The following is a 49,793-nucleotide window of genomic DNA, read 5'->3' on the forward strand; positions in this document are numbered from 1 at the left end:
ATTACAAAAACTTTATTGATAAACTAACGACACAAACAAGACGTCATCAATTTGGTTATTAGCTACTTCATTGAGTTGTTTAATGAGTTCCTCCCTTAATTTTTCACGAGCTGCCGCGGTTTGGACATCGGCCAGAGATTTATTAGCCAATACGGTATTGACACGATCCTTCAAAAAAGCGTCTTCATTCTTTAATTGAGTTTCCGCTTTAGCATCCGTCACTTCAACGGTAAGCGAAGTTTTGAGAAAGGCTCCTCCTTGCAAATTTACCGTAAACTCTCCCAGCGGCAGGAGCGGTCCGTCCTTTTGGGCAGCTGATGCGGCGGAAACCTTTGAACCTGTTGATTTGAAGAAAAATTTCTGCACACCGACTGTTCCTCCCACGCCTATAGCTGTGCCTACAAGCAAAACCAGAATAGTAAAAATGAGTGATTTTTTATTCATGAATCTGATCGCTCCTCCACTTTGCAAACCGGGCGACAACGTCGGCGAAACTCTGTAATCCGGTCTATGAGAATATCAATACCCTCGGACACGACATATTTGTTTCCATTAGTGAGGGTAATCACCGTATCCGGTGTCTCTTCCATTACTTCAATTAAATCCGGGTTGATGGCAAAACACTTGGCATTTAAACGAGTAACGTAAATCATAGTTCGCCCCCTAAAGTAGTCTTTGTTTACGCCAATAAAGCACTTGCCCGGTTTCATCCAAGATTTTTTGTTCTTTTCGAACTTCGGCAAGAAGAAAAGCCTTGAGTTGTTTCTCTTTAAGGCGGCGAAACTTCTCCGCCTCCTGGTGCGCTTTCAACAAGTTACTGCGGGCATCTTCCAAAACAAGTTCCTGTTGGATCTGCTTAGCCTCACATTCCCTCAGTTTCTTCTGCTGCTCCTGAGCAAACACCTGGCAGATTCCGAGATTTTCAGGACAACACCGGCCTGCATTACGTTGTTCCTCCTGAGCTGACAGCAATACCCTTCGCTGTTCCTCACTGGCCGACTTGCAGGCAAGCCAGCGTCTGATCTCGGCGGACAGTTCCTGCCGGGCCGTTTTCAAAGCCTGTTCAGCCAGGCGAAGACTTGTTTCTAAACGAAACTGAAATCGTGCCACTCTACCACTCCCTAAAGGGCTTAAATAAGTTTAAAGCTTTGGCGGTGTATTTCTTTTAGGAGACATCTTGGATAATTTTCTGCATTTGCCAATACATGCCTTGGAAATCAGCTTTTTCGTCTACCCCTTGCCGGGTAAACTCCTGAATCCGGTCCCTATGCGCAATAGCAGCATCAATCTTGGGATTGCTTCCCGCGACATAAGCACCTATATCAATCAAGTCTTTAGCCTCGCGATAGATCGCTAAATGTTCTCGTATCTTACCGGCTAAGATCTTATGTTCAGAGGTAATGACGTCTGTCATGACCCGACTCACCGACTGTAAAATATCGATGGCCGGATATTCATTTTGCATCGCCAATTCACGGGTCAAGACAATATGTCCATCAAGAATTCCCCGCACTGAGTCGGCAATCGGTTCATTGTGATCGTCTCCATCTACTAAAACTGTGTAAATCCCTGTTATACTTCCGTTCTCAGACATCCCGGACCGTTCCAAGAGTTTCGGCAACAGCGCAAAGACTGAAGGAGGATAGCCGCGGGTCGCCGGAGGCTCCCCAACCGTCAAGCCAACTTCCCGCTGCGCCATCGCAAAACGGGTCACTGAATCCATCATCAAGAGAACATGCCGGCCCTGATCTCTAAAATACTCGGCGACAGCCGTCGCCGTAAAAGCCGCTTTCAGCCGTACTAAAGCCGGCTGATCCGATGTAGCCACCACAATCACCGAACGGGCTAAGCCCTCAGGGCCAAGATCTTTCTCGATAAAATCACGCAGCTCCCGCCCCCGTTCTCCGACCAGACAAATGACATTAACGTCGGCAACGGTGTTTCTGGCCATCATGCCAAGCAAGGTACTTTTACCTACTCCGGACCCGGCAAAGATCCCCATTCTCTGGCCGCGGCCAATCGTAATTAAGCCATCGATAGACCTCACTCCGACCCCCAACACCTCGCGAATCCGGGGACGCGTTAAAGCATTCGGAGGAGATTTTTGCAAAGGATAGGCAGCTTCTGTGCTAAGAGGCCGCTGATCCAAGGGATGGCCCAAGCCATCGAGAATTCTTCCCAACAATTCCGGCCCCACCGCAACCGTCAGTTTCTGAGCTTGGGGAAGTACCCGGTCTCCGGGCGCTATCCCTTCCAACTCCCCTAAGGGCATCAGCAAGGTGGCGGAATCTCGGAATCCGACCACTTCAGCCGGTATCTCCCCGGCAGTGCGCGTTACAATATGACAATACTCTCCAACACTGGCTCTCGGTCCGGCGGCTTCAATCATCAAACCTATAATTTTCGAGACACGCCCCTGAGAAGCAATCGGTTCAGTTTGTTCCACTGTCTGAGCCAACGAATTCCATACTCCCATGTTCGAGCTCCTCTCGTAAGGCGTTTTCCAGTTTATTCAACTGAGCTTCTACCCGGGCATCGAAAATACCTTCCTGACACTCTAAATAACAATCTCCGGAACTCAGAGATTCATCAATCACTCCCGGACAGGGAAAATGATCGTCTTCTAATAAATAGGCGTCCCCCGGAGACACATGAAGCCTCCAGCCCTGACGTTCCTGGGGCAGCAAGGTCAGAGAGCGAATAATATTCATTAAACGCTGAGGTTCCAGGGTCAAGGTCGAACGTATTATACGCTCGGCAATCTTAAGCGCTAAGTGCAGCAGCTCCGCATCTACCTTAGCGTATTCTTCCTGAACCGCCCTCTGCGCCAACTGAAAAAGCTGGTTTGCGCGCTGTGTTTGTCTTTTTCCTTCCGCTTCTCCAGCCTCCAGACCAATCTTATATCCTTCGGCTTGCGCAGCCGGGTAGATCTCAGTTTGAGCAGTTCGGGCCGCCTCCTCCCGGAGACGATCCGCTTCCTCCCGGGCTTGGGCAAGAGCCTGGCGTGCCTCCTCTTGAGCCTTTGCCAGGATTTCCTGGGCAGCTGCCTGAGCCTCAGCCAAGATTTTTTCGGCCTTTTCTTGAGTCTCGCTGATCGAGGGCAGCGGCTCGACCCATTCCGGAGGATCTGCAGGGATGGGTACACTTTCCGCCACGGTTAAAACGGAGAGATACTCTTCTAAACGTTGAAAGCCTTCGTTGCACTCTACCAGGCGCGGAGCAGATACCTCGACATCTTGACGTTTAACGACTCTGCCGTTAATAGATAATTTCATCACTACCCCCCCTGGAGACAACGATCGCTCCGCTCTCTTCGAGCTTGCGAATTACTTTAACAATTCGTTGCTGAGCTTCTTCGACATCGCGCAAACGCACAGGTCCCATAAATTCCATATCGTCTTTGAGCATCTGAGAAGCTCGGGACGACATATTGGCCATAATTTTCTGCGCAACTTCGGGATTGCTTCCTTTCAAGGCCAAACCCAGATCCTTCGTCTCTACTTCGCGCAAGACCAACTGAATCCCTCGGTCATCCAGCATAATAATATCCTCGAAGACAAACATCTGACGTTTGATCTGTTCCGCCAAATCCGGATCATCCATTTCCAAGGAATCCATGACAACTTTGACCGTTCCGGGATCTGTACGGTTCAAGACATCCACAATACTTTGAATTCCGCCGGAAGATGTATAATCCGTCGGAGCAAGACTGGAGATCTTGCGTTCCAAAACTTTTTCGATTTCCTTAAGCACTTCCGGACTCGTTCGTCCCATTGTGGCTATGCGCTTGGCGACGTCCGCCTGTCGCTCCGGAGGGAGGCTGGCCAGCAGCGTCGCCCCTTTGTCCGGCGGAAGGTGGGTCATAATCAGAGCGATGGTCTGAGGATGTTCTCCCTGGATAAAGGAAAAAAGCTGTTTGGGGTCCGTTCTGCGCACAAGGTCAAAGGGACGCATTTTTAAAGAAGAGGATAAACGGCTGATGATCTCAAAGGCCCGGGTTTCTCCTAAAGCCCGCTCCAGAACTTCCCGTGCATAATCAATTCCACCTTGAGAGATATAGTCATTGGCAATGCACATTTGATGAAACTCTTCAATCACATAATCTCGCTGCTCCGGCGATATTTTGCGGACATTAGCCATCTCCAGGGTTAATTGTTCAATTTCCGTCTCCCCAAGATGTTTGACCACCTGTGCCGAATTTTCCGGGCCTAAAACAATCATGAGAATGGCCGCCTTTTGGATGCCCGTTAAAGCCTGTGTCATTTAACTCTCCTCCGATAGCCATGTCTTCATGAGGCGAGCGACCTCATCTGGATTATTGCGTGTATAAAGTTCAACCGATTCCTTCGTCTTTTGCCTCTCGATGTCCTCGGCTGTTTTGGCGTTTTTAGTGGCCAGGCTCACTCTGGCCTCCTCTTCAGCCGCTTCTTGCTCGGCTAATAACAACTCGGCGGTTGTCAAAGGAACGGGTTGGGAATTCTCCAGCCCCAAAAGCTTTTCAGCCCGAGCCTTCTTGGCTCGATTGCGCAGGTAAATCAGGAAAAATACCAATCCCAGAAAGACAGCGGCCCCTATCTCAGCATAAGTCACTAACTGCTGACGTTTTTGGGCATTGTCCATCGCCAGTCTTTCTTGCTCTAAGTCCGTCTTATTAAAAGGTATGGCGGCAACTTGAATTTGGTCTCCGCGCGTGGAGTCTACTCCGGCGGCGGAGGCTACAATCGTTTTAATCTGATCAAGCTGAGCTTGGGTGATACTATCTGAATCAGCCATGACCGACACGGAAAGGCGTTTGACCGCTCCCGGACTGACCACTTGCTCCTCTTGAGTCGTGTCTACTTGATAATTTTTGGTTTCGGTACTTTTAGTCGAGGTTGAATTTCCTCCCGTGCTCCCGGTAACATAAGTAGGCACGGAATTTGTGCTGGTACCGGGTACCCCTCCCGGCGCCGTTCCGGTGCTATTGGTCGTACTTTCATTAGTGCTCTGTTCACTGACAACAGCACCCGGGCCATTAACCTGCTTGGTACGTTTTATCTGATCGAAATCCAAAGCGGCGCTGATTCGAACCACAGTTGTGCCCGAACCAAACACTCGATCCAGCATGCTTTGCACTGATTTACGAGTATCCTCTTCCACCGTTTGCTGCAGTTGATACTGAGTCCCTGTCAAACGTTGAGAATCCCCATTTTTCCCCAATACATCCGAGAGGACGTTTCCATTCGTATCCACAATAGTTACATTCTCCGGTTGCAGTCCTTCGACAGAACCCGCTAAAAGATTAGCGACTGCCCGAACTTGGTCATCTTGTAATTTCGTACCTGGAACAAGCTTCAAGGTAACCGCTGCCGTTGCCGCTTTCTGACTATCCACAAAGAGAGAAGGGTCCGGCATAACGATGTGAACCCGCGCATCTTGCACTCCATTTAGGGTCTTCAAAGTATTTTCTAGTTCATTCTGCAATCCGAGAACATAACGCAATTTTCGATCCGCATCCGTTTCACCGAGATGCACAGTATCTAAACTATCAAAACTAAACTTGCTTTCCTGAGGGAGTCCGGCGCTGGCCAGCTCCAAACGCAGATCGGCCGCCGACTGCTGGGGAACCATAATCGTTGAACCATTGTCAGCCAGCTTATAGTCCGCCTTTAAGTCTTTGAGTTTGGCCACAATTGCCCCGGCATCGGAATCACTCAGCTTCGTAAAAATAGCCACATATTGGGGAGTACTGGCCCAAGCAATCAAAAAAAATAGTACTCCGGCAACGACGAGAGGAGCAACTACGGTAATTATTTTTTGTGGGCTAGAAAGCTTTGACCAAAAATTTCTGATAGAATTTCTTATTCCAGCCCAAGAAAAATCCATTTTTTGCCCCTCCTCTTGATTATCATCTTAAACCAATCCTGTCTTCATTAAATAAGGACTTACCCGAATAAACAGACTCAATGCCCCCTAAAAACAGCCGCAAGCCGCGTATTCTCTATTAGATCCCCACTACAATTGCATGCGCATGATTTGATTGTAGGCGTCAATTACTTTATCGCGTACGGAAACCGTCATAGACAAAGACAAGTTGGCTTTTTGCAAGGCTACCATGACAGAGGACAAATCCTGAACCTGACCTGTTGCCAGCTGAAGACTTGCCGTATCAGCTTTCGTCTGTAAATCATTAACCTGACTTAAGGCATCTTGAAGAAACTTAGAAAAATCAGCCCCTGCTTGCTGCGTCCCTCCTCCGCTGCTTGCGGCGGGTGTGCTTTCAAGATTTGCGGGAGTGAGCGGACTAAGGGCACTCAAAGGAACAATGGGAACTATCGGCTGTATACTCATTTACCTTTACCCCTTTCCAATCTCAAGCGCTTTGGCTGCCATTGATTTGCTGGCATTCAACGCTGTGACATTCGCCTCGTAGGCTCTCGACGCCGAAATCATGTCAACCATTTCCGTAACCATATTGACATTCGGCTGGCGAACATACCCAACGGGCAAACCTTGTTCCGCAACTTTCACCGCATCCGGGGAATCCGGGTTATATTCCAGCCGAAAGGGATCTTGAACATCGTTCTGAATACTGGCCACCTGCACCCCGTTGCCAGGTCCGTTTTGCCCCAGTACCTGACCGAGAACGCCCGCAAAGGAGGTTGTCGCTGAGGCGGGGCGCGGCACAAAAACGGAGATTTGCCGGCTGTAGGGAATCTGGTTGCCCGCCGGAGTCAGCTGCCCGGTGCGGGTTGTGTTAATATTGGCGATGTTATTCGATATCAGATCCATCCGCAGCCGTTGAGCCGTTAACCCTGAAGCGCTGGCATCAATGGAATCAAATAAACTCATAGGTTCCCCCTCCTCATCACACACTCAACAATTGCCTTGCCAATGTCCCCCAGAGGCACAATCCTGTCAGCCAGACCGGCTTCCACAACAGATCTCGGCATTCCATAAACGACACAAGTCTCTTCCGACTCCGCTATGGCAAACCCGTCGGCGGCTTTAAGTTCCTTCATGCCCTTCGTACCGTCACTCCCCATTCCCGTCATTACAACTCCAAGAGTACCTTTCCCAACTTCCTTCGCCAAAGAAAGAAACATCACGTCAACCGACGGGTGATAGAGAGTGGGTATGGGAGCTTCTTCGCCAATGGCTAAGGTCAGCTGACCGGATTTGCGCACGACTTGAAGCTGTTTACCTGCCGGAGCAACATACACAGTCCCCGGCTTCAGCGCCTCACCGTGGATTCCTTCCCGCACATTCAGAGCGCATAGCCCATTTAAGCGCTGGGCAAGGGGAGCTGTAAAGCCGGGAGGCATATGCTGCGCTACTAATACGGGAACCGGAAAATTAACAGGCAGGGCCGGCAGCACCGCTTGAAGTGCGGAAGGTCCGCCTGTAGACGTACCGATAGCTACAACTTGTATCGGATACTTAGGGAAGGAGCTTTTCCCGGAACCCGAAAGACGCTGAGACTGTGGCGCCGCCGTATTTGTTGGCGGACTCGCAGAACTCCCTGCAGGCACGCTTGCAGGGGTGCTGCCGGAAATGTTTCCGGGAGTACCCGGGATCGTCCCTTTGCTTCCTCCGGATGGCGTTCCGGTTCCTAAGGACGACTTAATTCCTTGACGTCCTAAACGCTCCGGATTCACACCGGCCGCAGCTTTTACTTTTTCCACTAAATCGCGGGAGAGCGCCTGTAGATCAGCCCCCGGGCTTCCCGAAGGCTTAGCCACAACATCAAACGCTCCCAGATCAAGAGCCTTCAATGTTGCTTGTGCCCCTTCCGTCGTCACGGCGCTCAAAATAATGACGGGTGTCGGCTGCCAGCGCATAATCTCATCTAAAGCCTGAAGTCCATCCATCACTGGCATCTCGACATCCATCGTCACTACCTGGGGGCGAAGGGCCTGAAGTTTCAGAATCCCTTCCCGCCCATCCCGGGCCGTGTCTAAGACTTTAATATCCGGATTTTGATTAAGTATTTTTTGAAGAGTCAAACGCATAAACGGAGAGTCATCGACTATCAAAACTCCTAGCGGAGTTTTATTTGCTGCGCTCATAGTTTAGCTCTCACCCATGATATGTTCTAATTCTAAAAGAATCAACAACCTGTCCCCAATTTTTCCCACTCCACGTATGAATTGCGAATCCATACCTAAAGCTACCGGCGGCGGCGGCTCAATGGCTTCGCTGTCCAAACGCAGCACTTCCGTGACACCGTCCACTCGAATGCCAAAAACCTTTGCCTCAACCTGCAGTACGATGATCCGGCTGAGATCTGTCTCTTCAACCCGGTCCATGCCAAAGCGGTTGCGTAAACTAACTACAGGAATAACGTTCCCCCGCAAATTAATGACTCCTTCAACATAACTGGGCGCTTTCGGCACTCTGGTTATGGGTGGAATGCGGATAATTTCCTGAACGAGCATAATATTAACCCCAAACTCTTCCGACCCCAGGCTAAAGGTTACCAATTGTTCTTCCGCCATATTAAATCCTCCCTATTTTCGAAGTTTGTTGTTTAAAGTATGAGAACTTTTTAATTTATAAGTTAAAGTATAAATTTAAGGCTTTCGCTGTTCATAAATCAGATAACTAAGATTAGTTATTGCGGTTAGCCAAGACATCCTGCATAAGAGAGCCGATATCGAGAATTAAGGTTACTTTCCCGTCGCCAAGAATCGTCGCTCCGGCTATTCCCGGAAGATTGCTGAGAAAATCCCCCAGGGATTTGATAACAACTTCCTGTTGACCGCGCAGTTCATCTACAATAAGTCCTAAAGCCTTGTCTCCGAAGCCCACGACTACAACAAAAATTTCGTCACTTAAGGTTTCCGGAACAGGCAGGCCAAATTTCTCCTGCAGTGAAATCAAAGGCAGAGTATTGCCGCGCAGCTGAACCATGGGCAAGCCGCCGACAGTTTTCATTTCCGCCCGGTTGACAAGCAAGGTCTCCAGAACAGAAGAGAGCGGAACAGCATAAATCTCCTCACCGACCTCAACCAGAAGAGCCTGAATAATTGCCAGGGTCAGCGGCAGGCGAATCGTGAACGTGGTGCCTTTGCCCCGGCGTGTTGTGATGTCCACCATACCTCCCAGGTTGTTAAGAGCTTTTTTAACAACATCCATGCCGACTCCCCGGCCCGAAATGTCCGTGACTTTGTCGGCGGTGCTAAAGCCCGGCAAGAAAATGAGATTAGCGATTTCCCGTTCCGAGAGCTCCTCTCTTTCCCCTATTAAGCCCCTCTCCACAGCAATCTTGCGAATCTTATCGAGATCAAGACCCGCGCCATCATCCGTAATTAAAATTGCAATATGGTTTCCCTCGTGATAGGCATCCAAGGTCACTGTGCCCACTTCCGGTTTACCCATGGCACGGCGCACTTCCGGCTCTTCAATTCCATGGTCCACAGAATTCCGAATCAGGTGCATTAAAGGATCTCCGATCACTTCAACCACAGTTTTATCTAATTCCGTGTCTTCCCCTTTCAGGACAAGGTCAATTTCTTTACTTGTTTTCTTAGCGAGATCCCGGACTAATCTGGGGAAGCGGCTAAAGACAGTTCCAATAGCCACCATCCGCAGACGCATGACACTCTCCTGCAAATCATTCATGAGGCGGCCCAGATAGACATTGGCCTCATTGAGACTGTTTACCATGCCGTCCATTTGGTACTGAGCTTTTAAATCCAGGCCGATTTGGACCAGACGCGTGCGCGTGATGACCATTTCTCCGACGAGATTTATGAGATTATCCATACGGGCCGTGTCCACCCGAATAGTATGTACCTGCGTGCTGGACTCTGTATTGGTGTTCGAGACCTCGGGAACACGCGGCACTGCTTGCGGCGACGGCAAAGACTCTGCTGTCGTCCCTTGGGGAACATGGTTTACTTGATTAGAAACCACTTCAGACGTCTTACCTTCGGCAGCATTATGCGGCGCTCCTCCGACAGGCGCTGCTTCCGCTTCTTGGGGGAGGGGAACTGACACCGCCGGTGCTGCCGGAAGTTCCTCTTCGGAGGTAACTGTTCCTTCAGGGTAAGGGTGAATAACGACCTCTTTCAACTCGGAAATTTCCAATAGCTCTCTGCGGATTTCGCCCGTTGACTCGTCGCAAAGCACAAGCAGGGAGAAGCTGTCTACTTTCCCGGCTTCCAATTCTTCGACACTCGGCAATAATTTAATGACCGCTCCAATCCCCTCAAAGCGCTGAGTCGCCATGACGGCCCGCACTGCTTTCATGAGCGTGTTAGGCTCTAAAGTAACGTCAACTTGATAAACTCCATGCCCTAAACTATAAGCATCTTTGACTTGGGCGCTTTCCTCCGGATTGAGGGCAAAATCAAGGGGAACAAAGTCATCCTTGGTTTCTTCTTTTTCTATAGAAGGCTGAAGATTCTCGTTAGCGGCGAGAGGCTCACCTGACAACAAAGCTTTCATGGAAACCACCAGATCTTCCGAGCCAACCGTGATTCCCTGACGTTTTTCCACTTGTTCAAGCATCGCCTTAACGCGATCCGTAACTGCCAGGAGTACATCAATAACTTCCAGGGATACGTCCATTTTTCCCTGACGCAAACGGTCCAGTAGGTCCTCCGCCGCATGAGTCAAAGCAACAATCGGGGTAAACCCCATTGTCCCCGAAGCTCCCTTCAGGCTGTGAGCTGAGCGAAAAAGATCATTGATCAGGCCGATATTCCCTCCCTCTTTTTCCAGCTGCAAAAGTCCCGCTCCGAGCTTTTCGATCTGTTCCTGGGAATCCAGCAAATAAAACTCTAAAAACTCTCCTAAATCAACGCCTTGATTTTTGCCATTATCTTGGCTCATGTATTGCCACCCCTATCCTTAATGATAAACCCACCATCAAAAAAATTCCAGATTTATTCCTGCTTCCAAAAAAATGTGTTATGTATCAGCAAATTATCTTGGGACGATATTTAGAATACCTTTCCCAAAAGATTTTTTAATCTTACTTTTATTCGCCATCTTTTTTAGAATTCCTCCAAAAAAACAAAGAAACATCAGCAACCTCTTTTTTCCTTCTTATACTAACATCTCCTCTCAAAAGCGTATATAGTTTGTCGAATAAAAATGTGTAGGACTTTTGGGCAAAAAAGAAACAGGACCCCCCATGGCATCCTGTTAAAAATTTATGAAAATTATTAAAATTTATGAATAAGAAAACTGCCTTTTAAAAACTTTTTTAACTATCGCTCCCAATTAGTCCGGTTACTGTGAACGGAACCTGTAACATTGTAAACATCCATTACTTGACGATGTTTCTTAATGCGGTTTCTCCTCGACTGCAGACATTCAATTATGAATTTGTTATCCTGCTGAACTTCATTAAGCATGTCTTGCCCAGCAGACGAATCCTTGAAGCCGTCATCAGGCGCCCGCTCGATTTGGGGTTGCAACTTCCCGCGCTGCTCCAGCAGCTTGTAAAACAACTCCATATCCTGTTTCGTTATAAACTTGACCATTTCTTTAGTTAAGAAGCGATAATCCTGCCATAGTGCCTGTGCTGTTTTCTCTCCCATTACTTAGCAACCGCCCGCTCCACATGGGTTTGCTTCATCGCTCCCTCCCAGGCATCCCGCAGTTCCTGTAAAACCTGTTTCGCTTGCTGCAATGATTCAATATCCTTTTTAATATTTCCTTGGATCAAGCAATATTCAACATACTCGTAAAGTTGTGCCCAAGGTTTGGACAGATCGTAACTCATATCCAAAGTGCGAACAAATTCGCGGACGATATCCTGCACCCGCATATTAGCGTTATGAGCTTTTTGAATGTCTCCCTGTTCCAAGGCCATAATACTTTCATTTAAAAACCGCAATGCTCCATTATATAGCAGCAAGGTCAGCTGGGCCGGCGAGGCTGTCATTATTTGTTGATTTTTATAGGCATTCATCTGCGAATTCATGCTAAGTCCTCCTTATTTTTATCAACTGCTGCTCGTACCCAGCATTGATGCCAACCAGCCGCTTTGAGCACTAAGCTGCTGAATCGCCACCTCCATGGCATTGTATTGGGTGTAATATTGACTTTGCATCGTGTTGTAGGTGTTTTGTGCGTCGGTTATCCGTTTGGCATATGCTTGAATCTCCACAGCCAGGTTGCTATCCGAATCATAGGACGCCGTAGCGGTCGTACCGGCTATCTGCTGAATTTGAGTCATCGAGTTCTGGATAGTGTCATACAAGCGTCCGGCAACTCCCTGGGTGGAGAAATCAGTTTTCGTAACACCGCTGGAGTCTGTCGTTTTAGTTCCCGTCGAACCGAACAACTGGTTTAAGACATTCGGATTGGCCTGCAGCGCCGCCCGCAAAGTATCTGTGTTTAAAGATAGTTTGCCGCCTTCCGTATAATCACCGGTGGTAATACCGATTGAGGATAAGCTGTTATAGGGGCCTGTAATACCCGATACAGGAGAAGAAACTGAACTTCTTATACTATTTACAAGGCTCGTTAAGGTTGAATCGTTGTAGAGCATCCCGCTCTGAGCTTTCTGATTCCAAAGTGTGATATCCGAGTCACTCATGGAAGATTTCTGTGAGCTGGTGAGCGGCGGGTAACTGGAATATCGCGGCTGAGTTATGTCTCCATTCAACTCGGCAAGAATTTTGTTATAGGCATCAACGAAAGCCTGAACGTTAGACACTGCCGTATCAATGTCGCTCGTAACACCAATACTGGTTGCTTGTCCTTGCCCACTGAATTGCTTAGTTGTGTTATCATAAGACAAACCTGAGGAAACCCCTGTCAGGCTATAGGTAACACCGGAGATAGTGAACGTATTACTGTTTTCAGTCAGGCCTACCCCATCCAGCTGAAATGCGGCATCCTGACCGGTTACCGGGCTGCTTGTATAAGTACCGGAACCGGGAGAAGTTTCTGTAATTCCCCCGTTAAGTTTTAAGGTTCCGCCTAAAAAATCCAATCCGGCCTGATCACTGCCTGCAAAGCTAATACCCGAAGAAGCCCCCACATTAGTAGTACTCAGGAAGAACCGGTCTAAGGTGCTGTCATAGTTAGCCTGGACATTAATACCGGCACTGTTGATTTTACTGACGACGTCATTAATAGTGTCCGTCGTGGGATCAATCGTTATGGTCTGGCTTGCGGATGAACCATTAGAAAGCGTTATCTGAAAAGAGTCAGTCGAGGTCATCCCAAATTGTTGAGCCAGGGTTCCCATAGTACCCGTGGAAATAGAAGCTGTACTCGTCAGGTTAACCCCACTGGCGAGCTGGGCGACAACCAAAGAGTGATTCACATTGGCAGCGGAGGCATTAGCCGTTGCCGTCGCCACAGAGGTATTACTGGAAGAAACCTTATTAGGACTCAAGGTGGCTTGGAGCTTGTAATTAAAAAGGGTACTTGTCTTAAAGGTGTTGAGGTCATCGTATACGGTATTATAAGCAGATTTTTGCCATTGCAGGACCGTTTGCTTCTGCGTTAGAGAATCTTCTACGGCCTGCTGCCCGGCCATTAACTTTTTAACAATGGAATCAACATCAACGCCCGAACCGGAAAGTCCATAGGTTCCCCCTATAGTACTTGTAGTAGTAGTTGTACTCGTTGATCCAATGATAGTCATGGACATAACCTCCTAACATTAATTATTAGCTATATCTTTTTATCCAGCAACACTCCCACATAGTCTCGAATCGCTGCTATAGTATCGAGAAATTCATGGGGCGGAAACTCCTTCAGGACTTTATTGTTCGTCGGATCAACAACTTGAACCATTAATTCGTTGGTTTTTTCATGAATCTTGAAGCGAATCGTGGAATTCATGGATTCCACAAACTGATTCATAGCCTCGGTCATTTTCTTTACTTGCTGCGTGTCAACCGGTTTCTTAGCACTTTGCTCATAAGCCGGATCTGCCGAGGTATTATTGGTATTTGCCGCCAAACCGCCTGTTGAGACCTGAGTATCTGGAGTTTTCTGCGTAGTACAGACCGGATTATAACTACCTTGCGTGTTTATTGCACTAATGTCCAAAGTCAACACCTCTGATTTATTTATATCATCGTAAATTATTCTTTGAACCTTTAGGGTTAAATTGAAAAAGATGAAAAAGGACCCGAGAATTTATGATTCCCTGGTCCTTTTCCAAGCTCTGGATTAGGCTTTGCTGTCAATATTTTGGCCAAGATTCGGTTGCACAGATTGTTCCATTGACTTTGTAATTAAGTCGACAACGGCGTCCCCTTTTTCTTTAGTTACATTCATTGCCATTTTCGTCACCGCCAGGCCGGCTTGCTGCTGCATTTTAGACTGACTCATCATTACCGACATTCCCGCTATATCCATGTTTCCCCTCCTTGTCTTATTACTGCCTAACCAATTGTCATGCCTAGGCAGCTTCACTGGAATATCATCTATTTTAATAATTTTAGCCGATCACCGGCCGGAGAATATTGACGGCACAGCTTGTAATACTGCTTTGCCTTTTCAACATCACCTAAGCATTCAAAAATTATACCTATGTTGTAATTCGACAAATATGAGTTTACACCTTCTGCTTTACTTTCTTTTTTGCCAATACATTTTGTAAAACTTTCGACCGCCTCTGTAAACATTCCGTTGTTCATGTAGACATGGCCCATTAGAAACAGATAGTCCGGCGAATTGCCATAAAAGTTAATATACTTTTTAATATTCAAGGCTTCATTATAACAGCCACTATTAATTAAAGCATATCCATAGGATTCGATTAAGTTTTCTACGTAATCAAAGCTAAAATTAAGTATTAGATCTAATGCTTTCTTGAAAAATTCAATAGCACTTTTAAAGTCTCTAAGCAAGTAATAGGACTTGCCCAATTGGTAAAGAAGATAAGGGTTATCTGGGGTTTGAATCAAAGCCAGTTCCAGAAGATTCATATTCCTCGCTATTTTATTAGTTCTCTTCAATACCTCTGAGGTATAACCAATATGTTCTACTTTTATTGCCACAGGAGCTCTTTGAAAAAATGATCCTTTTAAACAAACAATTTGCTCATGGATCATACCTTCATAGTGAAAATATTTACGATTAAACAAGCGGCTTACTCTTTCAACATATCGTTTTTCTTCATCTAAATCACCTGTGATATTTATAATCTTGATGCGTCCAATAATATCTTCTTTTTTCCGCATTAGCTTTTGTAACTCCTCTGCATGAAAAGAAATTATTATTTCATCCGCATCCAAAATAAGTATCCAATCATTAGTAGCTTTTTCAATTGAAAAATTCCTTGCGGCAGAAAAATCGTCACACCAGGAGAAATCATAAACTTTGTCGGTAAATTCTAAGGCAATTTCCTTCGTTTCATCTGTAGAGCCTGTATCAACGATAACAAGTTCTAACCCATGGTTACATATACTTGCCAACGTACGTTGAAGAACAGCGCTTTCATTTTTAACGATCATACATACACTTATAGCCAAATTCGTCACCCAAGCCACTCATAGTTATTTGTTTTATCCTACGCACAAAAGAACTGAACACGAGCTTCCTAATTTGCTGAATAATCGTAACCGCTTCTTCTAAGACCCGAAACCGTGTAATAATAAGATCACTGTAAATAATGTATCTAAGAAAATTTCATGGAATATCAATGATCATTTTCCTCAAGTAGTTTCTGGTATGCTTGTATTTGTTTCGTACTAATCAACCACGGATCAGCTCCGTTATAGTAATTCTTATACCATTCGACAGTCATGCTTAGTGTATCAAACATATTCATTTTTCTTGCCCAACCCAATTTTTGTACGGCCTTTGACGAATCGAGTTTCAAATAATGCGCTTCATGCTCCGTTGCGTCGGATTTAGCTATCCACTTAGCATCCTTGCCCCATAAGCTGCAAAGTGTTTCCACAACGTCTTGAACCCTCCATGCATGACTATCATCCGGACCAAAATTCCAGCTTTCGGCATATTGTTGTCCATTAAACCATAACATTTCAGCCAGACGAAGATATCCTGCCAATGGTTCCAAGACATGCTGCCAAGGCCTGACTGCTTCGGGATTGCGAAGGAAAATTGGCTCTCCCTGTCTTATGGCCAGAAAACAATCCGGAATAATTCTGTCGGTAGCCCAATCGCCGCCACCAATAACATTACCAGCCCGTGCAGTGGCAACTTGCACTGCGTTTTCTGCCATAAAATAAGAACGACGATAACTGGAAGTAACTAGTTCGGCACACCCTTTACTGCAACTATATGGATCATGTCCACCCATCGGATCATTTTCCCGATAACCCCACAACCATTCTCTGTTTTCATAACATTTGTCACTGGTGACATTCACAGCAACCCGAACGCTGTCCACGCGGCGAACCGCTTCTAACAAGTGTGCCGTTCCCATTATATTAACTGCCAGGGTGTCAATCGGGAATTGATAAGAGTGTCGCACTAAAGACTGAGCTGCCATATGAATTATTATTTCAGGCTTGAACTGATTTATATGTTTATGTAAATAAGGTAAGTCCAGTATATTACCTTCAATACTGATCATGCCCTCTTGAGCTCGGGTTAACTCAAATAAAGAAGGATTCGAAGGCGGCTGGAGCGAATAGCCGCAAACTTCTGCTCCCAACGTTTGAAGCCATAGGCTCAACCAACTCCCTTTGAAACCAGTATGTCCAGTAATAAAAACCCGTTTACCAAGCCAAAAATTATTCAAACTCACCATACCTTCCAATGGAGTTTTCCAGAAATCAAAAACTCTTCCAATCCAGATTTAATCCTCTTGAAGCGTTTGTTATATATCAAAATACTGTCATAGAGATTCCTAGACACTCTCTCCAGGTTGAACGTCTATAGTATAGAGAGGATGAACTAATTTTCTAATAGACTACTCCAATATCTTAACAATAAATCTTGGGGATATGTCTTACTAAAATGGTGAAGAGAACTTTTTGATTTATCATCCAAAATACATCGCGACATTTTTACAAATCGTATTAGTTTCTCTTTTGCATCGTCATTATCGCATTCGGGTATACAAGCCTTGAAAATCTGCCGTTCACTTGGGGGTAGGCAAGATAAAAACCATTCAGAAGCTGTTCTCCCAAACACTCTTTGAAAATTAAAGGTACGTTTACCAGTAAGCAAAATTTTGTCGTAGATTGTATGAAGTTGCAAAACTGTTTTTTCAACCATAAAATTATTTAATACAAACTCCCGAGCCTTTTCTCCTAACTTTACACGTTGATCCGGGTGGTTATATAAATAACTTATTGCTTCAGCATATTCCTCTTCATTTCGCACCAATAAACCAGTTTCATTATGTTTGATTAAAAATTGCTCCGCACATTGATTTAAACACACAACGGGCAGCCCTGCTGCCATCGCTTCCAATAAAGCATTTTCAGTTGTCCCAAAATGCTGTGGATTTAAAATATAACCAAAAACATCAAACCAGGATAATTCGCTACTAACATCCTTAACATAATCACGAAACACAAATTGATCAGCAATACCCCCATTATTAGCTTGCTTTAAAATCGTTTCTTGGTTTGTTCTATCTCCAACCAAAATAAACTTAATATTTGGTATACCCTTTATATATTTACAGTAGTCCACAAACTGAGGGTGGATTTTGGAAAAATTTTGGGTACCAATATAACCAATGTTAAAGCCATTATGCTCCTTCTTTTTTATAATTTTCAAATGCTCAAAGCCACCTGAGCTATTAATCATAACACACTGATTTCTCGCAAAACTTTTTTCAACCTCATTCCAAAATGGATTATAAAACGAATAGTTTGATGTAAAAACGAATTTGTCTGGCATTGCCAAAAAATCAACAGGCAAATAAGGATAATTGCAACCTGAAATATGACTCCAAACAACCAAACGGACATTAATATGAGGGAAATTAGTAATTAATTCTGCTAACTTCGGATGGTGCCACCATTCTATCTGCACGATATCCGCTTGTTCCATTTTGGATTTTATCATTTCCACATTAGAGCCAGATACAACAGTAACATTGACACCACTTTCTTCACAAATGTCCACAAAATGCCGCTTTTCTGGATGCTCAAGCATAATAATTTCATGTAAATATTTGTTATTATTGTTTTGTGCATAAGTACATATTCCCGACAGAACTTTACCAACACCACCACCCATGTGGGCGGTAAGGTGTACAATTTTTTTTGCCAAGTAGATCATTCCTTTTAATTACCACTGCCATTTATGCCCACAAGGGGCAAACCACCGAAAAGAAAATAATCAATTGTTACTATATAGCCCATAAAGTTTCGATATCTATAACACCCATAATATTACCTTATTTCAACCTCTTGATTATCTCTTCACTATAGTTATCTAGGTCATCTTCAGGATGATACATGCAGATCATATTTCCACATTCTTTACAAACAGGTATACTATTCTTTTCCCCTTTTAAATGAGTAAGACGCAATTGCTTTATTTTTTCACTATTCCATATTTCTTTCAAAGTCAACTTTTTCATATTCCCTACAGCAAAATGCTTAGGCAGTCCTAACGTAACACATGGATAAATATCACCATCTACATCAGTATACATTGAATAGAACAACATAGGACAAACTTTTGTTTCTTTCGCCGGTTCATTATACATTGTATACCGTTTGTCTACTTTACCATTGCAATCATTTGTAAGCGGCTGGCAATCACTCAAATGCTCAATAAAAATTTCATCACAAATATTACCAAAGGCATTATAGAATATAACATCTTCGCCTTCATAAAGGGCCACATCAATTATTTTTATATAGATCTTACATTTACCGCGATTATCATAAAAATACTTAATTCTTTTTACAAGTTTTTCAAAATCAATGTTAACGTTACTTGTTTTTCTATAGGTTTCGGAACTTAAGCCTTGCAATGAAACCTTAAAACTATCTAGGCCGGCATCTACTAATTTATGTACTATTTCATCTGTTAGCAAAGAAGCATTGGAATACATTTCTACGCGCTCAGCAATATCATTCCGCTTTAAATATCTAATCATCTCTGGTAAATCTTTATTCAAAAGCGGTTCCCCCATTCCAGAAAAGACAACAAGTTTCAACCGCTTTGCAAATTCTTTCATTTGATTTGCTAAAACTAGAAACTCATCATAAGTCATTAATTTGAAAGAAAAACCAGTTTGGGCTACTTCTTCTTTATCAAGTGAGTGTGTGCAATAGAAGCAACGGAAATTACAGATTTGTGATACCGATAACGTCATTCTAAATGGTGAGTCTAAAGGAAGTACCTTCCCTAATTCTATTCGATCTTGCATATAAGCTGGTTTGACCACTGCTTTCATACTATAAACACCCCATATTGATATTATTATAACGCATATATAACAGATTCCTCTAACGTCGCATTATAGTGTCTAAAATAAAGTTTATAGTCAGGATTCATTTTTTTAATTAATAAAGGGATTTCGATATAATCTTCCACTCTATGATAGCAACATATTGATAATTTAGGTCGATATTTTTTAATAGTCATTTCTGCTCCCAATAAGGCATTATATTCCGCGCCCTCAATATCCATTTTAATTAATGTAACTTTTTCGTTTTGAATTTGTGCGTCAAGTGAGATTGCTTTAATAGTTGAAGTCGAGACAGGCTGATTTAATTCGGTAACTCTAGAACCTGAGGCTAACCCAGATGTATCAAAGTATAATTCTTGATTTTTATTCCACAATGCCTTTTCATATAATGTTACTCTAGAATCATTTGAGTATTTAGTTTTTAATAACTCCATGCTAGAATGGTTAGGTTCAAATGCGTATATTTTAACTTTATCATTCATTTTAAGAGCTATATCAATTTCTTCACCTTCGCAAACACCTGCATCTATAATAACCTCATTATTATTTAGGTAAGGAATAACATCATTGTTATAATACTGATTAGGTTCATATAAGCTAAAGTCAATCGGACGACCATATTTCATATTATCAATTAAGGACTTATATATATAAATTGATTTTTCGTCTTCAAACATACCCATTACTTTGTTTAATTTATCTTTATTTTCATTGAAATAATAATAAGCCTCTATATGCTGTGCCGAATAAATATCATAATAATAAAGTCCCATTGTTTGCAATTGGGATAATATCGATAATACATGCGAGACACCAGCTGTTATAATAATAGCAGTTTCTTTTGCTTTAAATTTTTTCAACATTTCCGGTAACATTACAGGAATATTATCTATAGAAGTATTTTGTTTTGCTATGTTATTATCAACCCAATAAATCGGTTTCGGTATAACCTTTTTATCTATACAAAAAGTTCGATAAAACCTCACTCCAATACCACCCATACCAAAGAAAACTAACTTTTTATATCCCAAGCTTTCTAAAGATGACAAATAATAATTATTCATTAGCATTTCCCCTTTGTTTCAATTTTTTAATGATTAGTTTTAACATATTCTATTTGCTGTTGGTTGACAAGTTCAAATCTTATATTTAGATGATACTTCAAAAACTTTTAGTTACTATATTATTAAAAGCTTTAAGATATTTAGGTGGTTTTCATCGCTAAGTAAGATGACACTCTTAATGAGCCCAGGCCCCCAATATGAGTCAAATACCCTGATGGTTTGTTTGATTTTGAGGACTATCTTTGCTTAAGTTTTATTATAAATAATAGGAGATCATAATTTTTAATTTAATCATATCTTATAATTTTACTTATACCATCTACCAACTTAACTTTAGCTTCCCATTCAGGCAATTGCTGTCCGACATTCCATGGCATCATAACTTCCCTATCCCTATAAGGTTTTCCACCCCAGATAATATTTATTTTTTTTCCCAATGCCTTTTCAATTAATAACACTAAATCCTTTAATTTTATGGGATTTCCTGACGTAACTGCATAGTCACGTAAATACTTACTATGATTGGAAAACAAATGTTTTAATGAAATTATGAATGCTTCAATAACATCGTCTATATAAACCAAATCAATATATTGTTCACCTTCAGACATTAATAAGGGAACATTTGTATTGATCGAATCTTTAAGCAGTGAAAATAGCTTTTTTCTCTTATCGTTAGGACCATATGTATCGAATAATTTTAGTGTAATAACTTTTAATGGCGTTGTTTTTTGATAATAAATCAGCATACTTTCAAATGCTTGTTTTGTAGCCGCATATAGACACACAGGGTTATAAGCTTCATTTTGATAATGTTGCCAGGATGTCCCCGTATTGATAAGTCTATAAACTCCGTTTTTTACCATAGCATCAATCAACTGTGTACCAAATAAGATATTGCTCTCAACAAGTTTAGCAATATCCTCATATTGATGCTGAGGTAGAAATAAGGAAGCTAAATGAAATACGACCATTGGTTTCGATTTAGCGACAATATCCATCATATTACTTATGATTTCATTATGGACATGTATAGTAATTCTGTCGTCAGTTAGTTTTCTCACCTCAGATAAATCAGAACCCTCACGTGCAATAATATGAACTTCCCAGCCACTACTTACTAAGCGTTTGGAAAGATGGGAACCAATAAAGCCCCCTGCCCCAGAGATTAAAGCTACTTGCCTTATTTTATTCATTATTTATCCCCTCGCACAAGGCTCTGAATGCTTACCATTAAAAATGTCCCAGTTCCTATCTTTAGAGGAGATAATTTTCTCTTGAAGAGGCCATTGAATATCAAAATTTCCATCATCCCATCGTATACCACGTTCATAATTAGGCTGATAAAATTCAGATACTTGATAAAAAACTTCAGTATCATCTGTCAGTGTCTGATATCCATGAGCAAATCCTTCTGGAACATAAAGCATTTTACAATTACCGGCACTCAACTCTACGCTAAACCACTTCTTAAAAGTAGATGATTTCTCCCTTAAATCAATAACCACATCATAAATACTCCCTCGTATACATCTTACCAGCTTAACTTCGGCATATGGCTCTAATTGATAATGCATTCCTCTCAAAGTTCCCTTTTTATAATTGCTGGCAATATTACACTGAACAAATTCTGATTGTAAGCCATGAACAGTAAATTCATTTTTACAAAACGAACGTGCAAAAAAACCCCGGACATCCTCTATTGGTTCTATATCAATTAAATAAGCTCCCACAAGTGGAGTTTCTGAAAAAATCATTCAATATAACCTCTCTTAAATCCAAGTAAGCTCGCAGTCATCTTTTAAGATTCACTTTTATATTATCGAACAGCCTATTCCTTTTAAAGCCATGCCCCAATCTCTTTATTGACTACCATACTTTCCATGGGGCCTTACCCGACTCCCACAATTTTTCAAGGTTAAGCTTTTCTCGGAGCGTATCCATAGGCTGCCAAAAACCAGTATGCCGATAAGCTGCTAATTGGCCCTCCCTAGACAGCCGCTCTAAAGGCGTTTTTTCGAGAACAGTATCATCTCCTTGAATATAATCAAAAAACTCTGGCTGGCATACAAGGAATCCTCCATTAATCCAGCCACCATCTCCATGAAGCTTTTCATGGAAAGCTTCAACATTATCTTCTTCTGTAATGCTTAACGCACCAAAACGGCCCAACGGTTGTACTGCCGTGATAGTCACTAGATTTACATGAGACTCATGAAAATGTAATAATTCTTTTATGTTTACATCGCTTACCCCGTCTCCGTATGTAAGCATAAAAGGTTCGTTTCCGACATAAGGTTGAATGCGCTTCACCCTACCGCCAGTCATAGTTTCGGCACCAGTATCCACTAATGTTACTGTCCATGGTTCGGCATGATGGTCATGAATTATTTGTTGATTCGAACGAAAATCAAAAGTAACCGTAGATTCCTGCAAAAAATAATTGGCAAAATACTCTTTAATATAGTATCCCTTGTAGCCAAGGCATATAATAAACTCATTAAATCCATAGTGAGAATAAATCTTCATGATATGCCATAAAATAGGGCGTTCGCCAATTTCAATCATCGGTTTTGGTTTTAAATGTGATTCTTCACTAATTCGAGTCCCAAATCCGCCGGCTAAAATGACGACTTTCATAAATTCATCCCCTTTATCCGATTTTACAAATTAGAAGGCCAAACCCAGCTTTTTCTCATTCCGGCTTCTAATACTCTAAGGTCAAATCCACTTTTTTTATTTATCTTAATAAACTGCCGAGGTATCTTAAGAAAATTCGCTAAAAAATTAATAAAGATCATTTCAATTTCTTCGTCTATATTTTCAATCTCTTGCCCGAGAAAGGTAAAGTATCTTTTTAAAACGTCGCAAAAAGCATGATAATTTTCATTAAAAGTGCCATCAATAACAAGATGAGGAAAATTCTTCACTATTTGAGTTCGAGGTATACTTTGATCTCTGATATTTAGGTCGACATTGATTTTTTTTATTTTCCCGGTGATTATTTTTAAGAAGTGGTATAAATATTCGTCGAAAGTTTCATTTTTTGGCAGTAGTTTATTAATGTTACTACGGAAAAATTGTAATTCTTTATATTCCTTAGTCCTGAATACCTGAAAGACTAGGTTTGCAACAAACCCTTGCGTAATCTTTTTTAGTCTGTCAATTGGATTATTATCAATCAATGTTTCAAACCAATCATATTCTATTAAGTTTTCTGAAGAAATTGGATAATATAAATTTTTCCCTTTCACTGAAAATAATGCTTTATCAGAATCCAATATTTTAATTGATTCCAAAATCCCCTCTTCGGTTAAATAATCATCATCAAAACAAAAAATAACATATTCTGTATTAACCAATTCTAACAATGCTATATCAAATTTATCAATAAGCCTTATATTACTTGAGTATCTCTTGTATACAATTTGGTAACTCGTATACTTCTCAATACTTTTTTCATTTGCGATCGCATTACCTTCTTCGCTGGAATCTAACACAAGCACTTTAGGCTTTAAATACTTATAATTATTTATAAAATTTAAAGTCCTGTTCAAATAATAAGATCGATTATAAGTAGGAATGACTATAGTAATTTTATCATCGTATCTTTCGTAATGCCGGTTATTATTAGCATATTGTTTATTCCGGTTCTTTCTGTAATTCTCTATAATTTCGCTGTCCGTTTTACAATTTATATTCGCCCTAGTAAATTGAACATGTTTTAATTTAAAATAGCTTTCTATTTCTTTAGTTGCGCTAAACAAATGTACAACATCATAATCATAATATCTTACGTATTCTATAAGATCATTAATATTGGTTATCCCTAATATTTTTCGATAAGGAATTGAATTTTTCAGATTCATTAAAGGGCTGACTCCCATATACGCTATATCGACAACTAGCCCATAATTTAATAGCCTCACCGCAAGTTCATTTACTTGTTCATTATTAGAAAAATCAATAAAGAGAATAGTATCTATCTCAAGAATATCCGACAAGAATAAATCATTTCTCACACCATCTCTAACTATCGCTTTTAATTGCTTTATTTTTCCCTCTACTTCTGTTCTGTCAATATCATAATAATTTGATCTTAGGGCTTTTCGGTAAAATGTCAAAGATTGCAAATAATCTTCTTTTACCTCATATACAAAGGCTAAATTATACAATAGATCATAATTCTTCGGTTCAAATTCTAACCCTTTGTTTAAAATATTTTTTGCCTCTTCAAATTCTCCCTGCATAATATGAACGATAGCTTTCATAGAATAAATTTCAATATCACTTGAAATCAGTCTTAAATAATCATTTATTAATAAAGTGGCTTCGGCAATTTTTTCCTTTTCTATTAAAAATTTTATATTTTCTTTTATTTGTTTTGCAAAAAGCTCTAAACTTTGTTCCATCTTTTACTCCTACCTACCTAATCCTAAATCACTGCTTGCGATATTACCCCTTTATTTTCGATAAATCATTGTTGTCTTATTGCCATTTCTTCAAAAGCAAAGGATTAATCCAAAAACAATAGAAAGAGATAACCGAATTAATTTATCAAATATTCGTCTTTTCCTCAATATCTTAGCGCTTACAATCACTTAATGCTTTGAATATAAAACTATTGATATCTTTTCTTAAGTATATCACTTTGAATTGCTAATAAACGAAGGTCATGACCGATAATATTTTTACACTCTTCAATTAACCCCAAAGCTGCATCAAATTGTTCTGACTCAATTAAATCATCTAAGGAAGCTAATAACTGAAGTGTTAACGTTTCCATTTCCTTACAGCGAGTTTGATTCGATAAAGTATTTGCGAGTCCTTCTATTCCTCTATTCATTTCGGGATATACCTTTAAAGCTTTTCTTAAATAACGCATATACCTATTTTGATCATTATTGCGATGGGCAAGCGTCATATATAATAAAAACATTTCTTCTTTGTTTTTTAAATCAAAGATTAGCTCATTTTCAAATACTGCTTCCCTATAAAGAAGCTCGATAAAAGACTGTCCCCACTTGATATACAACTTAAAAGTTTCTAAATACTCGGCATCATCAAGCTCCCCGGAAAACAATAAATACTTGGCAATATTTTTCCGCAACCGGTCTATTTGAAACCGAGATGCTGAATTATCATCATCTAAAGTAACATAATCACGACAAAATTTTACAAACATTACCTTATCCACTTCATCCATATAGCTCATATAGCCCACAATAGTTTGTTCCGACAAAACCGCACTGATTTTCCAAGCGTCCTGCGGGCGGAATTTTAAACTATATGCCAACACCAGCGCATAATAATCCGGCAATATATTCAAATTCAAGCTCACTATCATTTCAATCAGAAATTGCCACTCTGCTTCACCGATATCGCCATTATACAATCGTAAAAAATTAAGCTTCCCGTATAAATTAGGCAAATCACAAAACTGTCTGTAAAACTGTTGCTTCTCTTCCCTTTGCAGCCCCTGCAGCAATTTTTCAATCTCCATTTCAATCTTTTCCAGTTGTTCTTGAAGATTTTTCTCTAATAGGGTTTCATATATTTTACGGCTATCGGTATAGTCTTTATCTACAAAATCAATTCCGACTAAAATTGAACGGGCTTGATTGACGAACAAATCATCCTCGGCAGCAATCTCTAAAACTTGCTCTAAATGTTGCCGAGTCTGCACAAAGTCACCCTTTCGGTAAGAAATTATACCCATATAATAATAATCCGCCGTCAGCATGGACAAGGTATAGTGCATTAAAGCCATATTGGAATTAATTTTTAGTTTGGGAAAATCTCTAACTAATTCCCCGTGCTGGCGATAATATTCATAGGCCTCTTCAGGCTTACCTTGCAGCTCGTATAGCTGAGCTATATAAAAATATAAGTCAACATACTCCGGCTCAAGTCTGATACCCCGGAGTGCAAACTGGATAACCTCTTCTTCGGAGCGCCGGTTCACAACACAAGCTTGAAGTACTCCGCCGATAACATATAAATGTCGGCGCCAAAAAACATCGTCTTCCTTTTGATAGCGTTCATAAATCTTCCAGATTTCTGCTAAAGCTTCCAGCCACTCTCCATGCATGGAGTAGCTGACAGAGAGCTGATAGCGGTAATAAACATTATCCGGGTCCTTGGCCAATTCCGTCTTAAGCAAGGTACTAGTGCGCTCAAATTTGCGCTGCATCAGCTCCTCGTCGTCGGAAATATAACCGTAATGCACCAAACTGTCATCGAGATGAGCAATTCCGCCTTGAAAAACCGGCTCATTATGCACCGCGCCGCGGTAAAAAAACTGTTTGTTACGCCGGAACAGCCTGGCTGACACCATGGTGGTATACTGTCCGCTGAGACCATTGGTAATATTCTTCACTAAGAGAGTGGCACTGCCGATGCGTTTATCCTGACAAGCTTTCAGAAAACTTACCACAGTCGCAGAGGACTCCAGCTCTTCGTCTGCGTCCAAAATCAACACCCATTTGCCTTGGGCATAGCTTATGGTGATATTGCGCATCTCAGCAAAGTTGTTATTCCACATATGCACAAACAGCTTGTCCGTGAACTGCTTGGCTATTTCAACGGTCCCGTCGGAGGAACCGGTATCGACAACAATCAGTTCCGTGGGGATAGCCTGCATGATCGGCTGCACACTGCGCAAACATCTTTCCAGATTCTTTTCTTCATTCTTGACCATCATACAGATACTTAGCAAAGGTTTCATGCTCAGATCCCCCGTTTTATATATTTAAATTAAGGGCCAGAGATGCGCATCCCTGGCCCTTAAAAAGCGCCTACCGGAGGGTAATTTGATAATTGCCCTCTTCAGCTATTAACGAAGCAACTGCAGGACGGCTTGAGGCTGTTGATTAGCTTGAGCCAGCATTGCCTGAGCGGCTTGTTGAAGAACGTTGTTTTTCTGGAAATTGGTCATTTCTGAGGCCATGTCAACGTCTCTGATGTTGGCTTCAGCTGTTGTGATGTTCTGCGAAGAAGTTCCCAGATTGTCAATCGTGTCTTGCAGACGGTTCTGAATGGCCCCAAGTTTGCTTCGTTCTGCGGACACTTTCGCAGTAGCATTTGTAATGGCTGTGATAGCGTTTTCTGCGGACGACTGACTGTCGATGCTGACGCCGGACAAGCCTAAGGCGGCAGTTCTCATATCATTAATACCAAAGGTCATTGTCTGGCCCGCATTGGCACCGATTTGGAAGGTCATGCCGCCGCTGCTCTGAGCCGAAGTCTGAGCGTTGCTGAGTCCCAAATCGGAAGTAAAGGTATTTCCAGCCGTATCGCTAAAGGTAACCGGACCGCTTTCGCTTATAACTTGCAGACGACCATCATCCGTAACATTGACTTTTACATTGGCTATAAAACCGGGATCTCCCAGTTGTGTAGCGCCTGCAGAGCTATTAGCAGTGTCAATTGCATCATTCAGATCCTGCTGTAATGAAGCGGCAATACTTGACATATTAGAATTAGTATTATAACCACCTGTACCTACAGTTACCTTCAGCACCTGACCATTAATATTCATGCTGAAAACCTTACCACTAGAAACACTTGTGCCATTGTACGTATCTTTTCCCATTGCCGCAAGAGTCCCTGCTGTCCCCAAGATTGTATTCAATACCGAGCCGCCAGTTTTAGTCTCAACTAGGATTTCTGAACTGGTGCCGCTGGAACCGCTGGTAATCATAAGGCTTCCGGCCGAATTAACATATCCAGTGACGTGAGATACTTTAGACCCGCTGGCATCAATAGCGCTATTAATCTGGCCGATTATCAAGCTAACGGCAGCCGCCCTTGAGGTAGCATTGGAACCTGTAAGGCCACTGTTAATTGTATTTTGTTGCTCGGTAGTAAGGTTCTGCCAATTGACAGTAATGTCAGTTCCGTCAATATTAATCGTTTCTGCCGTAAAATGAGTAGCCGCAATAGCCGAAAGAGTAGTCATAGCCGCAGATGCACCCATTACCGCAGCACTCAACTTACCAGCAACAGCACCAGTAGTGGCATTTTGTCCAACGCTAACGCCAGCTGCACCGGCCAAACTGCCATCCAACAGATTCTTGGTGTTGAACTGAGTTTGATTGCCGATATCATCAAGCGCACTCTTCAGCTGGTTAAACTCGTCGCTCATGGCCTGGTTATCACTGGTGGTGTTCGTACCGTTGCTTGCTTGTACAGCCAGCTCGCGCATCCGCTGGAGAATACTGGTAGTTGTGTTTAAAGCACCTTCAGCAGTAGCTGCTAAGTTAATACCGCTTTGAGCATTGCTGGAAGCCTGGTTTAAGCCGCTGATTTGACCGCGCATCTTTTCAGAAATTGACAGACCCGCTGCATCATCAGCTGCACTGTTAATTCGGAAACCTGAGGATAATTTGGACAAAGAACTTTGGGTAGCCTTTTCATTGATCCCTAACTGGCGGATAGTGTTGAGAGCCGCAATATTAGTATTGATAATCATTGTTTTTCCTCCTTGATTGTTGCATCAGGCATCCTTGCCCGATTTATTGCTATCTTCCAGCTTGCCTTTCCCTCCGGCCGGTTGAAGGAAGGTTCGCTTTTAGATGGTCTAACATGTATATCGGAAGAATTCTAAAGAACTTTAGGGTTTAGGCCAAGTTTTTTATTTTTATTTTAATTCCATCTTCTGCCTGTTGCTCCCTCACGACTCGCATAGAAAATAAAAAAGCAAGCTGAAAACTTGACAGCTTACTTTTTTATTCCTATATTTTTTAACTTATTCAGTTCCGACAAATCCTTCGCAACGGCAGCTTGCTTATTTTCCGCCGCAATCGCATCGTAAATTTCACCGCGGTAAACCTTGATCTCTTTGGGGGCGTCAATCGTCACACGAATGCTGTCACCTTTGATGTTGACCACTGTCACCACAATATTGTCGCCAATGACAATGCGCTCGCCGGCTTTGCGAGTGAGTGCCAGCATATCATTCTCCCCCTTTTGTTTCACTTGGCAATCCGTTAGGAAATAACTTTTCACAGACAGAATACCCGGACCTGTGCAGTACAACCTGTCTGCCAATCCGCGCGGCCGGATTTATGACAATCGGAGCCATCATATTGACCGTCATATCGGCAAGGGTTTCTTTGATGGTTGCGATTAAAAATACTTGCGGAGGATTTTCCGGGGAAAGATTCATCTCCTCAGCTGCTTCATCCTCCAAGACAAATTCATAGTCTTTAAAAAACGTGAAAGGATCAACCAGCAAAAACATTAAATGCTCGGCCAAGACCGACTGAAGAAAAGAAAAGGGACTCTCTTCATCCTGGGCTATATAAACAAAGGACTTTTCTTCGGGAAAGCCCGGGATACCGTCGGGAAACCTGATGAGGTGATCCTCCGTTACTTCCAATTCCCCAAATTGAGCTGATTTTATTATCATAGTATTGCCTCCCAGCGGAGATCTTATAGCCATTTCATGCTTAGACTTTGACGTCCACCGTCGATATTTCAACACTTGGATATTGAGTTACCCGAATATCGACACTCCCGGGTTGATAATCTCCCTGGACTTGGCCGGGTTCCAGGTTATAGTTGATTTTTCCGTCAATCGGGTTAAATTGAACCGGTTGGGCCTGATAGGTAATATTGGGTAAAGCGATATAAGCCAGAGTCACTCTCGGAAGCTCGGTATGAGCGGAATGAGCCGCGGCTATGTCGGCAAAAGCATTGGATTTGTTCTGGATTGCCGCCAATTTGTCGCCCTCCTCCATAATCCGGGCGATGGTCTTTTGCACGGTTTCCCTGCCGTATTCGGCATTATCCCTGGCAAATTCGCTATTGTTCTTAATGCCGATAGAATAGCGGCAAGGTTCCGAATCAATCGTCAGTTCACCGTGAGGCTGACGCATCTCTAAGGTTGCGGGGGTATTTTCCATTTGCAGGAACGGTTTAACCGTATGCAAATTTAATTGAGCATTGCGAATGTTATATTCTAAGAGAGTAGGTTGCGTAGAGATGTTAAGTTGAAGCATCGAAAATGAACTCCCTCCGGTCCTAAACTTGCTCATCGAATATTAGGCTGCTTTTTTGATTAAAGGAATTAAAAATTTCCAGCATTCGTTCCGGTGTAATTTCCTCCAGAACTTCTCCATTGGTTTCATCAATGATTTTAATCATAAAGCCCTGGCGGGATTTCTTGTTAACGCTGAACTTCAAACGCTTTTTCATTATGCCCATAAGGCGGTTCATTTTTTCAGCCGCTTTTTCCACTTCCTCGCGGGGTATTTCTTCCCGGGCAGAGGGAATTTCCTGCTTGCGATCAACCACCGGACGAGGGTTTTCCTGAGAACGTTCTAACTTTTGTCCGGGAAAAGCATCCATGGGGATGATCGTTGTTTGGGTATTAGGTTGAATGGGATTAAACATCGTTAATACCTCCAATCTAACACGACTGAACGTACGCTAAACGAATATCTTTATTGCATAAAATCCACCAAAGAGGGCTGAATAATCTTAGCCCCAACAGATAAGGCCGCCTGATAAACATTTTGCTGACTGGTAAAATCCGTGATCGTCTGAGCCATATCGGCATCCTGCACACTTGAAAGATTTGTTTGCAGACTAAGCGAGGTGGAATCCAACTGGCTCTGGATTGCGGTTACCCGGTTAATACGGGCCCCCAAATCCGAGTTCAGGTCGATAACAGTATTTACGTTATCGTCGATCGTCCCCAAGAGATTGCTGACAGTCGTTGAGTCATTGCTCCTTAAGGCCGTGCTCAGCCTATTAAGAGTATCCAAGATTCCGCCGCTGCCATTAAGACTTGTTCCATTCCCAAAAAGCTTTAGGCCATTGACAGAAACGGGAATACTCAAATTATTGCCCACTTCAAACATGATAGGGTTGCCATTGGCCGTGGAGGTGCTCCCATCGGCAGGTATAAGCTGCTGATCTGTGGCGGTGCCGGAAAACATATATTTTGAACCTACTTGCGAGTTGGCCATCATCTTTATTTGCTCGGTAAGTTGATCAACTTCATCGGCCACCGCGCTTTGATCGCTCGTATCCAAGGTACCGTTGGACCCTTCTACCGCAAGATCTCTCACCCGCTGCATCATTGACGTGATATTTTGCAGGGCGCCTTCCGTGGTATTCATGAACTGTAAGGCCCCATCGGCATTGCTCGACCACTGTGTGACGGCGGCAATATTGCCTTTAATTGTCATTACACTTTGAATTCCGGCCGGATCATCCGAAGGTTTATTAATTTTATGCCCTGTAGCAAGCTGATTTTGCAAATTATCCATTTTCTGCTCTGCCGCTTGCAAATTGCGCAATAAATCCTGACTCATCATTCTGCTGGTTATCCGCATTGAAATTTCACCTCTATTTTGTCATTCCCATATTTAATATGGAGTCAAGCATGTTATCCATCATTGTTACCATCCGGGCTGCCGCCGCATAAGACTTTTGGTACTGAATAAGATTCGTCATTTCCTCATCAAGGGATACGCCCGAGATAGACTCTCTTTGATTCGCGGCATTTGTGACCAGGACGTCTTCTCCCGCTTTCATGCGAGTAGCTTGCTGCACGTCCACACCGAGCTTGGCAACATTGGCCGAATAATAATTGCCTAACGAGGTCCCGGAAACCGGAGCTGCAATTAAACCGTTCAAAGCGTTCCAACCTGTCGATAATGAGGAAATTTTCTGAGCGATGGTGCCGTCTCCCGCAGTTATAATCGATGTCAAGGCCCCAGTCGCAATTTTATCCGGCTGATCCGCAATATCCGGGTTAAGGTTTATCGTCGCAGCCGTGACCACAGGGAGCCCGGTAGTGCTGTCCGTCCCTCCGGAGCTCGATGTGAAAAAATCTATCCCAATCGTTTTCGTACTGTCCAAGGGATCTGTTTGTGTCGCCGCGACCAACCCTTGACCTGTCCGATGAATCGCATTGATGGATGTGGCAATAGCCTGGGCCAATGTATCCAGTTGCCCTTGAAAACTCGGAAGATAACTGTCGCGGACTTCCAAATCCGCTTCTAATGTCCCAAGATTAGTTCCCAGATCGACACTCGAACCGGTTGTATCATCACTCCAAACGACCTGCGAAAACCCGGTCGTTGAATCTTGCGGCGGCGGGTCCTCCAGGGTGCGCACCGTCGTACCGTCCACCAGGGTATTAGCGGTAGAGCTGTCGTTCCCGATAATTATTTTATAATTGTTGACGGTGCGGTCAGTGAAATTCGTATCCTTGCTCTCCACAACCTTGACATTAACAATTTGCGAGAGCTCGTCTACGAGAGAATCGCGCTGATCCTTCAGATCATTGGGATTATCCCCGGCTACTTCCGCCGATTTGATTTGAGCATTCAATTCACCGATTTGCTGTGCGTAAGTGTTGATTTGAGTAATCTGCACATTAATCGAAGAATTCAAATCGTTCTGCTGATCGGTTACCTGCTGGGAAAGATTGTGGAAGGTATCCGTCAGTTCCTGAGCCCGCTCGCTCACGACGGAACGCGCTCCCTCATTTTCCGGGTCATTGGACAAATCGCTCCAGGCCGTCCAAAACTGGCTCATATCGTCGCTCAGGCTGTTATCCGAAGGCTCGTTCAAGATGTTCTGGATATTATTAAGGCTGTCTTCCTTGGCTCCCCAGTATTGCTGTTTGGAAGTTTCCGAGCGGAATTGGCTGTCCACAAAGGCATCCCTGGCGCGGGTAATTGTGTTTAAGTCAGTTCCTGTACCAAGGGACAGATTTTTTCCGGAACCCAAAATCGTATAAGGCGTTGATGCCGCCAAAATAGGAGTCTGTCTTGTATAACCTGCCGTATTGGCGTTGGAAATATTATTTCCCGTAACGTCTAAAGCAAGCTGCTGCGAGTTAAGGGCTCTTTGGGAAAGCTCCAAGCCAAAAAAGGTCGATGTCATATTTTTTAAACCCTCCAATCCAAAAGGTGTACTGATTTGTTTCCGTCCTTCTCCTTACGGCCCGGATATGTATAGGTGCTTTTTTCCTGGTGAGTTATCATGCCTAAAGTAAAATCAACAATTTTCATGGCCTGTTGGAGCAGCTGGCTGTTGAGCTCATGAATCTCTTTTAAACCGCCTACAACTCCCTCCAGTTCCTGGCGCACTTCCTGAAGAAGCGGAAAATGTTCCGCTAATTCCGCTAAAGTGAGGTCTTCCGGAGTTTTACCCAAAGCACGTCCGATCTGCTCGGCCCAGGCAAGGCGTTCTCTTTCAAGATGACCTGCTTCAAGCAAGAGCTGTTCTTCCAGCCCTGTCGCCACCTCAATCTCCTGCAGATTATTCGCCAGCAAAGCCCTTTGTTTGCGCTTTTCAAGGCTGAGAAGCTTTCCATAGAGTGAGACTTGTTTCTTTAAGTTGTCATTCAAATTCTGCAGTACTTCAGTCAAGGAAATCTCCTCCCTTTAAAGTTGGCCCTAAAATTTCGGCGCAAGTATATTTGCCGCAATCCTTTGTCCGTCAACCCGAAACTTTCCGGACTCAATTTGCTCAGAAAGTGTCCGCACTTTATCCTCGCGTATTGAAGGAGCTTCTTTGGCCTTCTGAAGCAGCGTCTGGAAAGTCTGCCCCTTATCGGAAACAGCCAATTTATCTCCCTCAGAAGAGTTCTTTTTCTTCTCTGCTTGATTGGCCCGGTTTGTTGCTTGGATACCGGTTATAACAGACAGGGATGCAGGGTCTATTTTCATTTCGTTCACTCCACATTTAAAGTCTTACTTAAGATATCGAAAACGCTTAGCCAAAACTATAGGGGAATTTCTGCTCTATAACATCTCTTTATGGTATTTCTAAATTTAATGGGACTTTTAGGCCGTTTATATATCATGTCATATTAATTTCAAGAGCACAATGACCTCTTATTTTTCAGCCATTGCTTTAATCAAATGGCTTTTTTTAATACCGCTGTGCAAATCCCAGGACTATACTTATAGTCCCTCTTCCCTTTTTCCTGTATAATAAAGTGTAAAATATGGGACTAAGGAATTGGGCAGAAAATGTCGATATAATTTCTATAAGGTGCTTACTCAGTGAATAATAGCAAGGGAGGTACGTCGCAATTCCAAATTCAAGAGCTGGATCGTAGTCCAAGCTTTATAAAAACTGGAGTGTGGCAAACAAAACCATGGATTTATCAACAGTTATAGGGCTTATTGCCGGAATCGGGGCATTGCTTGCCGGGTATTTATTAGAAGGGGGAAGCGTCAGCGCTCTGGGGCAATTTTCCGCTGCCTGCATTGTTTTCGGCGGGACAGCCGGAGCAGTTATTACCAGTTTTCCTCTCTCCTCTCTCAAAAACCTTCCCAATTGGTTAAAAGTCGCGTTTACTTCTCAGTCCTTTGGGACTGCCGAGGCCTATGAAACCCTTGTGCGTTTCGCCGAGAAAGCGCGGCGCGAAGGTCTGCTCAGTCTCGAACAGGAGCTGGAAAGCGTAACTGACCGTTTTACCCGCCAGGGTATGCAGCTCGTCATAGATGGGACAGATCCCGAAATAACGAAAGAAATTTTGGAGTCCGATATCGCTGTTTTGGAAAAACGGCACAAAGTTGGCATAAACGTCTTCGAAGCCGCCGGTGGTTTTGCTCCGACACTGGGGATCATTGGAACAGTTATGGGGCTGGTTAAAGTCTTGGGTAATTTATCGGACCCTAACGAACTCTCCAAATCTATCGCGGCGGCTTTCATCGCCACTCTCTACGGGGTATCTTCCGCCAACCTGATCTATCTGCCGCTTGCCACTAAACTTAAAATGAAAGATAAACAAGAAGTCGCTTCCATGGAAATGATTCTTGACGGTATTTTATCCATCCAAGCGGGCGAAAATCCTGCTATCCTTAAAGAAAAGTTAAAGACCCATATAGGGTCAATCACCGAAGCAAAAAATGAAGAGGGTTCGGGAGCTCCCAGCGGTTCCCCTGCTATGGAACGGCGATGAGCAGAAAACGCGAACAGGAAGTAGAAAAGGACAACGGCGAGCGCTGGCTCCTTACTTATTCGGATCTCATTACCTTACTTATGATTTTCTTCGTTGTTCTTTATTCCATGAGTAAAATTGACGCCCAACGCTTTCAGGCTATCGCCGAGTCTCTGAACAAAGCCCTTGGCGGAGGCACTCCCGCCAAGATCGAATTGGCGAATAGTCCGACCGGGCCTTCCCTCTTTCAAACGGGCACCCCTTCGTCGCAAGCCACAGTTCCCGGCAAAGGAACCAATCCCAACAATACGACCTATACCGACCCCGCGGCGAGCACAAACAATTCCAAAGCGGGGCAGGGAAATGCCGATGAGGAAAAAATGAGCATCGAAGAGATCAAGGCTAAGCTGGATAAATTCGCCGCGGACAACAACATTCAAACTAAATTAATAACCTCAATTGAAGAACGGGGTCTTGTGGTCAGCCTGCAAGAGACTTTGCTCTTTGAAAGCGGCTCAGCCGATATTACGGCACACGCCCGGGATATTCTGGAAAAGGTTACAACCGTTTTAGCTTCATCTCCTAATCAGATCAGGGTCGAAGGGCATACCGACAATCTGCCGATTCATACCTCTCAATTCGCCAACAACTGGGAGCTCTCTGTGCTCCGTGCCACTAATGTGGTGGAGATCCTGCAAAAAGACGGCATAACCCCGGACCGGCTTTCCGCGACAGGCTACGGAGAATACCGGCCCATAGCCTCTAATGATACGGAGGAAGGGCGGGCGCAAAACCGCCGCATCGACCTGATTATCCTTCGTTCTAAATACGATGTCACCGAACCGTCTAATCTGGCCCCAGCCTCTGATTCGCTAGCCCCAGTCCCTGCCGTCAAACCTTAAAAAGCCAGGGAATGCACTGCTTGATACAGAATTTGAGTGGCCAGATGAATCTGGTCCGGTTTGAGCAGAGCCGGAATATCTTGAGGGGTGTGGTTTTTGTTTAACCAGTCCCTGGCCATGATTGTTACCGCCGGAATATTCACCGCGTTAAAGCTGACGGAATCACTGTTATGTCCTCCCGTGGGTGTGAGTAGAGCACTTGCTCCACAATTTGCGGCGGCTTGGCGCACTGTCTCTACGGCAAGATTATCTCTATCCGCCCAGAGCGCAAAATCTCCGATTGTGCCATTGCCTACGGTATCCGCATTAAAAACCGCTTTAATTTGGTTCAAGGGAAACGAAGGGTTTTGGACAAAGGCTTCAGACCCCACATATCCCATCTCTTCGGCGCTCCAAAAAGCGACGACAAGGGTACGTTTCGGGATTTTCCCTTCACGCAATATCCGCCTCATAACATCCAGAATACACCCGACCCCCGAGGCGTTATCATTTGCTCCAGGGTAAACTTGGCCTTCAAAAATTCCCAGATGATCATAATGGGCCGAGAGAAGAATTACCTCGCCGGCATTTTCTCCCATTAACCCACCTAACAAATCGGCGCTTGGAGTTCTTAAATTTCGCTGTTCCCCCGGTCTGAAGGTCAAGCGCCCATTGACCTTCGTTTCTATAACCGGCGGAATGGTAAAGGCTTTAAAAAAGCCCGTTTCAGGGTCCCCCATTGGCTTTAAACCCAGCATACTTAACTGAGATGAGAGATAGTCCGCCGCTTTGGCCTCCCCCACGGAACCTGCTTTACGGCCTTGCATTTCCGGGGCTGTTAAAGCGAGGATATCATCCATTGCCGTTCGGTTGAGACTTTCAGAATTCGATTCCGTTTTCGGTTTGGATTTAGGCTCAGATGGCAGCAGTAACTCGACCGGCGGATGCCCTACTTCTTTTTTTATCCATTCTTCCCATTGGGCGGGAAAGGTACTCCAAGGCAGAGAGACCGCCCCCAGGCCAAACAATGTTTTCAAAAAAGCTCTGCGCGTCTGCATAAATTAATCCTTTCTCAAAGGAGAATGCCCATGTCTATACGTATTGATACGCCCCATCAGGCCTCGGCTTCCGCTCCCGATTCTCAAAGCTCTTTAGAACGTTCTAATGACTTCAGCGGAGTTTTATCCAAAACGCAAAAACTCCAGCGGATTGAACTGCAAACCTTTTTCGACCGCTTAGAGACCCAGGGCAAAAAGTTGGCACAATCTTTTTCAATTCGTGATTTAAAAGATTTTCGGGATATGGTAAAAACCTTCCTTCGTTCAACCTTTGGTCAGAGCCGAAAGATGCAAGAGGAATCCTCCTGGGATTTTCAAGGGCGGCCGAAAATTATGGCAAGAATTTCTAAGATCGACCATGCTTTGGACGAACTAGGCCAACAACTTCTCGATCAGCAGGCTAAACCCCTTGAAGTTTTAACTAAGATTGATGAGATTCGCGGACTGATTGTTGACCTCTTCGCCTAGAAAATAGGGGCAATACGCTTATTTCCTGTTGTTTGCCGATGTCTTAATGATCAAATCTTCCCGTATACAATAATGATCGCAATTTTGAAAAGAGAGGTGTCACACTTTGGCTTTTGCTCCTATTGCCAACACTTATGAAGATTTTATAAAAGCGTTTCATCCCAAAAGCGGACTCGATCTTAAATTTTATAAACAAAACCAAATGCAGCGGCGTATTCTCAGCTTTATGAACTCCCATGGGCACACGGTATTCCCCGAATTTCTCAAAGCTTTGGACACGGATCGGGTTTTATATGATGCTTTCTTCAAACACTTAACCATTAATGTCTCACAGTTTTTCCGCGACGCCAACCAGTGGAAAACTTTGAAAGACTCTATCATTCCTCTGCTCCTGCAAAGCAAAAATCCTTTGAAATTGTGGAGTGCCGGGTGTTCCAGCGGACAAGAGCCTTACTCTCTGGCCATGACTTTGCTGGAGTATTTCCCCAGTGCCAAATTCACCGTCATAGGATCGGACATCGACGTCAATGTCCTGACACAGGCCAAAGAGGGTCTCTATAAACAAAATGATTTTGCCAGCACTCCTCCTGAATTCCTGCAAAAATATTTTACCTTAACTGACAAAGGGTATCAAATTAAAGACTCCGTCAAACGCCTGGTCACTTTCCAACACCAGAATCTTCTTACCGACCATTTTCAGTCGGGTTTTGACTTTATCGCCTGCCGCAACGTCGTCATTTATTTTACCGATGAAGCGAAAGAGATGCTCTATTCAAAATTCACGGATGCCTTAAGACCGGGAGGAGTTCTGTTTACCGGAAGCACGGAGCATCTCTTTGGGATGAAACACCTCGGCCTGAAGTCTGTCTCCTCATTCTTTTATCAAAAACAGTAATACTCAAAAAGCGTGCTGCCGCACGCGCTCGAAGCAATTATCCTCATTAATACTTTCCTCTACAACGATGAAAAGGAGCCTTGCTCGCAAAAACGAGAAAGAGCTCCTTCATTATTTCTCTTTGCTGGTCAGCAACTAGGCAAGTGGGCAAATCCTTTCATATTGTTGGATAAACTCTTCTAAAGGATAAGTAACACCTTTACCATGAACTTCAAGCGATACCTGTTGGTCTTTGGGATTATAACCGATAAACTTCATTCCCAGTAATTTGGCCATTTTGGCTAACTCGATCCGCGCACCTCGCCCGAAATCTTTAAATTGCATCCAACACACGCCCCTTTTTTTGTCTTATGACTCCAAAAAAGCTATTGGGTTTAGATTATCTTATCTTATTCATAATAACCTTGCAACTTTCTTTTTCGGGAAAAAATAAAGCTCATCAGGCTTGTCCAATATCTTTACGCCGGCCAGAACCCTAACACACTGATCCCCGCTAAAATTAGAATACTCCCTAAAATTTTGGGCAGCGTAAGCTGCTCATGGAGCAGACAGGTCCCATAAAGTATTGCCAAAACATACCCCAAGGCCACAAGGGGATAAGCATAGCTTAGCTCCCACCTTGATATGACCACCAGCCAAAGAAATGAACTTAAGCCAAAACATAAAAAACCTATGAAAATAGCCGGGGTAAGAATAATTGCCCCCAACTGGCCCCAAATCCCTGTTACAGTGACTTTGCCATAAGTCAGCATGCCTAAGCGAAACAGGAACTGTCCAGTGGCTCCCAGCATAATTGATCCCAAGGCTACAGCCAGCGGCGGAACATCCGAAATAAGATACATAGGAGTACTCCTCGCAATTACTTTGAACATAATAATTGTTTTAAGTTTTCGCGGTTAAGGCGGTAATTATTCAAAGCAAAAGTTTGAAAAGCTATTATAATATTAAAGTGAGTCAGGGAAAACTTGCTATTTGATTTTTATTCCCAAGTATACATTCCACCCATTGCACTCATGCAAGACTTAAAAGACTTTCCGCAAATTAAGGAAATTGCTTTACATCTGGATAACGACACGACCGGAGGGCCAGCGGCCAAAACCATTAAAGTCCTGCGATGGAGGCACTGAGAAAGCAATGCCTTTTTCTTTGTAAACAACTGACTTTGAATAGTATGTATGTATGTCCGAAAATAGCCGGAATTGTTCAAGGAAAATAGTTATTGTAAAGCAGGAAGGTGAGCTTTATGTTAGAAACTGAGCGTCAAATATGGTATGCAGCGTTTAAGGCCAAAGACACACGTTTTGATGGACGTTTATTTGTAGGAGTATCCTCTACAGGGATTTATTGCCGGCCGATATGTCGGGCAAAGATGCCAAAAGCCGAGAATTGCACCTTTTATACCACAGCGGCGGAGGCGGAACAAGCCGGATTTCGTCCATGCCTTATTTGTCGGCCAGAGCTCGCTCCCGGCAATGCCCCTGTAGACGCAACTTCCTCTCTTGCTCATCGAGCGGCAAGGCTTTTAGAGGCACTCTGTGGAAGTGAACAAAGTATCGGGGAAGCCGCCCATCGCCTTGGTTGCACTGATCGCCACCTGCGTAGGGCCTTTACAGCAGAATACAGTGTTTCTCCGGTGCAGTATTTGCAAACATGCAGACTGCTTCTCGCTAAAAACCTTTTGACAGACACGGATCTTTCTGTAATCGACGTTGCAATGGCTGCCGGCTTTGGCAGTTTACGGCGCTTCAATGATCTTTTTAAAAAGCAGTACAATCTTGTGCCAACTGCGCTGCGCCGGCAAGCTGCAACAGCCAAAAACAAGGAAAGCAATGTGACCTTGACATTAGGATATCGTCCACCCTACCAGTGGCAGCAGATGCTGGATTTCCTCGCTTTGCGTGCAATTCCCGGTGTGGAAGTGGTAAGGGACGGAGAGTATTTACGTACTGTGCATTTTGAAACCAGCGGGCAGCGTCATGTCTACGGCTGGATACGCGTCGGTCATCAGCCGAAAAAAAATGCCTTAACCGTTACTGTGGATATCGCCTTGTTACCTGTATTGACACAAGTATTGGCTCGCGTTCGCCACTTATTCGATTTGCACTGCGACCCGGATGCAGTATATGAAACGCTTGTCACAATGAATGATATCCGTCCCGGTCTTTGCGTTTTAGGCGTTCGCGTGCCCGGAAGTTTCGAACCTTTCGAGATGGCGGTTCGAGCAGTACTAGGGCAGCAAATTACCGTAAAAGGAGCAAGAACGTTAGCTGCAAGGCTTGTGGAGAAGCATGGTGTTCCTATCCAAACCGGAATAGAAGGCTTAACTAACGTCTTTCCTTCGCCCCAAGAAATCCTTGCTCTGGACGGCCCAATCAGCAACCATTTAGGACCGCTCGGTATTATCGGGGCACGGGCAAACACTATCTTTGAGTTGGCACGCGCTTTTGTGCAAAAGGACGTAGATTTCAACTTCTGTGCCCAACCAGAAACAGAAGTTCAAAGGCTGATGTCTGTTCCCGGTATTGGGACTTGGACTGCACAGTACATCGCCATGCGGGCTATGGGTTGGCCGGATGCTTTTCTTCATACGGATTACGGCATAAAAAAAGCGCTTGAACCCCGTACTCCCAAAGAAATATTGGGTTTAGCGGAAGCGTGGCGACCTTGGCGCAGTTACGCAACAGTTAATTTGTGGAACTATTTGTAATCCATAAAGAAGACTTGATTCAGGTGGAATTTTAACTCCATCTGAATCTTAGTCGCACTTATCCAGAGACTTAGCCGCTCTTAACTCACCGCTTGCCGAAGCGGGAGTCTTAGAGCGGATTAGTCAGCGGATAAAAACATGAAGGAGAAACTTATGATTTACTCAACACATTATTCATCACCCATAGGCTCAATTTTGCTGGCCTGCAACGGTGAAAGTCTTGTTGGTCTGTGGATGGAGGGTCAAAAGTATTTCGCTGACACCGTAAAGGAAGCAATGTCCGAGAATTCTAATTTACCAATATTTACTGCCACAAAAAATTGGTTGGACAAATATTTTGCCGGTCAAAAACCGGCTATTTCCGATTTGCCCCTGGCGCCTAAAGGAGGTTCGTTTCGCTCGGCTGTATGGGATATGCTATGTGAAATCCCATACGGGGAAGTTATCACTTATGGCGACATTGCCAAAAAAATGGCCGTGAAAATGAACAAGGCAAGTATGTCAAGTCAGGCAGTCGGCGGGGCCGTGGGCCATAACCCTATCTCCATTATTATTCCCTGTCATCGGGTTGTGGGGACAAGCGGCAGCTTAACAGGTTATGCCGGCGGCTTAGATAAAAAAATCAAGCTCCTTGAACTCGAAGGTGTGGATATATCCAAGCTATTTAAGCCATCTAAAGGCACTGCTCTTTAATACCAAGTAGTTAGAAAACCAAAAAAGTGAATCCAGCAAAGGGAAGACCCGAACTGATTCACCACATAAAAAATTGATGGGAAGAGGAATGCATAAATATACATCCCAAACTCCCCATAAGCAGCGAAGCCAACCTGTAAGCCGAGTTCTGTCCCTCCAATACGGAGGTGATGATCATCTATCTCGAACCGCCGTTACCGACGGCCTCTAGCGACCTTACCCGGGAATCAAAACGGGCCGTTCATCGTTCCCCTATTCAGTCTTGCTCCAGGTGGGGTTTACATGGCCAGCCAGTCACCTGACTGCCGGTGAGCTCTTACCTCGCCTTTCCACCCTTACCTGCCGCTCAAGCTGAGTGGCAGGCGGTATATCTCTGTTGCACTTTCCTTGGGGTCACCCCCACTGGGCGTTACCCAGCACCTTGCCCTATGGAGCTCGGACTTTCCTCAGGGGCGACCTTTCAGTCCCTGCCCCCGCGATCATCGAGTTTACTTCGCTTAGTTATCTTACTAAAAAAATCAGTTTTGGTCAAATGGTGAGTTTTGGTTCTTCTCCATTTCTTCCATTTCATCATCAATGTCCATTAAAGCGGTTAACCACTTTGCGCGATTCACGTTATCTTCCTTAAAATTTGTTAAAACCTTTTCGCGTTCCATACGGAGAATTTCTGCTCGATTCATACTGCTCATTCAACTCCTTTCAGTACTTTTAATCAACCTAGAATCAAAATGATTCATAGCAAGCCAGACATTTCATATAAAACTCTATTTTCTGATTATTCCTTATGTACTAACAATACACGATTCGACAATCCTTTGTCAAGTATTAATAATCACTTTCACAAACTTTTTTAGTTTTTCAAAATTTAAAATTCTTATTACAAGACTATTTCTTTAAATTCCTAAATTTTTTAAAGACTACTTAGATTTTCCTGATTTTAGATTAACTCCTGCGGCCTTCCCCCTGGATTATTGCCAGGGGGAAGAATTTACCTCACTCACTTTGATCTCAATTCCCTGCAAGGATTTTTCCGAAGTCAGATACTGGTATAATGACTGAAGCATAGGCGCTTCGCTTAAAAAATGTCCAAGATCGCCAATCGCCATTCCTCCCTCAAGAGCATCAAGCACAGCATGATGATCGGCATCTCCGGTAATCAGCAAATCCGCTCCTTTAAACAAGGCCTTCGGTACAAATCGGCTTCCGCTTCCATTGACAATGGCAACCTTGCGGATCTCTTTCTCCGCCGCTCCAGCCAAACGTATCCCTGTCAAATCATACGGGCGGGCGTAAAGCTTAGATTTCGACAGTTGATCTAAAAATTGACCCCAAAGCGTTCCCAATCTTGCTTTGTGATCCAAATATCCGATGACTCCATACCCTCGCGTTCCTTCGTTGACGTCTGCGGACTGACATTGGCGGTTGAAACTGTTATCAGCAGGCTGCTCTTCAAGAAGTTTCATTTCTTGCAAACCAAGAATTTTTCCCAAACTTAAACTTGAAGATAGACTCGATTGGTCAAGATTGGTGTGGGCGGCGTAATAGCCGATTTGATTGTCGAGTAAACTCAAAGGAAGCCTTGCCGCCGGATTATCTGACCTTAAATTTTTCAGGGGACGAAACATAATCGGGTGATGCGCCACAATAAGCTGGGCTCCAAATTCTTTGGCTTCCGCGATGACCTCCAAAGTTCCGTCTAAAGCGATCAGAATGCGCTTAACCGGCGTAGAACCCGCTCCCACTAACAGTCCGACGTTATCCCATTCCTCAGCCCAGAACTTCGGGGCTAATTTTTCTATAAGCTGTGCTACCAAACCGATTGTTACTGCCATGTCCGCATTCCCTCCACTAAAACCAATTCCTCAGAAACATTTTTGATTTTCTCCATAACCTCTGTTTTACCAGACCGTTTCATTTGCTCTAACCTTCGCTTAAGCATCATCTTGTAATCCCCAAGGTACTCCCGCAAAAGATCTGTGCGTTCTTCGAGAACCAAGGGCCCAAAATGCCATACTAATTGCTCAATAATTTGGGGAAACCCCGCGGAGAACCCGCTTTCAATAGCTTGAGGCCTTAGACGTTGCTGCCAAAGACGTTCCTTGAGCGTCAGATCAGTCATATTCCAACCATTATTGCGCGCAAAAGCCATAACGGTATAGATGAGGCCCTCTTCTTTAACCAGTTGTTCTGTCTTGAGACACCAGCCGGCCTGCAGCAAAGTCAAGCGCAGGGCGCTCTCCCCTCCCTGCGGCTGAACAATCAAATCTGTGACTGATTCTAAAACATCCGGCCGTGCCGCCAAAATTTCCAGCATGGTTTTCCCGCCCATCCCGGCGAAAGTCAAGACATTAACCTCCCCGGCTTTAAGGGGCATCAATCCATCGCCCAGCCTCACATCAACGATCTGCTCTAATTGCCGCCCGCTCACCGCAGCCACGGCGGATTGAAACGGGCCTGCGTGAACATCAATGGCCACTGCTTTAGATAGTTTACCCGCCTCACAAAGAGCAATAGGCAAATAGGCATGATCCGTTCCGATGTCACCCAGACGAGCACCTGCCGGAACCAGCGAGGCTACCATTTGCAGACGGGGGCCCAGTGTAATTGAATGGGTCATAGTTCACCTCTTATACTGAATTCCAGAGCAACTTGCCAACGTTAAAGTAGATAGTTACTCTTTGTATAATATCCAAAAATGCCGCTCATAAAAAACAGCCGATCCCACCTAAAGCAAAATGGACCCCGGCATTTGCCACAGTCCATTATTTCTGTCCTTGGTGGGCGATATTGGTCTCGAACCAATGGCCTCATCCGTGTGAAGGATGCGCTCTACCGCTGAGCTAATCGCCCATTTCGATATTCGTAGTTCGACGTTAATTTGGTGGGCCCACTAGGATTCGAACCTAGGACCAACCCGTTATGAGCGGGGGGCTCTACCGCTGAGCTATGGGCCCGAAAAGGGAAAAATAAATTGGCTCCCCGAGTAGGACTCGAACCTACAACCTACCGGTTAACAGCCGGTTGCTCCACCATTGAGCTATCGAGGAATGCCCTTTGCACGAATTATTATACGTTAATCCAGCCTTATTAGTCAAGCTTTTATCTTAATAAATCTTACGGATCTTAAATTATTTGCGGATCTTACTCCAGGTAATCCTTTAACTTTTTGCTTCTGCTGGGGTGGCGTAGCTTTCTCAAAGCTTTAGCTTCAATCTGCCGGATACGTTCCCGGGTTACCCCGAATTCCTGACCAACTTCCTCCAGAGTTCTGGTGCGGCCATCGTCAAGACCAAAACGCAGTCTCAGTACTTTTTCTTCGCGCGGTGTCAGAGTTTCCAGGACTTCTTCCAGTTGCTCTTTCAGAAGAATAAAGGAGGCGGCTTCGGCGGGAGCGGGAGCGTCATCATCCGGAATGAAATCTCCCAGATGAGAGTCTTCCTCTTCTCCTATAGGAGTTTCAAGGGACACCGGCTCTTGAGCAATCTTCATGATTTCCCGCACACGCTCTACCGGAATATCCATAATTTTAGCGATTTCTTCCGGGGCCGGTTCCCGGCCAAGCTCCTGCAGGAGTTGTCGTGACACTCGAATCAGCTTGTTAATGGTCTCAACCATGTGCACCGGAATCCGAATCGTACGGGCTTGGTCAGCGATTGCGCGAGTGATGGCTTGACGAATCCACCATGTCGCATAGGTGCTGAATTTATACCCCTTAGTATAATCAAATTTTTCTACGGCCTTAATCAGCCCCAGGTTCCCTTCCTGAATCAGGTCCAAAAAGAGCATACCTCTGCCTACATAACGCTTAGCGATACTGACTACCAGCCGCAGGTTGGCTTCGGCAAGCCGACGCTTCGCCTCTTCATCCCCGGCCTCCATACCCTTGGCCAGTAAAATCTCATCTTCAGCTGAAAGCAAAGGCACCCGCCCAATTTCTTTCAAATACATCCGAACCGGATCGTCAATTCCTACTCCTTCCGGAACGGAAAGATCGACTTCTGTTTCTTCTTCGATATCGTCGTCCGCATCATCTACGAGGTCGTCGTCATCATCCGCTTTACCCTTTTTTAAGACTTCCCGTTCTACGTCTTCGGGTTCAGGTACAATGTCTATTCCCATTCGAGCAAGTTGTTGGTAAATATCGTCAATTTGATCCGCAGAAAGCTCGATCCCTTGGAGCGCATCCATAATCTCTCCGTAGGTTAGGGAACCTTTCTTTTTTCCATTTTGTATCAGAGCCTGAACATTGTCTATTTGCTGCTCTTCGCTCACATGTCCCCCGCCTTCCCTCGGATCATTCATTTGAGTGCTCTTAACCTTACTATTTGCCACGTTTCAACCGCTCTCCTATCTCTTTCAACAGAGCCATGGCCCCCGCCATGTCACCGGATTTTTCTAAAGCCACCATGCGGGCCTGAAGATCCCCCACGTTCTCTTCCGCCTGGGCAGCGAGGATATTTTTAGTGCAGTCTGCAAAAAGCCGCTCAGTTTGGGATTTATCTAACTCTTCCAGGATTAGGCTCGCCAAACGACTTTGGATCATTTCATTGCTGTCTGTCGGCACAGAACCCTCCTGATCGAGGTAATCAAAAATCTGTTGATGTGCTGAATCTCTCCAAAAAGATGTTCCCAGCGTTTCCTTAATTCTATTCAGTAACGAGATGTCTTCCACCAGCAAGCGCAAAAGCGTACACTCGGCTCGGTAAACCCCAAGTTCAACCGCAGGCTGGGGAGGGGCGGGTACATCCTTACATATAATGGTATTAGTAATATTATCTCTATTTTTCACAGAACTAATCGGATTTTGAGGAGAATATTCCTCAAAGCGTTCTTTTTGATGTCTTTTCTGTCCCAAGCTTGTGATCTCGCGCTGTACTGCTTCTAACGTAAGCCCCAGCTCCAAACTCAAAAACCGCTCGTATCCTTCCCGCTCGACCGGGCTAGCCACCTTTATAATGTCGGGAGCGAGTTTATGGACTAATTCCGCTTTTTCCAAGATACTCCGGGGAGGTTGCTGGTGCGTTAACGTTCGGTATTTAAACTCAATAAAAGTTGCTGCCTGCTGAAGGAGATTATGAAACTGTTCCCGGCCGTGGTTTTTTAAGAACTCATCAGGGTCTTTAGCTCCAAGCAACGTAAGAACCTCAACCTGTATCCCGGCATCCCGCAGAATCTCTCCGCCTCTTAAAGCCGCATGGATACCGGCATCATCGGAATCATAGAGAAGAACAACACGCTGAGTATACCTGCGTATAAGATTTGCCTGATCCCGCGTTAAAGCGGTCCCTAAGGAGGCCACTGCATTGGGATACCCAGCATTCTGCAGCGCAATCACATCCATATAACCTTCGACCAAGAGGGCGTACCCCTCTTCGCGGATTCCTTGATGCGCGCGATGAATTCCATAAAGATGATGTCCTTTATTAAAATAAGCTGTCTCCGGGGAATTAAGATATTTGGGAACAGAGTCATCCAGAACCCGTCCGCCGAAGGCTATGGGTTGATTGCGCCGATCTAAAATACTGAACAGAACCCGATTGCGAAAACGATCATAAAATTGCCGCTTATCTTTGTCGGACTTTCCCCTTTCTAAAGCCAGTCCAACTTCAGCGACTTCCTGAGGCTGAACCCCACGCGTTTGCAAATAATCGAGCAGTCCGTCCCAACGATCGGGAGCATACCCTAAACGGAATCGGTTCATTGTCTCGGAGTCTATTCCCCGTTTCTCAAAATAACGGCGACCAGGTTCCCCTTCAGGTGACTTTAAGAGGATATTATGGTAATAGTTGGCTGCCCATTCATTAATCTCTTCAAAGCGTCGTCGGAGCCGGGTCTCTTCCCGCTCTCGAGGCGACATTTCTTTCTCTGGGAGCACAACACCGCACCTTTGAGCTAACCGCTGAACACACTCTATAAACGTCCAATTCTCCTTCTTCATAAGAAAGGAGAAAACGTTTCCACCGGTATTGCATCCAAAACAATAAAACATTTGTTTCTCGGGAGTTACAGTGAAACTTGGCGTTTTCTCAGTATGAAAAGGGCAAAGGCCTAAAAAGTTTTTACCTTTTCGCTGTAAGCTGACATATTCAGATATCACTTCAACGATTTCAGTGCGCAAACGCACTTCCTCGATAATTCCCTCGGGGATCAATTCTTCACGAACTCTATTATCCACGTTTTTCGCCCTTCGATTTGCTGCCACATTTCATATGGTTTGTCAACCCTATCTCTATACAATTCTTCGCCGAAAATTCACGGAATCCTCTTTTTTAAACCTCTAATCAAGAATTAGTTTTAAAATGGACACAATTATCATTACGAGATCTATTTAATTCTCTCTTTTTGCCGACAATTCCTCTTTTCTTCGACAAATATTTACTTAAAAATTTCTCCCTTTATTTTTGGCTTTACCTTATAATCCTCAAGAAGAATTATCCAAGCCCTTTTCCACAATCCAAAAGCATGTTAGAATAAGCAATAAACTTCGACTAACTATGTCCTTGATCGCCTTGGTTTTAAATGCTCTGCGGCTTATTGACAGCTAGATTTATAAGGAAGGTGAAGTTATGCCCAGGCTTATCAACAAGATACATATCCTCTCGCTTATTTCTTTGCTCCTCATCGCAACCTTTTTAGCAGGATGCAATTCAGGCAAAACACCGGAAGCCCAACCGTCGAATAACCCACCTGCCGGCTCAACACCAGCGACAACAACGCCGACGCCTTCAGCCGACACCCCTTCGAGTTCCACGTCGCAATCCGTAAAGATAACTCTCTATTTCCCCAATTCTGACGCCAGCGGTTTAATTCCTGTTGAGCGCACAGTTCAGGTAGCCAACCAAGAAGTTATTAAAGCTATGTTTACAGAACTGTCTTCTCCTCCTGCGGGTTTAGAAAGCCCGCTTCCCAAAGGAACCACGTTACTGAACGCCACCGTCAAGGATGGCGTAGCTACCCTTGATCTTTCCGGCGATTTCAAAAAGAACTTTGGTGGCGGTTCTTCCGCTGAAGTAATGACTATGTATAGTATCGTGAATACCCTAACAACCCTATCAGATGTTCATAGTGTGCAATTTCTCCTTGAAGGAAAGAAACTTGATGGTATTCTCGGCAGCCTGGATACCAGTGCTCCGCTTACCAGAAACGATAGCTTAATTTCTAAAACAAATTAACCTGCTTTCCAGGAGAAATAAACGCAGACTTATGTCTAAACCTTAGTTTACTTCTCTTCTTTAAAACTTATACTATAATCATTTACAAATTAGACTTGCCCGTCGGTTAAACCTGTTTTTCTTTCTGCATTTTCCACCCGCTAAATTTGATGGTTCGTGTACGGCTTAGGTGTCCAGTCAAAAGATAAAACACAGGCAGTCTTTAGGCTTGGCTTAAAGACTGCCTGTGTTTTTGCAAGATACTTAGCATTATTGCACCTCAAAACTTAATGGTTTATTGGGGTTACAATTACAATTAATGTTTTCTTTCATTAGATTCTTTAGCACTAACATATACCGGACAACCCATAATGTACATTAATAGCTGCTTTTTCATTTCATTACACCTCCTTGTTCTTGCCGTGAAGATTACTTTAAGTTTCTATCCCTATCATCTCGTGGCTTCTGTGTTAAAGTTACAATCGCGGTTAATGGTTTCTTTAATTGGATTCTTTCGCGCTTTGATATACCGGCCAACGCATATTCGACATTATAAGTTGCTTTTTCATTCCGTTACACCTCCTATTCTTGCCGGGAAGATTACTTTAAGTTTCTATCTCTATCGTCTCTTGGCTTCTGTGTTAAAG

General features: G+C 43.8%; 51 protein-coding genes, 3 tRNA genes and 1 other RNA gene. 7 read left to right on the forward strand and 48 right to left on the reverse strand.

Annotation, left to right across the window (positions count from 1 at the left end):
* Nucleotides 1-12: 12 nt before the first annotated feature.
* From REC12_RS21505 to flgM, 36 genes are all read right to left on the reverse strand, one after another.
* Entirely contained in the window at nucleotides 13-444 is a 432-nt protein-coding gene (locus REC12_RS21505; protein WP_308897861.1) for a flagellar basal body-associated FliL family protein, read from the reverse strand.
* Entirely contained in the window at nucleotides 441-653 is a 213-nt protein-coding gene (locus REC12_RS21510; protein ID WP_308897862.1) for a flagellar FlbD family protein, read from the reverse strand. Before REC12_RS21510 ends, REC12_RS21505 begins: the two co-directional genes overlap by 4 nt.
* Before the next feature lie 10 nt (nucleotides 654-663).
* Nucleotides 664-1,110: a flagellar FliJ family protein gene (locus REC12_RS21515; protein WP_308897863.1), complete on the reverse strand. Its 447-nt coding sequence runs from the start codon at nucleotides 1,108-1,110 to the stop codon at nucleotides 664-666.
* Nucleotides 1,111-1,165: 55 nt separating this feature from the next.
* Nucleotides 1,166-2,476 (reverse strand): flagellar protein export ATPase FliI, encoded by a 1,311-nt coding sequence (gene fliI, locus REC12_RS21520; protein WP_308897864.1) that lies wholly within the window; start codon nucleotides 2,474-2,476, stop codon nucleotides 1,166-1,168.
* Complete coding sequence (locus REC12_RS21525; RefSeq protein WP_308897865.1) at nucleotides 2,433-3,275, reverse strand: FliH/SctL family protein; 843 nt, start codon at nucleotides 3,273-3,275, stop codon at nucleotides 2,433-2,435. Before REC12_RS21525 ends, fliI begins: the two co-directional genes overlap by 44 nt.
* Entirely contained in the window at nucleotides 3,259-4,263 is a 1,005-nt protein-coding gene (gene fliG / locus REC12_RS21530; RefSeq protein ID WP_308897866.1) for a flagellar motor switch protein FliG, read from the reverse strand. Before fliG ends, REC12_RS21525 begins: the two co-directional genes overlap by 17 nt.
* Nucleotides 4,264-5,865 carry a flagellar basal-body MS-ring/collar protein FliF gene (gene fliF, locus REC12_RS21535; RefSeq protein WP_308897867.1) on the reverse strand — a complete coding sequence of 534 codons (1,602 nt, stop codon included), beginning with the start codon at nucleotides 5,863-5,865 and terminating at the stop codon, nucleotides 4,264-4,266.
* A 129-nt stretch (nucleotides 5,866-5,994) separates the two neighbouring features.
* The gene (fliE, locus tag REC12_RS21540) at nucleotides 5,995-6,330 is read right to left on the reverse strand and encodes a flagellar hook-basal body complex protein FliE (protein WP_308897868.1); all 336 of its coding nucleotides are present in this window, start codon (nucleotides 6,328-6,330) and stop codon (nucleotides 5,995-5,997) included.
* Nucleotides 6,331-6,336: 6 nt separating this feature from the next.
* The gene (gene flgC, locus REC12_RS21545; protein ID WP_308897869.1) at nucleotides 6,337-6,831 is read right to left on the reverse strand and encodes a flagellar basal body rod protein FlgC; all 495 of its coding nucleotides are present in this window, start codon (nucleotides 6,829-6,831) and stop codon (nucleotides 6,337-6,339) included.
* Entirely contained in the window at nucleotides 6,828-8,048 is a 1,221-nt protein-coding gene (locus REC12_RS21550; protein WP_308897870.1) for a protein-glutamate methylesterase/protein-glutamine glutaminase, read from the reverse strand. Before REC12_RS21550 ends, flgC begins: the two co-directional genes overlap by 4 nt.
* Nucleotides 8,049-8,051: 3 nt before the next feature.
* Nucleotides 8,052-8,477, reverse strand: coding sequence for a chemotaxis protein CheW (locus REC12_RS21555; protein ID WP_308897871.1), 426 nt, complete (start codon nucleotides 8,475-8,477; stop codon nucleotides 8,052-8,054).
* Nucleotides 8,478-8,589: 112 nt separating this feature from the next.
* Complete coding sequence (locus REC12_RS21560; RefSeq protein WP_308897872.1) at nucleotides 8,590-10,818, reverse strand: chemotaxis protein CheA; 2,229 nt, start codon at nucleotides 10,816-10,818, stop codon at nucleotides 8,590-8,592.
* 380 nt (nucleotides 10,819-11,198) lie between these two features.
* Nucleotides 11,199-11,531 (reverse strand): hypothetical protein, encoded by a 333-nt coding sequence (locus tag REC12_RS21565; protein WP_308897873.1) that lies wholly within the window; start codon nucleotides 11,529-11,531, stop codon nucleotides 11,199-11,201.
* On the reverse strand, nucleotides 11,531-11,917 hold the full coding sequence (fliS, locus tag REC12_RS21570) for a flagellar export chaperone FliS (RefSeq protein ID WP_308897874.1): 387 nt from the start codon (nucleotides 11,915-11,917) through the stop codon (nucleotides 11,531-11,533). The genes REC12_RS21565 and fliS overlap by 1 nt, the downstream gene beginning before the upstream one ends.
* A 21-nt stretch (nucleotides 11,918-11,938) precedes the next feature.
* Nucleotides 11,939-13,594, reverse strand: coding sequence for a flagellar filament capping protein FliD (gene fliD, locus REC12_RS21575; protein ID WP_308897875.1), 1,656 nt, complete (start codon nucleotides 13,592-13,594; stop codon nucleotides 11,939-11,941).
* Nucleotides 13,595-13,623: 29 nt separating this feature from the next.
* Nucleotides 13,624-14,004 (reverse strand): flagellar protein FlaG, encoded by a 381-nt coding sequence (locus REC12_RS21580; protein ID WP_308897876.1) that lies wholly within the window; start codon nucleotides 14,002-14,004, stop codon nucleotides 13,624-13,626.
* A 123-nt stretch (nucleotides 14,005-14,127) separates the two neighbouring features.
* On the reverse strand, nucleotides 14,128-14,316 hold the full coding sequence (locus REC12_RS21585; RefSeq protein ID WP_308897877.1) for a YjfB family protein: 189 nt from the start codon (nucleotides 14,314-14,316) through the stop codon (nucleotides 14,128-14,130).
* Between the two features lie 68 nt (nucleotides 14,317-14,384).
* Nucleotides 14,385-15,443: a glycosyltransferase gene (locus REC12_RS21590; RefSeq protein ID WP_308897878.1), complete on the reverse strand. Its 1,059-nt coding sequence runs from the start codon at nucleotides 15,441-15,443 to the stop codon at nucleotides 14,385-14,387.
* A 158-nt stretch (nucleotides 15,444-15,601) separates the two neighbouring features.
* A complete protein-coding gene (gene rfbG / locus REC12_RS21595; protein ID WP_308897918.1) occupies nucleotides 15,602-16,681 on the reverse strand; it encodes a CDP-glucose 4,6-dehydratase in 1,080 nt (359 codons plus the stop codon).
* Nucleotides 16,682-16,827: 146 nt separating this feature from the next.
* Nucleotides 16,828-18,159, reverse strand: coding sequence for a glycosyltransferase family 4 protein (locus REC12_RS21600; RefSeq protein ID WP_308897879.1), 1,332 nt, complete (start codon nucleotides 18,157-18,159; stop codon nucleotides 16,828-16,830).
* Nucleotides 18,160-18,286: 127 nt separating this feature from the next.
* A complete protein-coding gene (locus REC12_RS21605; RefSeq protein ID WP_308897880.1) occupies nucleotides 18,287-19,297 on the reverse strand; it encodes a radical SAM/SPASM domain-containing protein in 1,011 nt (336 codons plus the stop codon).
* A gap of 26 nt (nucleotides 19,298-19,323) precedes the next feature.
* Nucleotides 19,324-20,376 (reverse strand): FkbM family methyltransferase, encoded by a 1,053-nt coding sequence (locus REC12_RS21610; protein ID WP_308897881.1) that lies wholly within the window; start codon nucleotides 20,374-20,376, stop codon nucleotides 19,324-19,326.
* Between the two features lie 287 nt (nucleotides 20,377-20,663).
* Complete coding sequence (locus REC12_RS21615; protein ID WP_308897882.1) at nucleotides 20,664-21,572, reverse strand: NAD-dependent epimerase/dehydratase family protein; 909 nt, start codon at nucleotides 21,570-21,572, stop codon at nucleotides 20,664-20,666.
* A 3-nt stretch (nucleotides 21,573-21,575) separates the two neighbouring features.
* Nucleotides 21,576-22,133, reverse strand: a complete 558-nt coding sequence (gene rfbC / locus REC12_RS21620) for a dTDP-4-dehydrorhamnose 3,5-epimerase (protein ID WP_308897883.1) — start codon at nucleotides 22,131-22,133, stop codon at nucleotides 21,576-21,578.
* Between the two features lie 112 nt (nucleotides 22,134-22,245).
* On the reverse strand, nucleotides 22,246-23,016 hold the full coding sequence (gene rfbF / locus REC12_RS21625; protein ID WP_308897884.1) for a glucose-1-phosphate cytidylyltransferase: 771 nt from the start codon (nucleotides 23,014-23,016) through the stop codon (nucleotides 22,246-22,248).
* Between the two features lie 23 nt (nucleotides 23,017-23,039).
* The gene (locus REC12_RS21630) at nucleotides 23,040-24,788 is read right to left on the reverse strand and encodes a TIGR00180 family glycosyltransferase (protein WP_308897885.1); all 1,749 of its coding nucleotides are present in this window, start codon (nucleotides 24,786-24,788) and stop codon (nucleotides 23,040-23,042) included.
* Nucleotides 24,789-24,997: 209 nt separating this feature from the next.
* Entirely contained in the window at nucleotides 24,998-27,103 is a 2,106-nt protein-coding gene (locus tag REC12_RS21635) for a tetratricopeptide repeat-containing glycosyltransferase family 2 protein (protein ID WP_308897886.1), read from the reverse strand.
* Between the two features lie 108 nt (nucleotides 27,104-27,211).
* The gene (locus tag REC12_RS21640; protein ID WP_308897887.1) at nucleotides 27,212-28,849 is read right to left on the reverse strand and encodes a flagellin N-terminal helical domain-containing protein; all 1,638 of its coding nucleotides are present in this window, start codon (nucleotides 28,847-28,849) and stop codon (nucleotides 27,212-27,214) included.
* Between the two features lie 248 nt (nucleotides 28,850-29,097).
* On the reverse strand, nucleotides 29,098-29,331 hold the full coding sequence (gene csrA / locus REC12_RS21645; protein WP_308897889.1) for a carbon storage regulator CsrA: 234 nt from the start codon (nucleotides 29,329-29,331) through the stop codon (nucleotides 29,098-29,100).
* 1 nt (nucleotide 29,332) lies between these two features.
* A complete protein-coding gene (gene fliW, locus REC12_RS21650; protein ID WP_308897890.1) occupies nucleotides 29,333-29,788 on the reverse strand; it encodes a flagellar assembly protein FliW in 456 nt (151 codons plus the stop codon).
* Nucleotides 29,789-29,828: 40 nt separating this feature from the next.
* Nucleotides 29,829-30,380, reverse strand: a complete 552-nt coding sequence (locus REC12_RS21655) for a DUF6470 family protein (RefSeq protein ID WP_308897891.1) — start codon at nucleotides 30,378-30,380, stop codon at nucleotides 29,829-29,831.
* Nucleotides 30,381-30,402: 22 nt separating this feature from the next.
* On the reverse strand, nucleotides 30,403-30,774 hold the full coding sequence (locus REC12_RS21660) for a flagellar protein FlaG (protein WP_308897892.1): 372 nt from the start codon (nucleotides 30,772-30,774) through the stop codon (nucleotides 30,403-30,405).
* Between the two features lie 50 nt (nucleotides 30,775-30,824).
* Nucleotides 30,825-31,721: a flagellar hook-associated protein FlgL gene (flgL, locus tag REC12_RS21665; protein ID WP_308897893.1), complete on the reverse strand. Its 897-nt coding sequence runs from the start codon at nucleotides 31,719-31,721 to the stop codon at nucleotides 30,825-30,827.
* A 13-nt stretch (nucleotides 31,722-31,734) separates the two neighbouring features.
* Entirely contained in the window at nucleotides 31,735-33,282 is a 1,548-nt protein-coding gene (gene flgK / locus REC12_RS21670) for a flagellar hook-associated protein FlgK (protein WP_308897894.1), read from the reverse strand.
* A gap of 5 nt (nucleotides 33,283-33,287) precedes the next feature.
* Nucleotides 33,288-33,770 carry a flagellar protein FlgN gene (locus tag REC12_RS21675; RefSeq protein ID WP_308897895.1) on the reverse strand — a complete coding sequence of 161 codons (483 nt, stop codon included), beginning with the start codon at nucleotides 33,768-33,770 and terminating at the stop codon, nucleotides 33,288-33,290.
* A 27-nt stretch (nucleotides 33,771-33,797) separates the two neighbouring features.
* Nucleotides 33,798-34,070, reverse strand: a complete 273-nt coding sequence (flgM, locus tag REC12_RS21680; RefSeq protein WP_308897897.1) for a flagellar biosynthesis anti-sigma factor FlgM — start codon at nucleotides 34,068-34,070, stop codon at nucleotides 33,798-33,800.
* Between the two features lie 434 nt (nucleotides 34,071-34,504).
* Between flgM and REC12_RS21685 the strand changes: the two genes are divergently transcribed.
* Both REC12_RS21685 and REC12_RS21690 read left to right on the forward strand, forming a co-directional pair.
* On the forward strand, nucleotides 34,505-35,314 hold the full coding sequence (locus tag REC12_RS21685; protein WP_308897919.1) for a flagellar motor protein: 810 nt from the start codon (nucleotides 34,505-34,507) through the stop codon (nucleotides 35,312-35,314).
* Nucleotides 35,311-36,195, forward strand: coding sequence for a flagellar motor protein MotB (locus REC12_RS21690; RefSeq protein WP_308897898.1), 885 nt, complete (start codon nucleotides 35,311-35,313; stop codon nucleotides 36,193-36,195). Before REC12_RS21685 ends, REC12_RS21690 begins: the two co-directional genes overlap by 4 nt.
* On the opposite strand, the gene REC12_RS21695 is transcribed toward REC12_RS21690, so the two are convergent.
* Nucleotides 36,192-37,232, reverse strand: coding sequence for a M28 family metallopeptidase (locus REC12_RS21695; RefSeq protein ID WP_308897899.1), 1,041 nt, complete (start codon nucleotides 37,230-37,232; stop codon nucleotides 36,192-36,194). The genes REC12_RS21690 and REC12_RS21695 overlap by 4 nt on opposite strands.
* A gap of 30 nt (nucleotides 37,233-37,262) precedes the next feature.
* Here REC12_RS21695 and REC12_RS21700 point away from each other — a divergent pair, with 30 nt between their 5' ends.
* Together REC12_RS21700 and REC12_RS21705 are read left to right on the forward strand one after the other, a co-directional pair.
* Nucleotides 37,263-37,700, forward strand: a complete 438-nt coding sequence (locus REC12_RS21700) for a YaaR family protein (protein ID WP_308897900.1) — start codon at nucleotides 37,263-37,265, stop codon at nucleotides 37,698-37,700.
* Nucleotides 37,701-37,806: 106 nt separating this feature from the next.
* On the forward strand, nucleotides 37,807-38,595 hold the full coding sequence (locus tag REC12_RS21705) for a CheR family methyltransferase (RefSeq protein ID WP_308897901.1): 789 nt from the start codon (nucleotides 37,807-37,809) through the stop codon (nucleotides 38,593-38,595).
* Between the two features lie 135 nt (nucleotides 38,596-38,730).
* On the opposite strand, the gene REC12_RS21710 is transcribed toward REC12_RS21705, so the two are convergent.
* Both REC12_RS21710 and REC12_RS21715 read right to left on the reverse strand, forming a co-directional pair.
* Nucleotides 38,731-38,919 (reverse strand): hypothetical protein, encoded by a 189-nt coding sequence (locus REC12_RS21710; RefSeq protein WP_308897902.1) that lies wholly within the window; start codon nucleotides 38,917-38,919, stop codon nucleotides 38,731-38,733.
* A gap of 134 nt (nucleotides 38,920-39,053) precedes the next feature.
* Complete coding sequence (locus REC12_RS21715) at nucleotides 39,054-39,437, reverse strand: EamA family transporter (RefSeq protein ID WP_308897903.1); 384 nt, start codon at nucleotides 39,435-39,437, stop codon at nucleotides 39,054-39,056.
* Between the two features lie 401 nt (nucleotides 39,438-39,838).
* On the opposite strand from REC12_RS21715, the gene REC12_RS21720 reads away from it, so the two are divergent.
* Complete coding sequence (locus REC12_RS21720) at nucleotides 39,839-41,302, forward strand: AlkA N-terminal domain-containing protein (RefSeq protein ID WP_308897905.1); 1,464 nt, start codon at nucleotides 39,839-39,841, stop codon at nucleotides 41,300-41,302.
* Nucleotides 41,303-41,455: 153 nt separating this feature from the next.
* A complete protein-coding gene (locus tag REC12_RS21725) occupies nucleotides 41,456-41,995 on the forward strand; it encodes a methylated-DNA--[protein]-cysteine S-methyltransferase (protein WP_308897906.1) in 540 nt (179 codons plus the stop codon).
* A gap of 121 nt (nucleotides 41,996-42,116) precedes the next feature.
* Here the strand turns inward: REC12_RS21725 and rnpB are convergent.
* From rnpB to dnaG, 9 genes are all read right to left on the reverse strand, one after another.
* Nucleotides 42,117-42,490, reverse strand: an RNA gene (gene rnpB, locus REC12_RS21730) — RNase P RNA component class A.
* 23 nt (nucleotides 42,491-42,513) lie between these two features.
* Nucleotides 42,514-42,675: a hypothetical protein gene (locus REC12_RS21735; RefSeq protein ID WP_308897907.1), complete on the reverse strand. Its 162-nt coding sequence runs from the start codon at nucleotides 42,673-42,675 to the stop codon at nucleotides 42,514-42,516.
* A 288-nt stretch (nucleotides 42,676-42,963) separates the two neighbouring features.
* Nucleotides 42,964-43,827: a Nif3-like dinuclear metal center hexameric protein gene (locus REC12_RS21740; protein ID WP_308897908.1), complete on the reverse strand. Its 864-nt coding sequence runs from the start codon at nucleotides 43,825-43,827 to the stop codon at nucleotides 42,964-42,966.
* Nucleotides 43,818-44,612, reverse strand: coding sequence for a tRNA (adenine(22)-N(1))-methyltransferase (locus tag REC12_RS21745; protein ID WP_308897909.1), 795 nt, complete (start codon nucleotides 44,610-44,612; stop codon nucleotides 43,818-43,820). Before REC12_RS21745 ends, REC12_RS21740 begins: the two co-directional genes overlap by 10 nt.
* A gap of 158 nt (nucleotides 44,613-44,770) precedes the next feature.
* Nucleotides 44,771-44,845 (reverse strand) — tRNA-Val (locus REC12_RS21750).
* Nucleotides 44,846-44,874: 29 nt separating this feature from the next.
* A tRNA-Ile gene (locus REC12_RS21755) sits at nucleotides 44,875-44,949 on the reverse strand.
* Nucleotides 44,950-44,967: 18 nt separating this feature from the next.
* A tRNA-Asn gene (locus REC12_RS21760) sits at nucleotides 44,968-45,042 on the reverse strand.
* A gap of 94 nt (nucleotides 45,043-45,136) precedes the next feature.
* Nucleotides 45,137-46,327 carry an RNA polymerase sigma factor RpoD gene (gene rpoD, locus REC12_RS21765; RefSeq protein ID WP_308897910.1) on the reverse strand — a complete coding sequence of 397 codons (1,191 nt, stop codon included), beginning with the start codon at nucleotides 46,325-46,327 and terminating at the stop codon, nucleotides 45,137-45,139.
* Nucleotides 46,317-48,170, reverse strand: a complete 1,854-nt coding sequence (gene dnaG / locus REC12_RS21770) for a DNA primase (protein ID WP_308897911.1) — start codon at nucleotides 48,168-48,170, stop codon at nucleotides 46,317-46,319. Before dnaG ends, rpoD begins: the two co-directional genes overlap by 11 nt.
* Before the next feature lie 391 nt (nucleotides 48,171-48,561).
* Between dnaG and REC12_RS21775 the strand changes: the two genes are divergently transcribed.
* Complete coding sequence (locus REC12_RS21775; RefSeq protein ID WP_308897912.1) at nucleotides 48,562-49,167, forward strand: GerMN domain-containing protein; 606 nt, start codon at nucleotides 48,562-48,564, stop codon at nucleotides 49,165-49,167.
* Nucleotides 49,168-49,793: the final 626 nt, after the last annotated feature.

This window comes from Candidatus Desulfosporosinus nitrosoreducens (assembly GCF_030954495.1).
GTDB classification, from domain to species: domain Bacteria; phylum Bacillota; class Desulfitobacteriia; order Desulfitobacteriales; family Desulfitobacteriaceae; genus Desulfosporosinus; species Desulfosporosinus nitrosoreducens.

Bases quoted from the DNA above. Each gene is read 5' to 3' on its own strand.
- REC12_RS21505 (WP_308897861.1), bottom strand. From the start codon at position 444: ATGAATAAAAAATCACTCATTTTTACTATTCTGGTTTTGCTTGTAGGC.
- REC12_RS21510 (WP_308897862.1), bottom strand. From the start codon at position 653: ATGATTTACGTTACTCGTTTAAATGCCAAGTGTTTTGCCATCAACCCG.
- fliI (WP_308897864.1), bottom strand. From the start codon at position 2,476: ATGGGAGTATGGAATTCGTTGGCTCAGACAGTGGAACAAACTGAACCG.
- REC12_RS21525 (WP_308897865.1), bottom strand. From the start codon at position 3,275: ATGAAATTATCTATTAACGGCAGAGTCGTTAAACGTCAAGATGTCGAG.
- fliG (WP_308897866.1), bottom strand. From the start codon at position 4,263: ATGACACAGGCTTTAACGGGCATCCAAAAGGCGGCCATTCTCATGATT.
- fliF (WP_308897867.1), bottom strand. From the start codon at position 5,865: ATGGATTTTTCTTGGGCTGGAATAAGAAATTCTATCAGAAATTTTTGG.
- fliE (WP_308897868.1), bottom strand. From the start codon at position 6,330: ATGAGTATACAGCCGATAGTTCCCATTGTTCCTTTGAGTGCCCTTAGT.
- flgC (WP_308897869.1), bottom strand. From the start codon at position 6,831: ATGAGTTTATTTGATTCCATTGATGCCAGCGCTTCAGGGTTAACGGCT.
- REC12_RS21550 (WP_308897870.1), bottom strand. From the start codon at position 8,048: ATGAGCGCAGCAAATAAAACTCCGCTAGGAGTTTTGATAGTCGATGAC.
- REC12_RS21555 (WP_308897871.1), bottom strand. From the start codon at position 8,477: ATGGCGGAAGAACAATTGGTAACCTTTAGCCTGGGGTCGGAAGAGTTT.
- REC12_RS21560 (WP_308897872.1), bottom strand. From the start codon at position 10,818: ATGAGCCAAGATAATGGCAAAAATCAAGGCGTTGATTTAGGAGAGTTT.
- REC12_RS21565 (WP_308897873.1), bottom strand. From the start codon at position 11,531: ATGGGAGAGAAAACAGCACAGGCACTATGGCAGGATTATCGCTTCTTA.
- fliS (WP_308897874.1), bottom strand. From the start codon at position 11,917: ATGAATTCGCAGATGAATGCCTATAAAAATCAACAAATAATGACAGCC.
- fliD (WP_308897875.1), bottom strand. From the start codon at position 13,594: ATGACTATCATTGGATCAACGAGTACAACTACTACTACAAGTACTATA.
- REC12_RS21585 (WP_308897877.1), bottom strand. From the start codon at position 14,316: ATGGATATAGCGGGAATGTCGGTAATGATGAGTCAGTCTAAAATGCAG.
- rfbG (WP_308897918.1), bottom strand. From the start codon at position 16,681: ATGGTGAGTTTGAATAATTTTTGGCTTGGTAAACGGGTTTTTATTACT.
- REC12_RS21605 (WP_308897880.1), bottom strand. From the start codon at position 19,297: ATGAAAGCAGTGGTCAAACCAGCTTATATGCAAGATCGAATAGAATTA.
- REC12_RS21610 (WP_308897881.1), bottom strand. From the start codon at position 20,376: ATGAATAATTATTATTTGTCATCTTTAGAAAGCTTGGGATATAAAAAG.
- REC12_RS21615 (WP_308897882.1), bottom strand. From the start codon at position 21,572: ATGAATAAAATAAGGCAAGTAGCTTTAATCTCTGGGGCAGGGGGCTTT.
- rfbC (WP_308897883.1), bottom strand. From the start codon at position 22,133: ATGATTTTTTCAGAAACTCCACTTGTGGGAGCTTATTTAATTGATATA.
- rfbF (WP_308897884.1), bottom strand. From the start codon at position 23,016: ATGAAAGTCGTCATTTTAGCCGGCGGATTTGGGACTCGAATTAGTGAA.
- REC12_RS21630 (WP_308897885.1), bottom strand. From the start codon at position 24,788: ATGGAACAAAGTTTAGAGCTTTTTGCAAAACAAATAAAAGAAAATATA.
- REC12_RS21635 (WP_308897886.1), bottom strand. From the start codon at position 27,103: ATGAAACCTTTGCTAAGTATCTGTATGATGGTCAAGAATGAAGAAAAG.
- REC12_RS21640 (WP_308897887.1), bottom strand. From the start codon at position 28,849: ATGATTATCAATACTAATATTGCGGCTCTCAACACTATCCGCCAGTTA.
- csrA (WP_308897889.1), bottom strand. From the start codon at position 29,331: ATGCTGGCACTCACTCGCAAAGCCGGCGAGCGCATTGTCATTGGCGAC.
- fliW (WP_308897890.1), bottom strand. From the start codon at position 29,788: ATGATAATAAAATCAGCTCAATTTGGGGAATTGGAAGTAACGGAGGAT.
- REC12_RS21655 (WP_308897891.1), bottom strand. From the start codon at position 30,380: ATGCTTCAACTTAACATCTCTACGCAACCTACTCTCTTAGAATATAAC.
- REC12_RS21660 (WP_308897892.1), bottom strand. From the start codon at position 30,774: ATGTTTAATCCCATTCAACCTAATACCCAAACAACGATCATCCCCATG.
- flgL (WP_308897893.1), bottom strand. From the start codon at position 31,721: ATGCGGATAACCAGCAGAATGATGAGTCAGGATTTATTGCGCAATTTG.
- flgK (WP_308897894.1), bottom strand. From the start codon at position 33,282: ATGACATCGACCTTTTTTGGCTTGGAGCTTTCCCAAAGAGCCCTTAAC.
- flgM (WP_308897897.1), bottom strand. From the start codon at position 34,070: ATGAAAATAGACCCTGCATCCCTGTCTGTTATAACCGGTATCCAAGCA.
- REC12_RS21685 (WP_308897919.1), top strand. From the start codon at position 34,505: ATGGATTTATCAACAGTTATAGGGCTTATTGCCGGAATCGGGGCATTG.
- REC12_RS21690 (WP_308897898.1), top strand. From the start codon at position 35,311: ATGAGCAGAAAACGCGAACAGGAAGTAGAAAAGGACAACGGCGAGCGC.
- REC12_RS21695 (WP_308897899.1), bottom strand. From the start codon at position 37,232: ATGCAGACGCGCAGAGCTTTTTTGAAAACATTGTTTGGCCTGGGGGCG.
- REC12_RS21700 (WP_308897900.1), top strand. From the start codon at position 37,263: ATGTCTATACGTATTGATACGCCCCATCAGGCCTCGGCTTCCGCTCCC.
- REC12_RS21710 (WP_308897902.1), bottom strand. From the start codon at position 38,919: ATGCAATTTAAAGATTTCGGGCGAGGTGCGCGGATCGAGTTAGCCAAA.
- REC12_RS21715 (WP_308897903.1), bottom strand. From the start codon at position 39,437: ATGTATCTTATTTCGGATGTTCCGCCGCTGGCTGTAGCCTTGGGATCA.
- REC12_RS21720 (WP_308897905.1), top strand. From the start codon at position 39,839: ATGTTAGAAACTGAGCGTCAAATATGGTATGCAGCGTTTAAGGCCAAA.
- REC12_RS21725 (WP_308897906.1), top strand. From the start codon at position 41,456: ATGATTTACTCAACACATTATTCATCACCCATAGGCTCAATTTTGCTG.
- REC12_RS21735 (WP_308897907.1), bottom strand. From the start codon at position 42,675: ATGAATCGAGCAGAAATTCTCCGTATGGAACGCGAAAAGGTTTTAACA.
- REC12_RS21740 (WP_308897908.1), bottom strand. From the start codon at position 43,827: ATGGCAGTAACAATCGGTTTGGTAGCACAGCTTATAGAAAAATTAGCC.
- REC12_RS21745 (WP_308897909.1), bottom strand. From the start codon at position 44,612: ATGACCCATTCAATTACACTGGGCCCCCGTCTGCAAATGGTAGCCTCG.
- REC12_RS21775 (WP_308897912.1), top strand. From the start codon at position 48,562: ATGCCCAGGCTTATCAACAAGATACATATCCTCTCGCTTATTTCTTTG.